Source organism: Paenibacillus ihumii (assembly GCF_001403875.1).
GTDB classification, from domain to species: domain Bacteria; phylum Bacillota; class Bacilli; order Paenibacillales; family Paenibacillaceae; genus Fontibacillus; species Fontibacillus ihumii.
Map to the genome: position 1 here is coordinate 1,329,487 of NZ_LN884299.1, position 57,671 is coordinate 1,387,157.

Consider the following 57,671-nt stretch of genomic DNA (forward strand, 5'->3'; position numbering starts at 1 on the left):
CTTCGAGCGGCGGAGCTTACAATTTGGAGAACTCCGAGCTTGTGGAGGTGTCCAAAGGACACTGGGTATCCATGCCAAAGAAATAGCGAGCAGAGACAAGCTCTCTCAGCGGCGCATTGCGCTGCTGGGAGAGCTTTTTTCTCCATTTAACAGAATCGCTTTGACGGGGAAGGAGTACATTCGGTACAATCGAATGGAGGTTTCCGATAAGAACAGGAGGATATGAACCTGATGAACGTTGTTCAAGAGCCTTTACAATCCGGTCAGCCGCTCGCAGAGTCTTATGTATCGGACTATCAGAGAGTGGAGCGCTTCTATGGCGGAAATCCGGCGGACGAGCGGAGCTGGATGGCCAGACTGCAGTGGCTGGATCAGACGGAGCGCTTGCGGGCTGAGCGGAAGGAAGTTGTCGACCGGCTTCGCCAATATAATGAACGGTTTAATCCGGACGCCGCTGTAGCGGAAGCGTTGAACAAGCTGGAACAGCCGGGAACCGCAGTGATCGCTGGCGGACAGCAAAGCGGACTGTTTACAGGGCCCTTGCTTGTCATATATAAAGCAATAACCATCATCAAGGCCGCGGAGCAGGCTTCATCCATGCTGGGCAGAGATGTTGTGCCGGTGTTCTGGATCGCCGGCGAGGATCATGACTGGGATGAGGTGAACCATACATATGTCCTCTCCCCCGATCTAGAAATCAGCCGCATTCGCATTCCGCGCGAAGAGGGCCCCAGAGGTCCGGTCAGCCAGACCCCGGTCAGCGAGGAAGAGTGGAGCAGTGCCGCCAGGGAGCTGGAGCAACTGCTGCCGGATAGTGAATTCAAGGGGGATTTGCTGCAGCATTTGCGGGATGCCTTGAACGCATCCGCTTCGTTGACCGAAGCCTTCGCAAGATTGCTGGGGGCCTGGTTCGGCAAGTACGGGCTAGTCCTGCTAGATTCTGCGGATCCAGCACTGCGCCGGCTGGAGATGCCGATGTTTGAAGCGATGATCCGAAGCAATGATGAGCTGGAATCGGCTTATCAGGCTGCATCCAGAGAAATTGCTGCAAAGGGCTATCTTCCGCAGGCGGAGGTGGCCGAGGGTGGAGCAAATCTGTTCTACATTTCGCAGGGAGAACGCTTGCTGCTGTTTAAGAGGGACGGTCGTTACGTCGATCGCAAAGGCTCGGTTGCCTTCACCCCTGATCAGCTTATCGCCGAGCTGCACAGTCATCCCGAGCGGTTCAGCAACAACGTGCTGACCCGCCCGGTGATGCAGGATTACCTGCTTCCCGTACTCGGCAGTGTGCTGGGCAACGGGGAAATCGCATACTGGGGCCTTACGGGGCAGGCGTTCGAGCAGCTTGGGCTGCGAATGCCCATCCTGCTGCCGCGGATGTCGTTTACGATCGTGGACGGGACGCTGCAGAAGCATATGGACAAATATGGGCTGGCATGGGAAGATGTAATGGATCCTGCCGCATTCGGAAGGATTAAGGCCGAATGGCTGAGACGCCAGGATAAGCTGCGCCTGGATGAACAGTTCGAGGAGATGAAGCAGGCCTTCGCCGGCATGTATGATCCGCTGTTGGAGCAGCTAGCCAGCGTTGAGAAGGGGCTGCTTAAGCTTGGCGATACGAACAAAGCTAAAATCATCGCGCAGATTGACTTCATGCAGGCGCGTGTCAAGGATGCGCTGGCAAGAAGCAATGAAGCTGGACTGCGCCAGTTTGACCGGATTGAATTGTCCCTATTTCCGCAGCATAAGCCGCAGGAACGGGTCTTCAATATTTTTGCCTATATCAATCGCTACGGATTCGATTGGATCGACCGTTTGATGGAGGTTCCGTACGAGTTGATGGGGCAGCATAGAATGATCTATGCATAGTGGCAGTTCAGCAATCAAAATCATATTTTTGAATATTGGGAGGTTACTGCATTGACGACGAAAGCGATTCAGAATAGTGTCATTACTGACTTGAAGCTGGCCCCGGAGGGTCACTTGAAAATCGACTGGGTTGAAGCTCATATGCCGGTGCTCAGCCGGATCCGCAAGCAATTTGAGCAGGAGCAGCCCTTCAAAGGCTTGAAGGTGGCTATATCTCTGCACCTGGAGGCCAAAACCGCTTATCTGGCCAAGGTGGTGCAAGCGGGCGGAGCTGAGGTTACCATTACGGGAAGCAACCCGCTCTCCACACAGGATGATGTGTGCGCCGCGCTTGTCGAGGATGGCGTGACGGTATTCGCGAAGTACAATCCCGATCCTAAGGAATATAAAGAGCTGATGATCCGCGCCCTGGAGAACAAGCCGGATCTAATTATCGACGATGGAGGCGATTTGGTCAGCATTCTGCATTCTGAGCGTCCCGACCTGCTGGATAACGTACGCGGCGGAGCGGAAGAGACGACCACGGGCATTCTGCGCCTTAAAGCGATGGATAAGGAAGGCCAGCTGAAGTTCCCGATGGTAGCGGTAAACGATGCTTACTGCAAGTACTTGTTCGACAATCGTTACGGGACGGGCCAATCGGTATGGGATGGCATCAACCGGACGACGAACCTCGTCGTTGCCGGCAAAACGGTCGTTGTCGTCGGCTACGGCTGGTGCGGCAAAGGGGTAGCGATGCGGGCCAAGGGCCTCGGAGCCAACGTAATCGTGACCGAGATTGACGCCATCAAAGCGGTCGAGGCTTACATGGACGGGTTCCATGTCATGCCGATGATCGAGGCGGCCAAGGTAGGTGATTTCTTCGTTACCGTGACAGGCAACCGCGACGTGATTCGCGGAGAGCACTATGATGTCATGAAGGACGGGGCAATCCTGGCCAATGCGGGACATTTCGACGTCGAGGTGAATAAGCCGGAGCTGGAGGAGCGCTCCACTTCCGTGCGCACGGTTAGACGCAACATTGAGGAATATCAACTGAAGGACGGGCGCAAAATGTATATCTTGGCAGAAGGCCGGCTGGTAAACCTGGCAGCAGGTGATGGACACCCTGCCGAAATTATGGATATGACCTTCGCGCTCCAAGCCTTGTCCTTGAAATACGTGAACGAGCGTTATAAAGAAATCGGCGCTGCGGTCGTTAACGTGCCGTATGAATTGGATGAACAGGTAGCCCGCTACAAGCTGGAGAGCCTCGGAATCGGAATTGATCAGCTGACCGAAGAGCAGCGCGCTTATTTGGATAGCTGGCAGGAGCATTAAGAAATAAGCCAGATTCACATATTTGGATGATTTATGGAAAAAGCAGCCCGGGAATCCAATTTCCCGGCTGCTTTTTTTGCGTGCTCAGAAACAGAGATTGCTGTATCGGGTCTTTTATCCTTCTTTCAGCAAAGTGCATCTTAAAATCAAAATAATAGGACTTTAGTCCCTTTGTCAATGCACTTAATACCTAACTATTTTATGTAAAAGCTGGCATAATTCAAGGGTTCGTAAAAATAGTTGTCTGCTATAAAAAATAATTTGCTTTATAGGAGGATTTTGCGCTAGAATGCAGAATAACTAGTCATGAGTGGTGGAAAGTGGTGCAAAGTGGGGGAAAGAGGTAAGGAGTGACGTTCAATGTTTATGGGGGAGTTCCAACATAGCATTGATGACAAGGGCCGGATTATTATACCGGCTAAATTTCGTGATCTCCTCGGAGCCTCTTTTGTTGTTACCCGCGGTTTGGACCAGTGCCTCTTTGTATATCCGATGCAGGAATGGGCCGTGCTGGAGCAGAAGCTCAAAGCCCTCCCGCTGATGAAGTCCGACGCGCGCGCGTTTACCCGGTTTTTTTTCTCGGGTGCGACAGAATGCGAGTGGGACAAACAGGGAAGGGTAAATTTACCGGGAAATTTACGGCAGTACGCCAAGCTGGAGAAGGATTGCGTTGTGCTCGGTGTGTCGAACCGTGTTGAAATTTGGAGCCGCGACACCTGGGAGCAATATTTCCAGCAATCGGAGGACACCTTCAATGACATTGCAGAGAAGCTTGTTGATTTTGACTTTGATTTGTAGACGGTCTGGAGGGCTGCAGCTTGTTTCATCACATCACAGTGCTTAAGGAAGAGGCGACAGAAGGGCTGCGCATCAAGCCGAATGGTATTTATGTAGATTGTACCTTGGGAGGCGGCGGGCACAGCTCGGTAATTCTGTCCAAGCTCGGAGCCGAAGGCAGGCTGATCGCCTTTGATCAGGATGACTGGGCGCATGAGCATGCCAGAGCCAATTTGTCTTCCTACGCGGAGCGCTTGACCTTGGTACGAAGCAATTTTCGATATTTGCAGGATAAGCTGTCCGAATTGGATGGGGTGCCTAAGAAGGATGGAGTGCCGCAGGTGGATGGAATCCTGTTCGATTTAGGCGTGTCCTCTCCCCAGTTTGACGAGGGTGAGCGGGGCTTCAGCTACAATGCGGATGCGCCGCTGGATATGCGTATGGATCAGACAGCGGACCTGACCGCCAGAGAGATCGTCAATGAATGGCCGGAGCGTGAGCTCGCGCGCATCTTGTTTCAATACGGCGAAGAGAAATTTTCGAGGCGGATCGCGAAGGTGATTGCCGAGAAGCGGGCCGAGCATCCGATCGAAACAACAGGCCAGCTGGTCGAACTGATTAAAGAGGGGATCCCGGCGGCCGCGAGAAGGACCGGCGGACACCCGGCCAAACGGAGCTTTCAGGCGCTGCGGATCGCTGTCAATGACGAATTGGGCGCCTTCGAGGATGGCCTGCATGCGGCCATTCGCTGCCTGGCACCGGGCGGAAGAGTTTCGGTGATCACTTTTCACTCGTTGGAGGACCGAATTTGCAAGCAGATTTTTGCGAAATATGTCGAGAGATGTACATGCCCGCCGGATTTTCCAATGTGCGTTTGCGGAGGGAAGGGAGAACTCAAGCTGGTTAACCGGAAGCCGATGGTTCCTTCAGAGCAGGAATTGGTCGATAATCCCCGGGCGCGTTCTGCGAAGCTGCGCGTAGCGGAGAAATTGTAATCTTTAGCGGAGGAAAATTGATATGGCCTATACACGGGGTAATTTGGCAGTAAAGGAAAAAGCTCAAGAACGAGGCTACCAGTCGCAGCGTTATCGCGAAACGACGAAGGTTGTCACCCGCAGATCTGCACTCCCCGTCCGGGAGAAGCTGCTGTATATGTTCACGGTCGTGTTCTGTGTAGCCGTGATGGGCGGACTGCTGTGGCAAAATGCCAATCTTTATAGTATCAAGCGGGAAATGTACAATTTGAATTCCGACATGCAGACGCTGAACGCCGAGATGAACGAGCTGATGATTCAGAAGGAGAAGCTTGAAGAGCAAATTCCTCAGGAAGCCGCTAAGCTGGGTTACACGGAATCCAACGAGGAAGGGTTCCATGTGCAAATTTCGACGGAGTCTGGAAGCAAAGCTGGGGATTCGGGAGATGCCGCTAGGGTTGCCCGGAAATAAAGACTTAAAGAGGTTCTAGCCATGATCAAAAGAATCAAACTGCGGACGCTGCTTATAGGGGGAATTATTACCCTCTTTTTTGCTGTCTTGATGGGTAAAGTGTTTTGGATTCAGGTGGTAGAGGCGGATTTCTGGCAAGCCCATGCCGAAAAGGTATGGTCCAAGAAAAAGGTCATTCCGGCCAGCCGCGGCAAAATAACGGATCGAAACGGGGACATCCTCGCGGTAGATGCTCCCGCCTATACCGTGGCGATCAATCCCAAGCTGATTCAGGAGATCGGCATCCAGGAAGATATCATTAAGGGGCTTCATAGCATTCTCGGGAAGAAAGAGGATGAGCTGCGCGAATTGGTAAACGCCAAAAATGAGAACGGCGAGTATTACCGGCAAAGAGAAGTGCGCCGAGAGGGCTGGAAGGTCGATCAGGACGTGAAAGAGCAGGTCGAGAAGCTGAGAGATGACCTGATGAAGAAGCATGAACGGGAAGATGTTGGCATTATTCTCATCAAGGAGCAGAAGCGCTATTATCCGAAGAATAGTCTGGCGTCGCATATTCTCGGGTATGTCAACCGCGAGGGCGAGGCTGTACAGGGGACAGGCATCGAGGCTTATTACGACGAGATGCTCAAAGGCCAGGACGGCTCCTTGGAATATAAGAGCGACGGCCGCGGAATCGAGATCCCAAAGGCAAGCGAAATCTATACGCCGGTGAAAAATGGTAAGGATTTACGGCTGACGATTGACTATACGATCCAGTATTATATCGAAGAGGCGATGAAGGAGGCTTTCGCTGAGCTCAAGCCTATCAGTATGACGGTCATTGCCGCAGATCCTAATACGATGGAGATATTAGGCATGGCCAACATGCCGACCTACAATCCGAATGAATATTGGAAGGGCGTCGATCAGAAGAACTTCTATAACCATGCGATTAAATCCGTTTATGAACCGGGCTCGACGTTCAAGATCGTAACGCTGGCGGGTGCGGTTGAGGAAGGAATGTTCGACCCGGACGATAGCTTCATGTCCGGAAGTATTCGCGTGCCGGGACAGACGATTCATGACGTGAAGCGTTCCGGCTGGGGGGCTATATCGTATCTTGAAGGTGTCAAGCGCTCCAGTAACGTTGCTTTTGTCAAGCTTGGCTACGAGAAGCTGGGGCCGGAGCTGCTTAAGCAGTATGTCGACGATTTCGGCTTTGGCCAGAAGACGGGCATTGAGCTGCCCGGCGAGGCAAAGGGTATGGTTAATCCGGTGTACAAAGCCGACTATGCTGCCATGTCATACGGGCACGGCACGCTGCTCGTAACCCCGATTCAGCAGTTGACTGCAGTAGCGGCGGTCGCTAATGGCGGCAAATTGATGGAACCGCATATCGTCAAATCCGTTACCGATCCTCATACTGGGGAGACGGTGAATACACAGCCGAAGGTCGTTCGTCAGGTCATATCGACGGAGAAGGCGAAGGAAGTGAGCGGCTACTTGGAACAGGTCGTCTCGGATCTCAAGATCGGGACCGGCCGCCACGCCTATATCGAAGGCTACCGTATCGCCGGCAAGACGGGAACCGCGGTCAAGCCGGCCAAGGGCGGCGGATATGATTATAAGAAGCAGGTCGTGTCTTTTGCCGGCTACGCTCCTGTAGATGATCCGAAGATTGCTATTCTCGTTCTCATTGACGAACCGAGCAATTCCGAGCTTGGCGGAGGCACTGCCGCAGGCCCGGTAGTCAAGAAGATTCTCAATCAAGTGCTGCAGTACATGGGAGTACCGAAGCAGCCTGCTCAGGCGTCCAGCACGGCCGTTTCCTCTACGAGCAGTTTGAAGGCTCCGGATCTGGGCGGGCTGCCTGTCCAAGATGCCAAGAATTTGCTTGCGGGCAAGGGCATCTCCTATGCTACTCTCGGGAACGGAAGCGAGGTTGTGTCTCAATTCCCGAAGGCAGGCAGCTATATAAAGTCCGGTCAGCATATGTACATTTTGACGGAAGAAGGCCGGAATTTGAACATCCCTAATGTAAGAGGACAATCACTGCGCGATGCTATGGAGCTTCTGTCGGTGCTTCAGGTGTCGGTAAAAACGGCAGGAGAGGGATATGTCGTGGATCAGCAGGTGACGGAGGTTCGAGGCCAAAGGCAGGTGTCGCTGGTGCTTGAGCCTATCCGTGAGGAAGAAGCGCAGGAAGAGGCAGAAGAGGAGCAGGCAGCTTCCGATGGGGACGGCGCCGCTGACGAGACACCTTCGAACTCTGATTCAAACTTAGACTCAGAAGCTTCGAACTCGGACTCGAACCCAGATTCATCTGAATCCGGCAGTTCGTCCCCATAGCTTGTTCTAACCCCTGTTTGTCCTGAATAGTCATGATAGCAGTATGATCATGTCTTAGAGGACGAACAGGGAGGGCAATCTATGAAAGTATCCAAAGTTACCGTCAGGCGAAGACTGCTGCTGTTGCTGATGCTGCTGGTTCTGTTATTTGCGGCCCTGGTCATAAGGCTAGCTTACGTTCAATTGGGGCAAGGCGCAGAGCTGTCGGCCAAAGCGGAGGACTCCTGGCGCCGCAATATCCCTTTTTCAGCTAAACGCGGGGAAATCAGCGATCGTAACGGGGTTACACTCGCTTATAATATAACGACGCCGACCGTGATGGCGATTCCGGTGCAGATTAAGTCCCCGGAGGCTACGGCTCGCAGCTTGGCGCCTCTGCTCGGGATGAGCGAAGAACAGATTCTGAAGACGATCACGAAGCGACAATCGATAGTGAGGCTGCAGCCCGGCGGACGCAAAATTACGATGGAAAAAGGACAGCAAATTCGTGATTTGGCTCTCCCGGGTATTGTTGTTGCTGAGGATAACAAAAGGTATTATCCTTATGGAGGGCTTGCCTCGCATATTCTCGGTTTCACCGGAAGCTATAATCAGGGCCTTACCGGTATCGAGCAAAAATACGACAGCAAGCTTAGCGGAATGAGTGGCAGTATCTCGTATTTATCCGATGCGGGCGGCCGGCTGATGCCGGGCTCGTCGGAGAAATACGTGGAGCCGAAGGATGGGCTTAATTTACAGCTGACGATTGACAAGACGATCCAGAGCATTATGGAGCGGGAGCTCGATCAGGCGATGGCCAGATTGCAGGCGAATTCAGCGATCTCCATCGCCATGAATCCCAATAACGGTGAAATATTAGCCATGGCGGCGCGCCCCGGTTATGACCCGGGAAATTATCAGGAGTATGCCGCCGAGGTGTATAATCGAAATCTGCCGATCTGGATGACCTATGAGCCGGGCTCGACGTTCAAGATCATCACGCTTGCAGCGGCTCTCGAGGAGAAGAAGGTAAATCTTAACGAAGGTTTTTTCGATCCAGGCTATATTAAAGTAGCCGGCGCTTCGCTGCGCTGCTGGAAGAGAGGCGGCCACGGCAGTCAAACCTTCCTTCAGGTCGTGGAGAATTCCTGTAACCCCGGCTTTGTTACGCTAGGACAAAGGCTTGGCAAGGAGACCCTGTTCAAATATATCAAGGACTTTGGATTTGGCAGCAAGACGGGGATCGATCTGAGCGGGGAAGAGAACGGCATCCTGTTCAAGCTCTCCCAGGTCGGTCCGGTGGAGCTGGCCACGACCTCCTTCGGCCAAGGGGTATCGGTCACCCCGATTCAGCAGATCACTGCTGTATCAGCAGCCATAAACGGCGGGAAGCTGTATAAGCCTCATGTAACGAAGTCATGGACCAATCCGGATACCGGACAGGTTGTCGATGAGGTCAAGCCTACCGTCGTTCGGCAGGTCATTTCCGAGGAGACCTCGAAGCAGGTGAGAAGCGCGCTGGAGAGCGTCGTGGCCAACGGAACGGGGGGCAATGCTTTTATCGACGGCTACCGGGTCGGCGGAAAGACGGGAACAGCGCAGAAGGTCGTGAATGGGCGTTATTCGACAAGCGAGCACATCGTCTCGTTTATCGGCTTTGCCCCTGCCGATGATCCGCAAATCGTCGTTTACACTGCCGTTGACAACCCGCAGGGAATTCAATTCGGAGGTGTCGTGGCGGCGCCGATCGTCCGGAATATTTTAACCGATGCTCTGGAATACATGGAAGTTCCTCCGCGGAAGGATCAGGTGGCTAAAAAGTATAAATATGGGGAAACGAAGATCGTAACTGTACCGGATTTAATCGGCCATAGCGTACAAGAAATTTATGAGGATTTGAACATGAACTTTTCCCTCGCTAAATCGGGGGTAGGCGATATCGTCATTAATCAGGCGCCGAAGCCGGGCACGAGGGTAGAGAGCGGCTCAACGATCCGGATTTATATGGGGAAGGAATCGGAGGCCGGGATCGAGCATGACCATAGCGGAAACGAGCATGAACACAGTGAATAATATTCCTGATAAGCGATAGTCTTGGTGATAATATTATGGATGGTTCATTTTTAATTAGGATATCGACGTAACCATTTGACGGAGGGGTCTTAAATGCTGCTATCAGAACTGGCTACATATTTAATTGCATCTAGAATACACGGCGACGGCGGAACGGCTTGCCAGGGCATCGCCATCGATTCAAGGCAGGTGCAGGCTGGAGACCTGTTCGTCTGCCTGCCGGGACATACGGTGGATGGGCATGATTTCGCTCCGCAGGCCGCAGAGCGGGGTGCTGCTGCGCTTGTTGTAGAACGGCATTTGGAGCATATCGGCCTGCCGCAGCTTGAAGTGGGCGACAGCAGGCTGGCGATGGCGATTTTGGGCAATGTATTCTATCGCATGCCAAGCAAGCGGCTGAAGGTCATCGGAGTGACGGGGACGAATGGAAAGACGACGACGACATATCTCATCGATCGCATCTTGGCGGATCAGGGCATCAATACGGGCTTGATCGGGACTATCGAGCGCAAATACGCAGGGCAAGCCTTTCCGATGCCGAGAACGACGCCGGAGTCGCTGGATCTGCAGCGGTATTTGGATGAAATGACGCAGAGCGGCGTGGATTATTGCGTCATGGAGGTATCTTCGCATGCGCTTGAGCAGGGAAGGGTCAAAGGGACGAGATTCCGTACGGCGGTCTTCACGAATCTGACGCAGGATCATTTGGACTATCACCATACAATGGAGGAGTATCGCGCCGCCAAGGGGCTGTTCTTCTCCCGGCTGGGGAATACCTATGAAGAGGATCCCGGGCTCCGGAGCTATGCGGTGCTGAACGCAGACGACCCGGCTTCGGCTTATTTCGCGAAGCAAACGGCAGCGGAGGTCATCACCTACGGCGTCGAGAACCCGGCGGATATCCGGGCAACGGACATTTCTATCACGGCCAGGGGAACTTCCTTTCATGTTGATACGTTTCAGGGCAGCACCGACGTAGCGCTTCGAATGGTAGGCAAATTCAACGTTTACAATGCCCTGGCGGCCATTGCCGCAGCCCTGCTGGAGGGTGTTCCGCTGAATCGTATCAAAGAAAGCCTGGAAGCTCTCAAGGGAGTTGACGGACGGGTTGAGGCCGTGGATGAAGGCCAGCCGTTCGCCGTTATCGTCGATTATGCCCATACGCCGGACGGTCTCGAGAACGTGCTGCGCACAGTTTCGGAGTTTGCAGTAGGACGGGTAATTTGCGTATTCGGCTGCGGCGGGGACCGGGACCGGATGAAGCGGCCGATCATGGGAAGAATAGCTGCCCGTTACGCGCAGCATGTCATCGTCACGTCCGACAATCCCCGCACGGAGGATCCAGTGGCTATCCTGAGCGATATTGCGACCGGGCTGGAGGAGGACAAAGTGCCAAAAGAGCGCTACGAGCTTATTGCCGATCGCCGGGAAGCCATCCAAAAGGCTATTGAAATGGCAAGCAGTGAAGATGTAGTATTGATTGCGGGGAAAGGTCATGAGACCTATCAACTGATCGGAACAGCGGTGTACGATTTCGATGATCGGATCGTTGCCAAAGAAGCGATAAGGGGCTTGAGCAAGTGATAAAGAGAAATTTGAGCGAAATAGCGGCGATGTGCGGCGGGGAACTCCGCAGGCCGGAAGACGCTGATTTGAAAATACAAGGTGTAACGACGGATTCCCGCAGCATCTCGAAGGGCTGCTTGTTTATTCCGCTTGCAGGCGAGCGGTTTGACGGACATGATTTTGCCGCGGATTGCCTGGCGGCGGGAGCCGATGCCGTGTTATGGGACAAAGCCAAGGGCAATCCCCCGGGGCCGGCCGTTATCGTGAAGGACACGCTGGTGGCCCTGCAGCAGCTCGCGCACAGCTATCTGAAAGAGAGCGGAGCTAGAGTTGTAGGCATTACCGGAAGCAATGGCAAAACGACGACCAAGGATATCGTATTTTCCCTGCTGTCGACCACCTTCAACGTGCATAAGACGCAAGGAAATTTCAATAATCATATCGGCCTGCCGCTGACGATTCTCGCCATGCCAGAGGATGCGGAAATTGCCGTGCTGGAGATGGGGATGAGCGGGCGGCATGAAATCGAGCTGCTCTCGAAGCTCGCCGAGCCGGAGGTGGCGGTTATCACCAACATCGGCGAGGCCCATTTGATGCAGTTGGGCTCCAGGCTGGAAATCGCCCGGGCCAAGCTGGAAATACTGGCAGGGCTGAAATCCGGGGGCACGCTGATCTATGACGGCGATGAGCCGCTGATTCCAGAGGTGCTCCGGGAGCCAGACACGCTGAAGCCGGAGAGCTTTCATACGGCGACCTTCGGCCTGCAGCCGCATAATGACGATTATCCGGTCGGCTTAATGTTCCTTGAGGATGGCACCGTGTTTACGTCCAGCGCCGGAGGGGGCGAGCCGCTTCATCTGCCGCTGCTGGGACAGCACAACGTCGTTAACGGCCTTGCGGCCATCGCCGTAGCCCGCTATTTCGGCGTGACGGAGGCGGCCATCAAGGAAGGGCTGTCCCGGATCCAGCTGACGGGCATGCGGATTGAGGTTGTGAAGGGCCGCAGCGGAATTACGATTTTGAATGATGCTTACAATGCAAGCCCTACGGCCATGAAGGCGGCTATCGGCGTACTCGAGAACATGAAGGGTTACCGCTGCAAAGTTGCCGTATTGGGCGACATGCTGGAGCTAGGGGAGACTGAGGGCGATTTGCACCGGGAGGTGGGCGCCTTCTTGAAGGGCGGCAAGATAGACCGGCTGTTCACCTATGGGACGCTGGGCGAGAAGATTGCAGAAGGCGCCGCAGAGCATCTGGACCCACAGAGTATTCATGCATATACTGATAAAGCTGAGCTCATAGCGGGGCTGCTGGACGTACTGCATCCCGGGGATGTCGTTCTCGTCAAGGCGTCCCGGGGAATGCGGCTCGAGGAAGTCGTCGAAGCTGTGAAAAACAGCGACTTACATCAATAATACCGGCTATAAGGGGGTGATCCCATGGATTTTGGACTTATATTGCTAACAATCGGAGTGTCCTTCATACTTGCTGTCATTCTGGCTCCGCTGCTTATCCCGCTTTTGCGGCGGTTGAAATTCGGCCAGCAGATTCGCGGCGAAGGACCGCAGAGCCATCAGAAGAAGGCGGGGACGCCGACGATGGGCGGTATCGTCATTATTTTAGCTTTTGCACTGGCGTTCCTGAAATTCTCGGTCGTTAATACGGATTTTTACGTGCTGCTCGTAGCTACACTTGGATTCGGTCTGGTCGGCTTTCTGGATGATTACATTAAAATTGTATTCAAACGCTCCTTGGGACTAACGCCTAGACAGAAGCTGTTCGGACAGCTCCTGTTCGCCGGCATCGTCTGCGTCCTGTTGATTTCCGAGGGGCACAGCACCGCGCTGGGCATTCCGGGCACGAAAGTCTCCTTCGATTGGGGAGGCTGGTTCTATTATCCTTTCATTATTCTAATGATGCTGGCGATCAGCAACGCGGTGAATTTCACCGATGGACTTGACGGCCTGCTGTCGGGCGTGAGCGCTATTGCCTTCGGTGCGTATGCCGTGATTGCGATGCAGGCGACATCCATCCCGGCGGCGGTCTGCGCAGCGGCGATGATTGGCGCTGTACTGGGCTTTCTCGTCTTCAATGCCCACCCGGCAAAAGTATTTATGGGAGATACCGGATCGCTCGGGATCGGGGGCGCTATCGCTGCTATTGCAATCATCACGAAGAGCGAGCTTCTGTTTCTCGTCATCGGCGGGGTCTTCGTTATTGAGATGCTGTCCGTCGTGCTGCAGGTCATTTCCTTCAAAACTCGCGGCAAACGAATTTTCAAAATGAGTCCGATTCACCACCATTTCGAACTGTCGGGCTGGTCGGAGTGGCGTGTCGTCGTTACTTTCTGGGCCGTCGGCTTGCTGCTCGCAGGGATTGGACTTTATTTAAACAAGGGGTTGTAAAATCATGAAGCATCCAGAACAATACCGGGGGCGGCAGGTCGTCGTCCTGGGCCTGGCCAAAAGCGGCGTTCAAGTGGCCAAAACCCTCCATCGCCATGGGGCGATCGTAACCGTAAACGACAAGAAGGACAGAGATCTATGTCCCGAAGCTTCTGAATTAGAGGCTTTGGGAATTTCTGTTCTATGCGGGGGACATCCGGACGAGCTGATACATCAAGGGATTGAACTGGTCGTAAAGAACCCAGGCATTCCCTACAGTGCACCGCCCGTCGTCCAAGCGTCCCGGCTTGGCATTGACGTCGTAACCGAGGTTGAGGTCGCCTTCCACTTGTGCGCGGCGCCGATGATCGGCATTACGGGCTCCAACGGGAAGACCACGACGACGACCTGGATCGGCAGCTTGCTGCAATCGGCCGGACTGAACCCGATCGTTGCAGGCAATATCGGAACGCCGCTCTGCGAGGCTGCCGAGAAAGCCCGCGCGGACAACTGGATGGTCGCGGAGCTGAGCAGCTTCCAGCTCAAGGGAACGCAGCAGTTTCGGCCTACAATCGGCGTGCTGCTCAATGTCGCTGAGACGCATCTGGATTACCACGGCTCGATGGAGGATTACATTTCCTCCAAGGCCAAGCTGTTTGCCAATCAGACGGAATCGGACACAGCGGTTATCAACTGGGACGATCCGGTATGCCGGGGGCTTGTCCCTTATATATCGGCTAGACTTGTCCCGTTCTCTATGTCGGAGCGCCTGATGTCGGAAGGAGTCTACATTGAGCCTCCGTATCTGCCTAATGAGACGGACGGGGGACCAAGAACGGCGGTCTACCGAGACTCAGACGGGTCTGTCATCGATATTATTCGCGTGGACGAGATCGGCCTGCCTGGACGCTTCAATGTGGAGAATGCACTTGCTGCTATAGCTGCCTGCCTTGCTGCAGGAGCCAGCCCGGATCAGCTAATCGAACAGTTGCGAGCGTTCCGCGGCGTGGAGCACCGTCTGGAGCATGTTGCTGTTAAAGAGGGCGTGGCCTACTATAATAATTCGAAGGCTACCAATTCCAAGGCGACAACAATGGCGATCGAGGCGCTGGATGCGCCGATCGTGCTCATTGCCGGCGGGCTGGATCGCGGCTCTGATTATATGGAGCTGGTTCCTGTATTTCGGAACAAGGTCAAAGCCGTCGTGGCGCTGGGAGAGACGAAGGAGAAAATAGCCCGCATTGCTGAGCTTGCCGGATTATCGGACGCCCTGCTTGTCGATACTGAAGACAATGCCGCCGAGACGCTGCGTACCGCTACTCGCAAGGCTGCCGCTCTAGCGGAGCCGGGGGATATCGTTCTGCTATCGCCAGCCTGTGCAAGCTGGGATATGTTTGCTTCTTACGAGGAACGGGGACGCATTTTTAAAGAGGCGGTGCATACCCTTTAAGTAGGGGGGTGGAAAAGCCCCTACTTTCGGTTAAGAGGTGGCTTCCACGATGGGCAAAAATCGCATGGCACCGGATTTCTGGTTAATGTCCAGCATTTTGGGACTGTTGTCTATAGGGCTTGTAATGGTATATAGCGCGGGCTCCGTTCTCGCTTTTCATGATTACGGCGATTCGTTCTATTTCGTCAAGCGGCAGCTTCTGTTCGCCGTGCTTGGTCTGGTGGCCATGTTCTTCATGATGAACCTGGATTACCGCCATCTCCGCAAGTATGCGAAGATCGGCCTGCTGGTCTGCTTCGCCCTGCTCGTCATCGTGCTTGTTCCCGGAATCGGCGTGGTGCGCGGCGGAGCGAGAAGCTGGCTCGGCATTAGTTCTTTCGGCATTCAGCCCTCCGAGTTCATGAAGCTCGGCATGATTCTGTTTCTCTCTTATTGGCTTAGCAAGGAAGATTACAAGATTACGATATTTACAAGGGGGCTGCTGCCTCCGCTGGCCGTCATGGGGCTTGCATTCGGTCTTATCATGCTGCAGCCGGATTTAGGCACCGGTACGGTCATGATGGGCGCATCTCTGCTGATCGTATTTACCGCTGGGGCGAGAATCAAGCATTTGGCCGGACTGGCCGCGATCGGCGTGATCGGTTTCGTCGGACTCATACTAGCTGCGCCGTACCGTCTGCAGCGGATTACCGCTTTTCTTGACCCGTGGTCCGACCCGCTTGGCGCCGGGTATCAAATCATTCAATCGCTCTATGCAATCGGTCCTGGCGGACTAGCTGGCCTGGGGCTCGGGATGAGCCGCCAGAAATACAGTTATGTTCCCGAGCCGCAGACGGATTTCATTTTTTCTATTCTGGCCGAGGAGCTCGGCTTTATCGGCGGATTGCTGGTTCTTCTTCTGTTTCTTGTATTGGTATGGAGGGGCATGAGAGTGGCGATGACAGTAGAAGACAGCTTCGGAAGCTTGCTTGCCGTCGGCATTGTCGGTATGGTAGCTGTACAGGTTGTCATCAATATCGGCGTCGTCATCGGTCTCATGCCTGTCACGGGCATCACCCTGCCGCTGATCAGCTACGGAGGCTCGTCGCTTACGCTAATGCTGACAGCGTTAGGTATTTTATTGAACTTATCCCGTTATGCGAGGTGAATATGTATGCGCGTCGTGCTTAGCGGCGGCGGGACGGGAGGGCATATTTATCCCGCTCTGGCAATCGCGAATCAATGCGGTGCGGAATACCCTGATTCCGAGTTTTTATATATTGGCGGCGAAAGGGGGCTGGAGAGCTCCCTGGTGCCCAAAGAGAATATACCTTTTAAAGCTATTAATATCACCGGCTTTCGCCGGAAGCTGTCGTTTGACAATGTCAAGACGATTATGCGTTTTCTGAAGGGCGTGCGTACTTCCAAGCGAATGCTGCGTGAATTCAAGCCGGATGTGGTCATCGGCACGGGAGGCTACGTCTGCGGACCGGTCGTCTATGCGGCGGCTAAGCTAGGCATTCCGAGCATTATTCATGAGCAGAATGCCGTTCCCGGGCTGACGAACCGCTTCTTGAGCAAATACGTATCGACGGTGGCCGTCAGCTTCGAGGGGTCAGGCGCTGCCTTTCCAGCGGCGAAGAAGATTCTGTATACCGGAAATCCTCGGGCCACGACTGTTTTTGAGGCGGATAAAAACAAGGGATATGCTTCATTAGGACTCCCTCCGAACAGCCTGATTGTTCTCGTTGTGGGAGGAAGCCGCGGGGCGAAGGCGATTAACGACGCGATGGTGGACATGTCGCCTTCTGTCAGCAGGCTGGAGCATATTTCTTTTATTTATGTTACCGGTGAAAGCTACTATGAAACTACGAAGTCGAATATCCTTGCGAGAGTCGGTGAAATGCCTGGAAATTTACGGGTACTGCCTTATGTGCACAACATGCCTGAGGTGCTGGCCAGCACCTCGCTGATTGTGAACCGGGCGGGCGCATCCTTCCTGGCGGAGATTACCGCGCTGGGGATTCCGTCTATCCTGATCCCGTCGCCGAACGTAACGAACAATCATCAGGAGAAGAATGCCAGATCGTTGGAGAAGGCCGGAGCGGCCGAGGTGATTTCCGAGCCGGAGCTTAGCGGCGGCTCATTGTTCGCAGCGATCGAACGCATCATGACGGACGGGTCCCTTCACCGATCGATGTCGGCGGCTGCGAGGAAGCTCGGCAAGCCGGAATCGGCACATTTGATCGTGGAGGAAATGCGGCGCCTCGTTCGCAGTCAAGGAACACGCTAGAGCTCTGCCGGAGGCTGGGCCTTTGTCACACTCTTACTTATGGGGGCATAAGATACCATATAAATCGTGACAATCCATGCGGCGAACGGCAGGAATAACGCTACCCTGCGCCGTTTCCGCGAACCCTGCAGCCGGTGGACGATATTACGGATGGAACCGATCATCGGACGGCCTGATACCGGACGGGATTCGGCATGTTAGTCAAGGAGGGATTTTCAGATGCAGCAGTGGATATCGAAATTGTCGGAGCAGGAAGTAGGCACGGTCTTGCCCAACGAGCCGATGTCGAAGTACACGACATGGAAAATAGGAGGGCCGGCCGATGCGCTGATCGTCCCGGAAAATAAGCAGCAGCTGGCCAATTTGATCCGCCGGCTTTACGAAGAACAGATTCCTTGGTTAATGGTAGGAAAGGGCTCCAACATGCTCGTATCCGATAGGGGCATTAGGGGTGCGGTTATCAAGCTGGGCAGGGGAATGGAGCAGATCCAATTTCGGGGAACCGAGGTCGAAGCGGGGGGAGGCGCCTCGTTCGTTAGACTGAGCATTATGGCGGGGAAAGAAGGCATGACCGGACTGGAATTTGCTGGGGGTATTCCAGGAACCGTTGGTGGAGCCGTATATATGAACGCCGGCGCTCACGGGTCTGATGTGTCACGCATATTTAAATCCGCTGAAATTGTTCTGGAGACGGGTGAGTTGGTAACTTACAATGCTCGGGATATGGAATTTGCATACCGCCATTCCATCCTGCACGGGAGCCGAGGCGTGGTGGCCAATGCCATCTTCACCCTGGAGGAGGGGGATCGCCTGGAGATCGCGGCTGCCATGGCTACTTATAAGGATCGCCGGCGGAAGACCCAGCCGCTTCAGCAGCCCTGCGCGGGCAGCGTGTTCCGCAATCCTGCAGGGGATCACGCGGCCAGGCTGATCGAAGCGGCGGGACTCAAGGGGCGGACTATAGGCGGCGCGCAAATATCCGAGCTGCATGCCAATTTCATTGTCAATACGGGGCAAGCGACAGCAGAGGACGTTCTCGCGCTCATGGAGCTGATCAAAGACACCATTGCCACCAAATATGATATCGCTCTGGTGCCTGAGGTTTACTTCGTGGGTGAACGGTAAACTCGGAGGTGATACATTGGACAAATTGGTGATTGAAGGCGGGAGACCCCTATCAGGAACCATCCAAATCCATGGTGCTAAAAATGCCGCACTGCCTATTTTGGCGGCCAGCCTGCTGTCTGAAGGGGCGGTGCAACTTCGAAATGTTCCTCGTTTGCTCGATATTGATGTTATGCTTGGCATTTTGAGCCGACTAGGCTGCAAAACGGTTCATAAGGGCGACACCGTCATGGTCGACGCCAGCGGCGCAGATTCCAGCCATGTGCCGGAGGATTTGATGAAGCAGATGCGCTCTTCCATTTTTCTGATGGGCCCGCTGCTTGCGAGATTCAAGGAGGTATGCATATACCAGCCCGGCGGCTGCGCGATCGGTGAACGGAAAATCGATTTGCATTTGCGGGGATTACAGGCTCTTGGAGCCGTTATCGAGGAGCATGATCAACAAATATGGTGCAGGGCGAGCAGGCTTGTGGGCAGCGACATCCATCTGGATTTCCCGAGTGTGGGCGCTACGGAAAATATTATGATGGCTGCCGCGCTGGCTGAAGGCACGACCGTCATTACGAATGCGGCACGGGAGCCCGAAATTCAGGATCTGCAAAATTTCCTTAACGCGATGGGTGCAAGTATTATGGGAGCGGGTACTGATACGATTACAATAAAGGGTGTAACTCGTCTCTATCCCTGCGATTACGAGATCATTCCCGACCGGATTGTGGCTGGAACGGCGCTGATTGCCGCGGCTGCAACGAGAGGGACGATTACACTGACGCACTGCAATCCATCCCACCTGGTCTCGCTGCTGCATGTGCTGCGCCGGGCCGGTGTTCAAATCAGTACCTGCAATGATATAATAACGGTAAGCGGGGTAGGCCGCCTTAAAGCGGTAGAACGGATCGTAACCTCGCCGTACCCTTCCTTTCCCACCGACCTGCAGTCCCAGGTCATGGTATTGTTATCTTTGGCGGATGGCGTAAGCCTGATGAAAGAGACGGTTTTTGAAGGCCGATTCAAGCATGTCGATGAATTGGTAAGGATGGGTGCAGATATTTCCGTGGACATGAATGCAGCGATTATCCGCGGCGTGCCGAGATTGTATGGCGCTACTGTGGAAGCGACGGATTTGAGAGCCGGTGCCGCACTCGTGATAGCCGGATTGGCCGCGCAAGGCAAGACGGTCGTTGAGCAGGTGTACCATATTGACCGTGGATATGATCGAATAGAAGTGATGTTTCAGCGGCTGGGAGGCATCGTAAGCCGGGATGCTCCTGTCCTGAAGCAGCTGGATCTAGCCTGATGATGCCTTGAACTATCCCCTCCGCAGGAGGGGATAAAGGCTTTGTACATTACAATATATCGGAGAAATGTTATGTCTAAAGCCAATATGCCAGTGTTGAAGCAACCAAAACCGAAGAAGAGAAGCAGCAAGAAAGTCGCCGGGATATTGATTCTGTTGTTCTTGGCTTTGCTCGCGGTGCTTTTTTTTCGTTCCTCGCTGAGTAAAATATCCAGCATTACCTTTGAAGGCAGCTCTTACACGTCTGATGAGGTGTTGCTGGAAGTCAGCGGCTTGAAGCTAGGCGCTCCGTTCTTCGGGACAAGTTCCGAAACGATTGCCAAGCGGATGACGAAGATTCCATCCGTCGAGTCGGCGGAGGTGGACAAGTCCTTCCCCGGAGGGATAACGATCCGGATTAAGGAGCACCCGCTCGCAGCTTACGAGCTAAGTGTGGACGAGGGGTTGAAGGGCCTGCTTGCAAACGGGACTAAAATCCCACTGGGGATCGGCTCCATGCCGATGGAGAGGCCGATCCTGACGGGATGGAAAGATGATGATCCCTATTTGGCCAAGCTCTGTGAGGTACTGGCTCAAATTCCGGATGACCAGGTCTCTGATATTTCGGAGATTGTCCCGTCGCCCACCGTGTCCTACCCCGACCGGGTCAAGCTGTACACGGGCTCTAAATTCGAGGTGGTAACGGCCATTTCTTTGCTCCCGGCAAAGCTGGAATATTTGAACTCTATTCTGGAGTCCCAGGATCCCGGCACGCTGACCTTGCTGGAGGCCGACTCATATATCCCTTACGAGCCGGAGGGAGAGCAAAATGACACTACTCATAAGTAAAAATTAATGGTAAAATACATTTTATGGGCTAGTTTTTACAGTGGCCTTTTTTCTAAATCCACAACTTGGACAAAAAGGACTACAAACCTATTCTATCGTTACCTTTATCCTACTTTATGCAAAAGATGGAATTCAAAAATATTGTAGAAAAAAGAGGGAAAGGTCAAACGGTGTTGAATATGTAAAGAGTGCATTTAATTAGGGTTAAACCAATTTTGAATGGGAAGCAGGAGGTGCCAGGGCTTGAGCAACAATGACATCATTGTTAGTTTGGACATCGGTACATCCAAAGTTCGTGCTATTATTGGGGAAATTAGTAATGGAACCTTTAATATTATTGGAGTTGGATCTGCCGACTCGGAAGGAATTCGCAAAGGCGCGATTGTAGATATTGACCAAACCGTTCAATCGATCCGCAGTGCTGTTGATCATGCGGAACGAATGGTAGGTATTCAAATATCGGAAGTATACGTCGGCATTTCGGGTAATCACATCGGACTCCAGACGAGCCATGGGGTAGTAGCCGTACAGAATGAAGACCGCGAAATCGGGGAAGAGGACATCGATCGCGTGCTGAAAGCCGCGGAAGTGATTGCTCTGCCTCCGGAGCGGGAAATTATTGATGTGGTCGCGAAGCAATACGTGGTGGACGGGCTGGAAGGAATCCAAGACCCGCGGGGGATGATCGGGGTTCGCTTGGAAGTCGAGGCTACGATCGTTACAGGCGCTAAGACAGCAATACATAATTTGCTTCGGTGCGTTGAGAAGGCGGGATTGAAGGTAAGCGATCTCGTATTGCTGTCCCTTGGAGCAGGTCAGCTTGCGCTATCCAAGGATGAGAAGACGATGGGCTCCGTGCTGGTAGACATCGGCGCGGGCTCCACCACAATCGCAGTGTTCGAAAGCGGCACAATCACAGCGACATCCACGCTTCCGATAGGGGGAGAATTTATAACGAATGACATTGCTTACGGCCTCCGTACGCTGACGGATCAGGCGGAGAAAGTGAAGCTGAAATACGGCTGCGCCTCAATCGAGGATTCAGCGGCGGACGTGACGTTCAAGGTTACGAGAATCGGCAGCAATGTGGACAAGGAATTCAGCCAGGAGGATCTGGCGGCGATCGCTGAGCCTCGCGTCCAGGAAATATTTCAAATGATCCGGCAGGAAGTCAAAAGACTCGGTTACAATGAGCTGCCCGGAGGTTATATACTTACGGGAGGAACCGTGTCAATGCCGGGGCTTCTCAAAGTTGCACAAGAGGAATTGGCCGCTTCCGTGCGGGTCGCTGTGCCGGATTATATCGGTGTCCGTGATCCCGGCTATACGGGAGGCGTTGGCATATTGTATAAGGTTATCAAGAATATCCGCGTCCGGAATACCGGTAACGGTGGCAAGAAAGCAACTAATCGGAATAAACCGGTAGCTGCCCAAGAGAGCGCGAGCAAACCGGGGATTATGGAACGTCTGAAGAGCTTATTCAGTGAATTCATTTAACTTCAAGATGGACGGGCCATCCATGGACAATGAGGGGGAGATGGAAGAGTATGTTGGAATTTGATTTCGAAATGGAGAGTTTGGCTCAAATAAAAGTCATTGGTGTTGGCGGTGGCGGTAGCAACGCTGTGAACAGAATGATCGAGAACGGGGTGCAGGGCGTCGAGTTCATTACGGTGAATACGGATGCCCAGGCCCTTCATTTAGCTAAGTCCGAGCACAAGCTGCAAATCGGGGATAAGCTGACTCGCGGACTTGGAGCAGGGGCGAACCCTGAGGTAGGCAAGAAAGCGGCAGAAGAGTCGCGCGAACTGATTGCCAATACGCTTAAGGGCGCGGATATGGTGTTCGTAACTGCCGGAATGGGCGGCGGAACGGGAACGGGGGCAGCCCCGGTCATTGCCGAAATCGCTAAAGAGTGCGGAGCTCTGACTGTAGGCGTGGTTACTCGCCCGTTTACCTTTGAGGGACGCAAGCGCTCATCCCATGCGGAGCATGGCATTGAAGCTTTGAAGGAGAAGGTAGACACCCTTATCGTGATTCCTAACGATCGCCTCCTTGAAATTGTGGACAAGAAGACGCCGATGCTCGAAGCGTTCCGCGAGGCGGATAATGTGCTGCGTCAAGCGGTTCAAGGCATTTCCGACCTGATCGCTGTCCCGGGCCTCATCAACCTCGACTTTGCAGACGTGAAGACGATAATGACGGAGCGCGGTTCCGCCCTGATGGGAATCGGCGAAGCTACAGGCGAGAACCGTGCGGCCGAGGCAGCGCGCAAAGCCATCATGAGTCCCCTGCTTGAGACTTCGATCGAAGGCGCTCGCGGTGTAATTATGAACATTACAGGCGGATCGAACCTGTCCTTGTATGAAGTCAATGAGGCGGCTGAGATCGTTATTTCTGCTTCTGATCCGGAAGTGAACATGATATTTGGTGCTATTATCGATGAGAATTTGAAGGAAGAGATCAAGGTAACGGTCATCGCGACCGGATTTGAGCATAAGTCCTCGGCAGCGCCGGTACGCAAACCAGCTCCGGACGCCGCTGGAACGCCAGAGAACCGCGCGGCCTCTTCCCTGAGACCTTTCGGAAATCAACCGAGCAGCGGTGATCAATTGGATATCCCGACCTTTCTTCGCAACCGTTCCCGTCACAATAACGATTAATTTTGACCAAATCTCCCCAAAATCTAAACCTCTGTTCCACAGTATTGTGGAATGGAGGTTTTTTGCATTGCTCGACAAAACTAGTACTTATCCTCGCCCAATTTTAGACAGACTTTACGACCGCTTCTCATTATACTGATAGCAACTCCTTTGGCTTAACTTAAGTACGCTCTTCTAGCATACCGGGAAGAAGATTAGGGAGCGCTAGGCAGGTGAAGCAAAATGGTCGTCTATCTCGATCTAATATTCCTGATGAATCTGTTGATCGATGCGTGCTTGCTGCTGTTGACAGCGTGGATCAGGAAGCAGCGGGTCAGGGCATGGCGAATCATGGCTTCGTCGGCTGTGGGTGCTGCTTATGTAGTGATGATGTTTCTCCCGGAACTATCTTTTTTGTTTACTTTCCTCATAAAGTTCCTATTCTCGGTCGTCATGCTATGGATTGCCTTCGGTTACGCTAGTCTGCAAAACTATTTGCGGAATATGGGAGCCTTTTACATGGTGAATTTTGCAGCTGCCGGCGGGATATTGGGCATTCATTATTTGCTGCAAAATTCCGGAGAGGTGTGGAGCGGAATATGGTATTCAGCATCCGGGGGGCTTGGCTTTACGCTTGAAGTGGGCTCATTATTCACGCTCGTTGTTTTCTTTATAGTGGTTCTATGGTTCAAAATGGTGGTTTCCTCCCGGCGTTCTCTAGAGCGTGTAGCAAGCTGTCTGGCCGAGGTGGAGGTGCGCATTGATGACACGACGGTATATTGCACCGGCCTGGTCGATACCGGCAATCAGCTGAAGGATCCGTTGACGAGATGGCCCGTTATGGTCATGGAAGCCTCGCTATGGGATCAGGTGCTGCCGGAGGATTGGCTGGCCAAGCTAGCTGCAGAGCAAGCGGACAACCTCATTATGGAATGGAGCGACGAAGAATCGTTTCCCTGGAGGGATCGCCTGCGGCTTGTGCCTTACCGGGGAATTAACAAGGGCTCGCAATTCATGATCGCCCTGAAGCCGGATGAAGTGTCGATTATTCAGGGCGGAAGGGCAACGACGGCGGCCCGGGTGCTTATCGGATTGGACGGGGGCTGCTTATCTGCGGATGCGGCTTATCGGGCGATTATCCATCCGGTGCTGCTTGAAGACAGCGCTGCAGAGGCGGAAGGGGATTATCTTGCAGGTACATCAGGATCGTGATATTAGGAGGAAAAGAAATGCGTGTTAGATGGAAGTTGATGTTGCAATTGCAGTATTACCGGCTGTTGTTCCTGTTCGGGCTTAAGAGCGAGGAAATCTACTATATCGGCGGCAGTGAGGCGCTCCCCCCTCCGTTGACGAGAGAGGAAGAAGAGTATTTGCTGCAGCGCTTGTCCACGGGAGATTCCGCGATCCGGGCTATGCTCATCGAACGAAATCTGCGCCTAGTCGTATATATCGCCCGCAAATTCGAGAATACGGGCATCAATATCGAGGATCTCGTGTCGATCGGAGCTATCGGGCTGATCAAGGCCGTCAATACGTTCGATCCGGAGAAGAAAATCAAGCTGGCAACGTATGCTTCCCGCTGCATCGAGAATGAAATACTTATGTATTTACGGCGCAACAGCAAAATTCGTACGGAAGTGTCCTTTGACGAGCCGCTCAACATTGACTGGGATGGCAATGAGCTGCTGCTCTCCGACGTGCTTGGAACGGAGAATGACACCATTTACCGCAATATAGAGGAGCAGGTGGATCGCAAGCTGCTCCACAAAGCGCTCGATAAGCTGACCGAGCGGGAGAGGATGATTATGGAGCTGCGCTTCGGCCTGGTGGATGGTGACGAGAAGACGCAAAAAGACGTAGCCGACCTGTTGGGAATATCGCAATCTTATATTTCCCGGCTGGAGAAAAGGATCATTAAACGACTCCGCAAGGAATTCAATAAGATGGTCTAGGGGGCGAAATAAAGGAATAAAAATGCAGTCCCGGGAGATAATGATCATTAAGTTTCTCCTTGGGAGGTAAAGACACGATGACCCGAAACAAAGTCGAGATTTGCGGTGTTGATACTGCAAAATTGCCCGTTCTAACCAATGTGGAAATGCGCGAGTTGTTCCGCTCCCTGCAGCAGGACAATGTAAGATCAGCCAGAGAAAAGTTAGTGAATGGCAACCTTAGGCTAGTGCTGAGTGTCATCCAGCGATTCAATAATCGGGGGGAGTTTGTAGACGACTTATTTCAGGTCGGCTGCATCGGACTCATGAAAGCCATCGATAATTTCGATTTATCGCAAAATGTAAAATTCTCGACCTATGCCGTGCCGATGATCATCGGCGAGATCAGGCGTTATTTAAGGGATAATAATCCGATCAGGGTATCCCGGAGCCTGCGGGACATTGCCTATAAAGCGCTGCAAATGCGCGACAGCCTGACCAACCAGAATTCCCGGGAGCCGACGATCTTCGAAATTTCCGAAGCGCTGGGCTTGCCGAAGGAGGACGTGGTCTTCGCCCTGGACGCGATCCAGGATCCGGTATCCTTGTTCGAGCCGATTTATCATGATGGCGGAGATCCGATCTACGTCATGGATCAAATCAGCGATGACAAGAACAAGGATGTATCCTGGATTGAGGAAATCGCCTTGCGGGAGGCGATGCAGCGCCTGAACCGGCGCGAGAAGATGATTCTGTCGATGCGGTTCTTCGAAGGGAAGACGCAGATGGAGGTCGCTGACGAGATCGGCATATCCCAGGCGCAGGTGTCCAGGCTCGAGAAATCCGCCATTTTACAAATGCAGAAGCACGTCAAGTCTTAGATCATAGGTTCCTTCGGGAGCCTTTTTTTAATATATCGATGTTTTTTGTTTCCGAAGCAGGTTCACTTAAATGTTTTGCGGACGATCATCATATACATAAATACATGGTGCTGCACGTGACGCAAGGGGTGCCGCAAATTATGTGCGACAGGCGGGAGGCTGGCATGAAAATATCTGATTTTCAAACGAAGGATGTCATCAACGTCGTAGACGGCAAGCGGCTAGGACATATTAGCGACTTGGAGCTCGATTTGCGGCAGGGGATCATCGAAGCCATCGTAGTTCCGGTCAACAGCAAGTTCATGGGGTTGTTCGGGGGAGGCAGCGATTTGATCATTCCCTGGAAAAATATCGTGAAAATCGGCTCGGATGTCGTGCTGGTTAAAATGGATAGCTTGGCCCAGGACGAAGTACAGCAGTTCGAAACGACCGTCTACATCGATCGGGACGGGAGAGCGGAACGACGCGGGTAGGGGAGTTTTCGGCGTAAACGGCGTTTCCTATAAATGGCTCTGCGATTTCTCTGATGAGGGTTCCCTGCCTGTTCTTCGAAAAGCCATTCCTCTTATGGTACACTTGAATCTATAAGTCATTCAGGATATGAAAACATAAAGAGGTGGATGATGGAGCCGTTTAAATGGAAAGCTACAGAAACAACCGGGGAGCCAGAAGCCTTTATGCTGGAGGGCTGGAGCAGCGCGCTGCCCGGACTTAGCGCAGGCTTCACCGGGCGAAACGGCGGGGTGGGCAGTTCTCCTTACGAGTCGCTAAACCTCGCCTATCATGTTGGCGACGACCCGGTGCAGGTGCTGGAGAACCGCCGGATTCTGGCGGAATTCCTCGGCTTTGCTCCGGAAATGTGGACCTGCGGCGAGCAGGTTCATGGAACGCGCGTGGCCGTTGTGAAGCAGGCGGACAGGGGCAAGGGGCAGCTTGACCGTGAGAGCGCCTTTCAGAATACGGATGGTCTGGTCACGAATGTTCGGGGAGTTTTGCTGACATCGTTCTATGCTGATTGCGTCCCGCTGTACTTCCTGGATCCGTCACAAGGGGCCATAGGCCTGGCTCACGCAGGCTGGAAAGGGACGGTGGGCCAAATTGCTGCGGCGGTCATCAAGACGATGGAGAGGGAGTTTGGAAGCCGCAGAGAGGAAATTCTGGCTGCGATCGGCCCGTCGATCGGGGATTGCTGCTATGAGGTGGATGAAGCGGTGATGTCCAGGGTCAGAGCGGCGTTGGATGAAGGGAAGGATGTGTCTGCATGTGCGTCCCCATCCGCCAATCCGGACAGATGGATGCTGAACTTGAAAGAATTGAATCGAATCATTATGATAAAAGCAGGAATATTGCCGACTCATATCGAATGTACAAGGTGGTGTACAAGCTGCCATCCCGATAAGTTCTTTTCTTATCGCAAGCAGAACGGAATAACCGGAAGGATGGCGAGCTGGATTGGCATGAAAGAGAGGTGATCCTTTCTTTGTCGCTCAAAGAACGGATACAGCAGGTGGAACGCCGCATTCAAGCGGCTTGCGAGCGAAGCGGCCGCCGGCGGGAGGACGTCAGCGTCGTCGCGGTAACGAAGTACGTAAGCCTGGAGACGACAGGCTTGCTGCTGGATGAAGGCATCGTTCATATCGGCGAGAATCGCCCGCAGAATGCCGTCCCGAAATGGGAGGCGCTGGAAGGGCGGGGAGTTTGGCACTTCATCGGCCATCTGCAAAGCAATAAAGTTAAGGACGTCATTGGCAAATTTCAATATATTCATTCCTTGGATCGCCTGTCCCTGGCCAAGGAGCTGGAGAAGAGGGCGGCGGCGCAAGGGATTACCGTATCTGCATTCCTGCAGGTGAACGTATCCGGAGAAGCGTCCAAGCATGGCGTTCGCCCGGAAGAGGCGGCGGACCTGCTGCGGGAAATCGCTTCGTATTCCCATGTGAGAATCATTGGACTTATGACCATGGCGCCGATCGAAGACGATCCGGAGCAGACGCGTCCGGTGTTCCGCGGGCTGCGCGAGCTGAGAGACCGGCTAAATGCCCAGCAAATCACGAAGGAACCGTTAACCGAGCTGTCGATGGGCATGTCGGGAGATTTTGAAGTAGCTATTGAGGAAGGGGCAACTTGGGTGCGCTTGGGTACACTTTTAGTAGGGAAAGGGGAGGAGACGTAATGGGAGTTATGAATCGGTTCATGAATTTTCTGGGTCTTCAGGAAGAAGAAGAAATCGTGGAACGCGAGAAGCTGCAGGAGCAAGGGGAAGCCGAGCTTGAACCTCCTAGCTTCGAGGCTCGGAGAAATCAAAAGATGAACAATGTCGTCAGTATCCACTCCCAGAAGAACGTAAAGGTCATCCTGTATGAGCCGCGTTCTTATGATGAGGCGCAGGAAATCGCCGATCATCTGCGTTCGCACCGGTCGGTTGTCGTGAATCTGCAGAGAGTTCGCAACGATCAGGCGATGCGCATCATAGATTTTCTCAGCGGAACAATCTATGCGCTCAGCGGCAGCATTTCCAAAATCGGCGGCAACATATTCCTCTGTACGCCGGATACAGTAGAAATACAAGGCTCGATTACCGAGATATTGACGGAAGATCACGATTATACCAACAGAATGAGGTGAAGGCAGCTTGGGAATTGATATTTATAGCTTAATTTGGGTGCTTCATGATATATATTTTTACATGATTCTGATCTATATTTTGATGTCGTGGGTGCCGAATGCCCGTGAAAGCTTTATCGGAGAATTATTGGGCAAGGCGGTCGAGCCCTTTTTGTCCCCGTTCAGACGTTTTATACCGCCGATTATGGGCATGATCGATATTTCGCCGATCGTCGCTATTTTCGTGCTGCGGATGGCTGTCTTCGGCCTGATCGGCGTGCTGAGCTACGTGCTGGGGTAACGGAAGCTTATGCGGGTTAACATCTATGAGCACTTTCTCCCGGAAGAGCGCCCGTTCGTTGACCGGGCCTGGGAGTGGGTTGTAAATGCAGGGGATTATCATGAGGTGAAATTAAGCGACTTCCTTGATCCGCGGCAATGCCAGATTATGGAGAGCCTTGCTAATCGCCATGCGGATGTCCGCATCCGTTTGGATGGCGGCTTCCCGGAAGCTGAGCGGAGGCGAGCCCTGATCGCGCCGGATTACCGGGAAATCGAGGCGGAGCCGATGAACATGAAGGTGCTCAGCATCACATCAGATGATCAGAAGCTGGCCTCCCTTCAGCATGGAGACTATTTAGGCGCTATCCTCGGACTCGGGCTTAAGAGGGACAAAATCGGCGATATCCATGTCCGCGAAGACGGATGCCATGTCATCGTGGCCGAAGAAATCTCCGCGTTCCTGGATACGAATCTTCGCCAGGTGCACCGGGTGAGCGTGGCGACCGAGGTGCTGGAGCTCGAGGCGCTTAGAACGGCAGATGCTGTCCTTGAGCCGCTGGATATTACGGTGGCTTCTTTACGTTTGGACGGGATTGCGAGCGACGTGTTCCGCCTAAGCCGGAGCAAGATCGTTGTGCCGATCAAAGCGGGACGCTGCCGTGTGAACTGGAAGACGGAGGAGGATCCGTCCAAGCCGCTGAAATCCGGCGATATTGTAGCGCTCCAAGGATTCGGCAGATTCAAGGTGTTGGAGACGGACGGCATGACGAAAAAGGGCAGACACCGTGTCCGAATCGGTAAATTTGTGTGAAGGCTATGCAGGAGTTCGGGGATTCCTGTCGAATTTAACATCAACACTTGACTGTACACGCTTCCCTTGAGTACGTGTTCAAGAGCAGACCTTTAATGCAGGTTCAAGAGAGGCCTTCGCAACCGTGAAGGCCGGTGTTTTGAACAGCTTTTTAGGGGAGGCTTCGAATTTTCTAGGAGGTGCGCAATATGCCATTAACGCCGCTGGATATACATAATAAAGAGTTTTCCAGACGTATTCGCGGTTACGATGAAGATGAAGTCAATGAATTTCTCGATCAGGTCATTAAAGATTACGAGATCGTGATCCGGGAGAATAAAGAGCTCCAAAGCCAGCTGCTGGCCGTGCAGGAGCGGCTGGATCATTTTGCAAATATTGAAGAGACGCTCAGCAAGACGATCATCGTGGCGCAGGAAGCGGCGGATGAGGTAAAGAACAACGCGAAGAAGGAAGCTCAGCTCATCGTGAAGGAAGCCGAGAAGAATGCAGATCGGATCGTCAATGAATCGCTGGCGAAATCACGAAAAATAGCGATGGAGGTCGAGGAGCTGAAGAAGCAGGCTTCGATCTATCGCGCCCGTTTCCGGACGCTTGTCGAAGCGCAGCTCGATCTGCTCAGCCAGGACGGCTGGGATACCCTGGAGGACCGTGACCGGCTGGAGGATCGCGAGCGCAACCGCGACCGCGAAATTAAAGAGATTTACTAAACGGCAGCCCTGGTTGACAGAGCGGGGTAAAGTAAGTTATAACTATAACATATTAAATCGTGCATATGGATTTGATGATGGGAACCAGTACGCTGTGTTTTTGTTCTCAGAGAGTTGATGATTTGCTGCGAGTCAACGTTCAAGACACAGACGGAATATCGTCCCGGAGAAGATAAGCCGAGATTTCCGATAAGGAAAGCGTAAGCTCTATCCGGCCGCCGGCCGTTATACCGGCCCCATATGAAGCGTATGGGATCAAAGTGCCATGCCGCCTGACCGGAGCATTTCGGATTGGAAGCGGCTTGGAACAAGGGTGGTAACGCGAGCGTAGAGTCTCGTCCCTTTTTGGGGCGGGGCTTTTTTTGTTGCCCATAGGAGCCTTAGAAGGTTAGGGCTGCAACTCTAACAATATGGATGGAAAGGAAGTCGCTTCGAAAATGAGAAAAGTAGATGTCAAAGAACCAGCGCGAGCCCGCGATCAACGCATCCTCGCTAAATGGAAGCAGGAGAATACGTTCAAGCGCAGCATGGAGAACCGCGAGGGACGGCCTAATTATGTATTCTATGAAGGTCCGCCTACCGCGAACGGAGCCCCGCATATCGGCCACGTTCTAGGCCGTGTCATCAAGGACTTCATCGGCCGTTATCAGACGATGAACGGCTACCGCGTGGTCCGCAAAGCCGGCTGGGATACACACGGATTGCCGGTTGAGCTTGGCGTCGAGAAGCAGCTCGGCATTTCCGGCAAGCAGGAAATTGAGAAATACGGTGTCGAGAAGTTCGTGAAGAAGTGTAAGGATAGCGTGTTCGAATACGAGAAGCAATGGCGTGAATTGACGGAAGGGATCGCATACTGGACCGATCTCGATAACCCGTATATCACTTTGCAAAATTCATATATCGAAAGCGTGTGGAATATTCTGTCCACCATTCACCAGAAAGGACTGCTGTACCGCGGTCATCGTGTTAGCCCGTACTGCCCGTGCTGCCAAACGACGCTCAGCTCCCATGAGGTTGCCCAAGGCTATGAAGACGTCAAGGATTTGAGCGCTACGGCGAAATTCAAGCTGAAGGACAGCGGCGAATATGTGCTTGCCTGGACGACGACCCCTTGGACGCTGCCTTCGCACGTGGCTCTAGCCGTGAATCCGGAGCTGGAATATGTTCGTGCCCAGCAAGAGGATGGTGTATATATCGTTGCCAAAAATTTGGCGGATGATGTGTTAAAAGGCGAGTTCACGGTATTGTCCACTTTGAAGGGATCCGAGCTCGTGGGCCAGTCCTATACTCCTCCTTTCAGCTACGTATCGCCGGAGAACGGTCTCGTTATTCTCGGCGCCGATTTCGTTACGGACGCAAGCGGTACAGGGATTGTCCATATGGCTCCTGCCCACGGGGAGGATGACTACAAAGTATGCCGCGAGAACAAGGTTGAGTTCGTCAGCGTCGTCAACACGCAGGGACGATATACGGAAGAAGTGACGGATTTTGCAGGCCGCTTCGTGAAGGATTGCGATCTGGATATTGTAAAATGGCTGTCCGAACGGGGCCTGCTGTATTCCAAAGAGAAATACGAGCACAGCTATCCGTTCTGCTGGCGCTGTAAATCGCCGCTGCTCTATTACGCGATGGAGAGCTGGTTCATTCAGACGACCGCGGTGAAGGATCAATTGATCGCCAATAATAACGGCGTACAATGGTACCCGGGGCATATTCGCGAAGGCCGCTTCGGCAAGTTCCTGGAGGATCTGGTCGATTGGAACATCAGCCGCAACCGTTATTGGGGCACCCCGCTGAACGTCTGGGTGTGCAGCTCCTGTAAGGGTGAATATGCGCCTTCCAGCCATAAGGATTTGCGCGAGCATGCCGTAGGCCATGTATCCGAGGATCTTGAGCTGCATAAGCCTTACGTCGATGAAGTGAAGCTGCACTGCCCGCATTGCGAGGGCGGCATAATGGAGCGAACGTCTGAGGTCATCGACGTCTGGTTCGACAGCGGCTCGATGCCGTTCGCTCAATACCATTATCCGTTCGGCGACCAGAAGGTGTTCGAGGAGCAGTACCCGGCTGATATGATCTGCGAGGGGATCGACCAGACTCGCGGCTGGTTCTACAGCCTGCTGGCCGTGTCTACGCTGTACAATGGCAAGGCTCCTTATAAGGCCGTCATCTCGACTGGCCATATCCTGGATGAAAATGGACAGAAAATGTCCAAGTCTAAAGGAAATGTCATCGATCCTTGGGATATTATCAATGAATTCGGAGCAGACGCATTCCGCTGGGCCTTGCTGTCTGACAGCGCGCCGTGGAACAGCAAACGCTTCTCCAAAGGTATCGTCGCCGAGGCGAAATCTAAAGTGGTGGATACGCTGGTTAATACCCACTCCTTCCTGACGCTGTATGCGGCAATCGATGGATTTAAGCCGGAGGAGCATGAATTCCGCCCGTCGAAGAGCAAGCTGGACCGCTGGATCCTTTCCCGGTTGAACAGTCTGATCCAGGCAGTGGGCAAAGGACTCGCCGTAAACGACTTCTTGAACCCGGCCAAGGCGATCGAAGGCTTCATCGACGAGCTAAGCAATTGGTATATCCGGCGTTCACGCGACCGCTTCTGGGGCAGCGGGCTTGGGGAAGATAAGGTATCCGCGTATCAGACTCTGATTCATGTATTGCTGACGCTGTCCAAACTGATGGCGCCGTACACGCCGCTGTTGTCCGAGGATATTTACACGAATCTGGGTGGCGGCGAGAGCGTACATTTAGCCGATTATCCGAAGGCCGACGAAGCGTTAATCGATGTGAAGCTGGAGAACGATATGGAGTCCGCACGTCAAATCGTCGAGCTGGCCCGCAATGTGCGGAACGAGACGGGAATCAAGACCCGCCAGCCGCTGACGAGCCTGATCGTCTCCATGAACCGTGATTTTGCGGTATCTGAGTACGAAGAAATCATCAAGGATGAAATCAACGTCAAGCAGATTGAACTGGAGACGAGCGACAGCGGGTTCGTCGATTTCACGCTGAAGCTGAATCTGAAGGTAGCTGGTAAAAAGTATGGTAAAAACGTAGGCTTCCTGCAGGGCTTCCTGAAAGGATTGGCGCCTGAGGAGACCCGCCGTGCGGTAGAGGGCGGAGCGATCAACGTGACCTCGCCGGAAGGGGAGGAGCTGCAGATCACGGCCGAAGAGCTCCTGATCGACAAGCAGGCGAAGCCCGGCTTTGCATCGGCGTCCGGTTACGGCATTACGGTAGCGCTCAACACCGATATTACGCCGGAGCTCGAGCAGGAGGGCTGGGTACGCGAGGTTGTCCGCGCCGTTCAGGATACCCGCAAGAAGCTGGATCTGCCGATCGAGCTAAGAGTGCATCTGACGCTTGATGTGGACGATGAGCTGCAAGCGGCGATCGTGGCGTTTGAGCAGGTGCTGCGCGACAATGTACTGGTCACGGACGTGGCGTTCGGCAAGCTGGGAGACGAAGCCGAAATCACTGACCTCGGCGCGAAGAAGGTCGGAATCCTGATTAAGGGCTAATCGTTGAATGGCGGCCCGGACTGACGGTCATAATATTTAGAACCCAAGCACAAACGAGCCTTGGCGATTCCCTTTGTTCAAGGGAGCCCGGCTCGTTTGTGTTCATAAATAACTTCTAAAGTGCGGCCATCAGTAAAGGGTGGGATAACGGGATGACTCTACAGAGACCGAAAGCAGGCCGAGACCAAGCGGCAGAGGCAGCGGGCATAACGGAAATGGACCATATTCATCGCAACCATGGCGGAGCGGCAGAGGAAGAGAAGATAAACGCCATGTACAATTTAACTTTAAAGTGGGCGCAGCAGCTTGAACAATCGCGAATCATCGAATACGCCGAACTGCTGCGCCGGCCCTGGAGCCTTATTTGGCGCAATGTACTGGCCGGAACGGCAAGAGGAATCGGGATTGCGATCGGGTTTACTTTTTTTGCGGCTACGATTATCTATATCCTGCAAATCCTTGGTGCGCTGAATTTGCCGATCATCGGGGATTATATTGCCGATATCGTCAGAATCGTTCAGCGCCAACTGGAGCTTAATACGTATTAGCGAGCCCGTTCGATCGGCTGAGACTCCGAATAGGCAAGACCGGGCGGTCTTACGCTCAATAGATGTTCGGTCCGTCGCCAAGCGAGTCCTCGCTTTCCAGATGTTCCGTGGCGCTCATATGCTTACGGTATTGGCCATTGCGGTAAAAAACGACGTTACGGCCGTAAATATCCGTAGCAACAAAGCTTTCGTACGGTTCGACGAATCCGTCTAGTTCGTTGCTGGCTTCAATTTCCATATCATTGTAATCATCTACTTCGTCCTCCTCCGCCATGGCGGGAGAATTCGAAGTACCGTAGCTTTCGACAATCTGCCAGGCGTCTTCGCCGTCAAACTCGGTCTCGTCGGCACGCTCGTCCAGGCTCGTTCGGCCGAACGGCGGATACAGCACCAGCTCTTCTACAGGCCGGTCTCTCGATACTCTGGACTGCGGACTGTGATCTTTGCAGTAAGCCGTCTCGGGTATGGCTCTTAGCCGCTCGATGTCAATCGGCTGGTCGCAGGTTAAGCAATAGCCGTAGCTTCCAGCAGCTATCCGATCCAGCGCGTCCTTCACGCGGGTCAACCGCAATTCATCATGATTGGTGAGAGCCACATCTTTACCGCGCTCGAACACCTCTGTCCCGATATCGCCAGGGTGATTGTCAACCGTACTAAGCTCGCTTGTATTGTCGCTGACGCTCCCGTTTAGGCCGTAGTGATCGTTGGCCGACAGCTTGGTTTCGATGGACTGCTGCTCGGAGCGCAGCTGGGCTTCAAGCTCCGCGAGGAGCTGCTTGCTAAGATGACTCATTTGAGGTCAGGTCTCCTTTCGGCCCGAAGGTAGTCGCGCGGGCATTGGTCATGGCTTTATTTTGTGTCAAAGCACGACGATTTACCTACGGAAAATACTATCTTACATGGACGACTTAATTCCTGCTGTGCTACAATATACTGGGCCTACATGTGGTTAATCCTACCGCCAGCGGATGCGGGGGAAATGAAAAACGAGGTGACTTGCCGCATGATTTATTTTTTGATCGCGTTAGTTATTTTCCTGATTGATCAGGGAACGAAGTATTTGATTGCCACGCGAATGACCTTAGGAGAGCAAATTCCCATCATCGGAGACTTCTTCCTCATTACTTCGCATCGCAACCGTGGCGCGGCTTTCGGGATTCTGGAGAATCAGCGTTGGTTTTTTATCATATTTACGATCATCGTCGTGATTGGCGTCATTTGGTATTTACAAAAAGCGAAGCGTTCCTCCAACAAATTGCTGCCGGTTGCGCTTTCCCTCGTTCTGGGCGGAACGCTTGGCAACTTCCTTGACCGGCTGCTGACCGGGGAAGTTGTTGACTTCCTGCAATTCAATTTTGGCAGCTACACGTTTCCTATATTTAATGTGGCCGATTCCTCCATTGTCATCGGCTTCGGGATGATTGTGCTGGATTCGTTCCTGGAAATGAAGCGGGAGAAAAAGGCCTCGGCCACCGTGAGTGCGGATTCAGAGGATAAGGCATGAATGAAATGACATCTTACGAAAATGCAGAGGATCATGAAATGGAATGGCTTATTGATGAAGTGTCGGCCAAGACCCGGATCGATAAATTCGTGAAGGAGCAGCTGGGCGACGAAATCTCGCGAACTCAAATCCAAATCTGGATAGAGGGCGGCAGCGTGCTTGTGAATGGCGCGAAGGTGAAGACAAATTACAAGCTCGCTCCTGGAGACCGCATTACGCTTACGATTCCCGAGGCGGAGTCCGTGGAAATCGTGCCGGAGGATATTCCGCTGGATATTTACTACGAGGACAGCGATGTCATCGTCGTTAATAAACCGCGCGGCATGGTCGTACATCCGGCTCCAGGGCATTCCTCCGGGACGCTGGTCAATGCGCTGATGGCGCACTGCAAGGATTTATCGGGCATTAACGGTGAGCTTCGCCCGGGAATCGTACACCGGATTGATAAGGATACGTCAGGGCTGATCATGGCAGCGAAGAATGATAAGTCCCATGCCTCATTGGCGGCGCAGCTTAAGGAGCATTCCGTCACGAGGAAGTATTTGGCGCTCGTTCAAGGGAATTTGAGCCATGATCAGGGAACAGTTGATGCGCCAATCGGCCGGGATCCTCATGACCGTAAAATGTATACCGTTATCGACCGGAACAGCAAGCATGCGGTAACGCATTTTCACGTGGTGGAGCGGTTTGGGGACTATACACTGCTCGAACTGAAGCTGGAGACCGGCAGAACGCATCAAATCCGCGTGCATATGAAGTTTATCGGCCATCCGCTGGTTGGCGATCCGATGTATGGGCGCAGCAAGGGCCTGAAAATCAACGGCCAAGCGCTCCATGCCACAGTGCTCGGCTTCGTCCATCCTTCTACCGCCGAGTACAAGGAGTTCACAGCTCCGATCCCTGCGGATATGGAGGATCTGCTTCATTCGCTGCGGAGCCGTTAAAATTTCAGTTTACGCTGAATATATGGAATTTATCTGGAACACCTTCTGAAAATATCGAGCTTGGGAGCCGGTAGTTCAGAAGGTGTTTTGGCATTCTAAATTGGGTACGAGGCAAAAAGTGCAAACGATAGCCCGATTTATCCATTCCCTGGCTGCCCTGGCTTAGCTCATCATAAAATCTAGACCGATAAAGGAGATGGATAATTATGATGACAAAAGCAATGAATTTGAAATCCGGTAAAGAGGCATTTATTCAGCTGCAGTTCGCCGACAGAATCGGCGGCGCAGATTATGGCAAGGACACAGCCATTTATAAATTTGAGAAAATCAAGCGGGCGAAAGCAGCAGCCAGGGCAGCGCTTCCTGAGATGGAGCTGATCGATCTGGGGGTCGGCGAGCCGGATGACATGGCGAACATCGCCGTCGTAGCCAGGCTGGCCGCAGAGGCGGCAAAGCCGGAAAACAGGGGGTATGCAGACAATGGCATATTCGAATTCAAGGCGTCTGCCGCGCGTTATTTAGCTGATGTGTTCGGCGTTCACGGCATTGACCCGGCTGAGGAAATCGTTCACTCGATCGGCTCAAAGCCGGCGTTGGCTATGCTCCCCTATTGCTTTATTAATCCGGGAGATCTGGCGATCATGACGGTTCCGGGCTATCCGGTGCTTGGGACTCATACGAAATACTTGGGCGGGGAAGTATACAATGTACATCTCACGGAGGAGCATGATTTCCTTCCGGATCTAGAATCGATTCCTCAGGAGGTTGCACAAAGAGCCAAGCTGCTCTATTTGAATTATCCGAACAATCCCACGGGCGCTTGTACTACTTCGGAGTTTTTTATGCAAGTGGTTGACTGGGCCAAGAAGCATCATGTCATCGTCGTTCATGACGCACCCTATGCGGCCCTCACCTACGACGGGACGAAGCCGCTCAGTTTCCTGTCCGTGCCGGGGGCTAAGGAGGTTGGCGTCGAGCTGCATTCCCTGTCCAAATCGTTTAACATGACGGGCTGGCGAATCGGCTTCGTCGCCGGCAATGCGCAGATCGTAAAGGCGTTCAGCGATGTAAAGGACAACTGCGATTCCGGACAATTCATCGCAATTCAGAAGGCAGCCGCGTATGCGCTGTCGCGGCCGGAAATTACTGAGGCGATCGCTGCCAAATATTCAAGGCGGCACGAGCTGCTCGTGAATGCGCTGAACGAGTTTGGCTTTCAGGCGAGCAAGCCGCGGGGCTCTTTTTTTCTATACGTGAAAGCACCCAAAGGGATAGCCGGCGGAGAAGAATTTAAGTCAGCAGAGGATTTCTCCCAGTATTTGATCCGCCACAAGCTGATTTCGACTGTGCCCTGGGATGATGCCGGCGCATACGTGCGCTTCTCGGTAACGTTCGCCGCCGCCGGGGCGGAGGAGGAGCGAAGCGTCGTTGAGGAAATCAAGCGCCGGCTTGGGAATATTTCTTTTATATTTTAAAGGGCTATGCCAAGAGTGTTGTATAAATATTAATTATTATGTATAATTATTTAAGATACTCCTGGCGATGGCTCTGCATGGTTCTGTACTGGTTCAACTATGCATTACAATATTCTGCAATCGCCAATCCTCTCGTTCCAGAATTTTCATCCGCTGAATTATAGGCTGCCTTCTTGACAACTTAAGGTGCTTTCTGTCATAATTCTCTTAAATCAATAGCACCTTTAAATCAGTCCCGTGAGGCTGGCAAGGTAACGTGAATGGGTTGGTGGGAGATCTGCGCTTTTTTGCGGGCGTCTCCGGCAGCTACCCGCATGGTGGTCATGGTCATTTGCTATGGCTAACAACTCCTTGCCTGAATCAGGCAAGGAGTTTTTTTTGTGCGCTATCACGGAACCAGGTGAATTTATCGTCCTAAGGAGGCTGGAGTATATGAGCATCGAGACACGTGTCATTATGGATGAGACTGCGATTCGGCGGGCATTAACAAGAATTGCGCACGAAATTCTGGAAAGAAATAAAGGGATTGAAGGCTGCGTGCTTGCTGGAATTAAAACGCGGGGGGTGTTCCTGGCCAAACGGCTCGCCGAGCGGCTTGAAGAAATCGAAGGCGCAAGCATCCCCTGGGGGGAGTTGGACGTGACCTTCTACCGGGATGACCGGAACGCCTCGGCGGAAGGGACGAATGAACAGTCCTTCCAGCTGCCGGTGCATGGCAAGAAAGTCATCTTGTTCGATGATGTGCTATATACGGGACGCACGATCCGCGCGGCGATGGACGCGATTATGGACTGCGGGCGCCCGGAGAGCATTCAGCTGGCCGTGCTTGCAGACCGCGGGCACCGGGAGCTTCCGATCCGGCCGGATTACATCGGCAAGAACGTTCCCACCTCTAAATCCGAGGAAATTGAAGTTCTTCTTCAGGAAATCGACGGCAGCGACATGGTACGGATAATGCACCAACGGGAGGAGAACTGATATGGCCATGACAGCTTCCGCATTGAAAGAACGCAGCTTGCTGGGATTAAAGCATTTGAGCAGTGCAGAAATCAACTGGATTCTCGACCGTGCTGCCTACTGGGAAAGCCAGAGCGAAAAAGTGATTCCGATTTTGAAGGGCCGCTTTATCTCCAACATGTTTTTTGAGAACAGCACGCGCACGCGCTTTTCCTTCGAAATGGCAGAGAAGCGCCTGGGGGCGGAGGTTCTGAACTTCAGTGCAGCGTCCTCGAGCGTTGAGAAGGGCGAATCCATTTATGATACGGTTCGTACGCTGGAGTCGATGGGCATTGATGCCGGGGTCATCCGGCTTAAACCGGTCGGCGTCCTGGAGGAACTGGCCGAGAGGGTATCGATTCCGCTTGTCAATGCCGGTGACGGCAATAATGAGCATCCGACTCAAGCGCTGCTGGACCTTTATACGATGAGAAAGCATTTTGGCGAGCTGCAGGGACTGAAGGTATCCATTATCGGCGATATCAAGCACAGCCGGGTAGCCCGCTCGAATCTGTGGGCGCTGCAGAAATTAGGAGCGCAGGTGAAATTCTGCGCACCGGACAGCATGAAAGCGCCTGAGCTGGAGCGCCATGCTCCATATGTATCGATTGACGAGGCGATGTGCAGCGACGTGGTGATGATGCTGCGGGTACAGCTCGAGCGTCATGCGGCAGGAGAGGGAGTTATGAGCTCGGCTGAGGAATACAGGCTGAATTACGGAATGACGGAGGAACGGGCGCGCAAACTGGCCCCGCATGTCATTATCATGCATCCCGCACCGGTCAACCGGAATGTGGAGATCGACGACAGCGTTGTGGAGCATCACCAATCCCGCATCTTCAAGCAAATGGAGAATGGGGTGCCGATTCGGATGGCGGTCATGGAGCGAGCAATGAAGCACTAGCGATTAATATATAAACGAATGCTTGATACAGCAATCAGCAATTCAATGAGCGGAGGTAAGTTATGCTACTCAAAATTACAAATGCCAATGTATTGGACGGTAACGGCAAGCTTCAGTTGAAAGACATATATATCCGGGACGGAGTGATCGAGCTGCTTGCGGCTGCGGGAAGCGAAGGTCCCGAGGGGGCGGACCAAGCGATCGATGCCGGAGGCAAGCTGGTAACGCCGGGCTTTATCGATATGCACGTTCACTTGCGCGAGCCGGGCTACGAGCATAAAGAGACGATCGAGACGGGCTCCAGATCGGCGGCTAAGGGCGGTTTTACGACGATCGCCTGCATGCCGAACACGCGGCCGGTCATCGATACCCCGGAGACGATCGAGCTGGTGAAGAGCAAAGCCCAAGCAGCGGGACTCGTCAAGGTTCTGCCTTACGCGGCGATTACGAAGAACGAGCTCGGCCGTGAGCTGACGAATTTCGCGGCGCTGAAGGATGCGGGGGCCATCGGCTTTACGGATGACGGCGTCGGCGTACAAAGCGCGCAAATGATGAAGGATGCCATGGCGCTTGCCCAGTCTCTGGGCATGCCGATTATCGCCCATTGTGAGGACAACTCCCTTGTGGAAGGGGCTCCGGTCAATGAAGGGGAATTCGCCAAGCGTCATGGGCTGAAAGGCATCCCGAACGAGTCAGAAGCGATTCATGTCGGCCGGGACATTCTTCTCGCGGAAGCGACGGGCGTACACTATCATGTGTGCCATGTCAGCACGGAGCAGTCGATTCGCTTGATCCGACAAGCGAAGGAAATCGGGATCCGCGTGACGGCCGAGGTATGCCCGCACCATTTGCTGCTGGCTGAGACGGATATTCCGGGCCTGGATGCCAATTGGAAAATGAATCCGCCGCTTCGCTCCCGCCGCGATGTCGAAGCTTGTATTCAAGCTTTGGAGGACGGCACGATCGACATGATTGTGACGGATCATGCGCCGCATAGCGAAGAAGAGAAGGCCAAAGGCATGCAGCTTGCACCGTTCGGCATCGTCGGCTTCGAGACGGCCTTCCCGCTGCTGTATACCAAATTTGTGTTGACCGGGCAATGGGACCTGTCCCTGCTTGTACAGCGTATGACGGCAGACCCTGCGCGGGTATTCGGGCTGCCCTCCGGCAAATTGGAGCCGGGAGCGCCTGCGGATTTGACCATCGTGGACCTCAACAAGGAGCAGGAGGTCAATCCGGATACCTTCGCCTCGAAGGGACGGAACACTCCTTTCGGCGGCTGGAAGCTCAAAGGCTGGCCGGTTATGACGATCGTGGACGGCAAAGTAGTCTATCAAGGGCAATAATTTATAATTTAAATATTATGGCAAGTTGATTGAGGAAACCTTTTTTACAGATATACAAGTCGAGCATAAAGGAGTGCGGGGAAATGCAGGCAAGATTGTTATTGGAGGACGGCACGCTGTTTACCGGAAAATCATTCGGAGCAGAGGGCGAATTTACGGGTGAGGTCGTATTTAATACAGGTGTTACAGGCTATCAGGAGGTTGTATCCGACCCTTCCTACTACGGGCAAATCGTGACGATGACTTATCCGCTTATCGGCAATTACGGCATTTCCAGGGACGATTTTGAATCGCTCGTTCCATCCATCCACGGACTCGTGGTACGCCGCTACGAGCCGATTCCTAGTAATTGGCGGGCGCAATACAGCCTGGGAGAGCTGCTTAAAGAGCATGGCATTCCTGGAATTTCAGATATCGATACGCGGATGCTGACAAGAAAAATCCGTCAGAACGGAACGATGAAGGGAATCATCACAACCTCCGCCAAATCGGTGGAAGAGCTGAAGGCTATGATGGATACAGTCTGCGTCCAGGAGCTGCACAATCAGGTGGCCAGCACTTCGACAACGCATTTGTACCATAATCCGGGAATGAAGGAGCGGATCGTGCTCGTCGATTTCGGAGCGAAGAACGGAATTCTGCGTCAGCTGAATCAGCGCGGCTGCGATGTGGTCATCGTACCGCATGATACGACGGCCGAGGAGATCCGCCGGCTTAATCCGGACGGCATCCAGTTGTCGAACGGCCCTGGCGATCCGAAGGACGTGCCTCATGCCGTGAAGATGATCGCTGAGCTGCTTGGCGAATTTCCGATCTTCGGTATCTGTCTCGGTCATCAGCTGCTGTCTCTGGCCTGCGGGGCGGATACGGAGAAGCTGAAATTCGGCCACCGCGGCGGCAACCATCCGGTCAAGGAGCTGGCGACCGGAAGATGCTATATCACATCCCAAAATCACGGCTACGCGGTAAAGGAATCCTCCATTGCCGGCACGGAGCTGGAAATCACGCACATCAATAACAACGACAAGACGATCGAAGGCGTCAGACATAAGAAATACCCGGCCTTCTCGGTGCAATATCATCCAGAGGCGTCCCCTGGACCTCAGGACAATAATTATCTGTTTGATCAGTTCCTGGAAATGATCAGAGAACATAAGCAGAACAATCCGCAAAAATCTCGCCAGGCTGAAATGATGGCCGCTGCGAAGGGAGAGCTTTAATATGCCGATCAATAAAGACCTCAAGAAGATTCTCGTCATTGGCTCCGGTCCAATCGTGATCGGGCAGGCAGCTGAATTCGACTATGCCGGAACCCAGGCGTGCCAAGCCTTGAAGGAAGAGGGCGTCGAAGTTGTATTAATTAACAGCAACCCTGCCACAATCATGACCGATACGAACATGGCGGATAAAGTATACATTGAACCGATTACGCTGGACTTCGTTACCCAGATCATCCGCCAGGAGCGTCCGGACGGATTGCTGCCGACGCTTGGCGGACAGACGGGGCTGAATATGGCGGTCGAGCTGGCCCGTGCGGGCGTACTTGAGCGCGAGAACGTGAAGCTGCTCGGTACACAGCTTACGTCGATCGAGAAGGCGGAGGACCGGGATTTGTTCCGCGAACTGATGCGGGAGCTGGATCAGCCGGTGCCGGAGAGCACGATCATAACTACCGTGGAAGAAGCGCTGCGGTTTGCCGACGAGATCGGTTACCCGGTCATCGTCCGTCCGGCTTATACGCTGGGCGGCACGGGCGGCGGAATCTGCGCAACCGAGGCGGAGCTTAAGGAGACCGTTGCTTCCGGGATCCGTTACAGTCCGATCGGGCAATGCCTGATCGAGAAATCGATCGCCGGCATGAAGGAAATCGAATACGAGGTCATGCGCGACGCGAACGATAACTGCATCGTCGTATGTAATATGGAGAACTTTGATCCTGTCGGTGTCCATACCGGAGACAGCATCGTCCTGGCACCGAGCCAGACTCTGTCGGACCGCGAGTACCAAATGCTCCGCTCCGCTTCGCTCAAGATCATTCGCGCTTTGAACATTGAGGGCGGATGCAACGTCCAGTTCGCACTCGATCCGCAAAGCTTCCAATATTATGTGATCGAAGTTAACCCGCGGGTCAGCCGCTCTTCTGCCCTGGCCTCCAAGGCAACGGGCTACCCGATTGCAAAAATGGCCGCCAAAATCGCGCTTGGCTACACTTTGGATGAAATCGTCAATCCGGTAACGGGACAGACCTACGCTTGCTTTGAGCCGACGCTGGATTATATCGTCAGCAAAATCCCACGCTGGCCGTTCGATAAATTCGTTCATGCGAACCGTAAACTGGGAACGCAAATGAAAGCGACGGGCGAGGTTATGGCGATCGGACGGACGTTCGAGGAGTCGATCCACAAAGCCGTCCGCTCCTTGGAAATCGGCACGCACCGCCTCTATTTGAAGGGCACGGAGAGCCTGAGCCAGGAGACGCTGGAGCAGCGGCTCGTTCAGGCGGATGATGAAAGGCTGTTCCTGATCGCCGAAGCGTTCCGCCGCGGCTACAAGCTGCAGCAAATTCAGGATTTGACGAAAATCGATTGGTGGTTCCTCGATAAAATCGAGCGCCTTGTTCAATTCGAGGCTAAGATTGCATCTGAGCCGGCGTTGACGTACGAGACGCTCTATGAAGCCAAGCGCCTTGGTTTTACGGACCGGGCCATTGCCGAACTGCGGGCGGCAGGCCAGCCGGGGGGAACGCATCTGACGGAGGAGAGCGTAACTCACTTCCGCAAGGAGCATAACCTGCGTCCGGTATACAAAATGGTAGATACCTGCGCAGCGGAGTTTGAAGCCTCCACGCCTTACTATTACTCTACCTATGAGACCGAGAACGAAGTCGTGCAGTCGGAGAAGGAGAAGATTGTCGTGCTTGGCTCCGGGCCGATCCGGATCGGCCAGGGCATTGAATTCGACTACTCCACGGTGCATGCCGTCTGGGCGATCCAGAAGGCGGGCTATGAAGCGGTTATCATTAATAATAACCCGGAGACGGTATCGACGGATTTCAATACATCGGACCGGCTCTATTTCGAACCGCTCTTCTTCGAGGATGTCATGAATGTGATCGAAGAAGAGAAGCCGGTAGGTGTCATCGTTCAGTTCGGCGGACAGACTGCGATTAACCTGGCGGCACCGCTGCAGGCAGCAGGCGTGCGCATCATCGGAACATCGCTGGAGAGCATCGACGAGGCTGAGGACCGGAAGAAGTTCGAGGCGCTGTTGTCCCGATTGCAAATTGCCCAGCCGAAGGGCAGCACGGTAACCTCTGTGGATGAAGCCGTCGGGACGGCGCAATCGCTCGGTTATCCGGTGCTCGTCCGCCCATCCTACGTGCTTGGCGGGCGTGCTATGGAAATCGTGTACTCTGACCAAGAGCTGCTGAAATACATGGAGGAGGCCGTCAACATCAATCCGCAGCATCCGGTGCTTATCGACCGCTACATGCTTGGCAAAGAGGTTGAGGTGGATGCGATCTGCGATGGCGAGACGGTGCTCATTCCGGGAATTATGGAGCATATCGAGAGAGCCGGCGTGCATTCCGGCGACTCCATTGCGGTATATCCGCCGCAGCATGTATCCGATGAATTGAAGAACAAAATTGCGGATATTACAATCAAAATTGCCAGAGAGCTGAAGACGGTTGGCCTAGTGAATATCCAGTTCGTCATCTACAACAACGAGGTATACGTGATTGAAGTAAATCCTCGCTCCTCACGGACAGTTCCGTTCCTGAGCAAAGTGACGAACATTCCGATGGCCAACGTTGCTACACAATGCATTCTCGGCACGAAGCTGAAGGATCTGGGATATACGGACGGCTTATGGCCTGAAGCCGATTATGTATCCGTTAAGGTTCCGGTCTTCTCCTTCGCGAAATTGCGCCGCGTAGAGCCGACCCTCGGCCCTGAAATGAAATCGACGGGCGAGGTTATGGGACGCGATCCGCAGTATGCCAAAGCGCTGTACAAAGGACTTGTCGGGGCAGGCATGAGAATTCCGGCCACTGGCGCGATCATCGCGACGGTTGCGGACAAGGATAAGGAAGAGGCTGTGGAAATTCTTCGCGGATTCTCAAGACTGGGCTACAAGATTATGGCTACAGGCGGTACGGCGGCTGCGCTGCAAGCGGCAAATATCCATGTGACCACGGTTAATAAGCTAAGCGAAGGGTCTCCGAACATTCTGGATATGATCCGCAACGGGGAAGCCCACTTCGTGATCAATACACTGACCAAAGGAAAAGAGCCGGAGCGTGACGGATTCCGCATCCGCCGTGAAGCGGTCGAAAACGGCGTCGTGTGCATGACCTCGCTCGATACGGTACGTGCTTTGCTTGACATGCTTGAGTCGATCAACTTCTCGTCCCAAGCGATGCCGGTTCTGTAAGAAGAATAACATTTACAATGAGGAATTTTGGCGGCTCCGGAAGCTTTAGGCTTCGGAGCCGCAAGTATGACGGGGGGACATGTTAAACGATGAGTACATTTGAACAAGCTGCCGGGCGCCTCATGGTCGCGCTCGATTACCCGACTGCGGATGATGCGCGGAAGCTCATCACTCAATTGGAAGGCATCCCTTGCTACGTGAAGATCGGGATGCAGCTGTATTATGCAGTAGGCCCCGACTTTGTAAGGGAGCTGAAAAAACGCGGGTACCGGGTGTTCCTGGATTTGAAAATGCATGATATTCCGAATACCGTAAAGGGTGGAGCGAACAGCGTAACCCGGCTGGGTGTAGACATGTTCAATGTACATGCTGCAGGAGGGCTCAAAATGATGGCTGCCGCACTGGAAGGAGCCAGGGATGCCTTAGCCGGAGACCCGTCGCTTGCGATGCCGGCCATTATTGCGGTAACCCAGCTGACGAGCACCAGCCAGGATACCCTCAATCGGGAAATCGGCATTCCGGGAACGATGGAGGACGCTGTCGTCGCGTATGCCGCATTGGCCAAGGAAGCCGGACTGCATGGGGTTGTCGCCTCCCCATTGGAAGTACAGGCGATCAAGCAGCATTGCGGAAATGGCTTCAAGACGGTGACGCCGGGCATTCGTCCGTCCGGCAGCGCAGCGGGAGACCAGTCCCGAACGCTTACTCCAGGGGATGCGATGCGCCAAGGCACAGATTTCATCGTCGTTGGCCGCCCGATTACAGGGGCCAAGGATCCACGCCGCGCTGCTGAGCTTATTATTGAGGAGATGAAGGAAGCATGGTAAACACAAATCAAATTGCTTTAGATATAGCAGGAAAATTGCTGGACATCGAGGCTGTCGCTTTGCGTCCGCATCAGCCTTTTACATGGACCTCGGGAATCAAGTCGCCGATTTATTGCGATAATCGGCTGACGATGTCCTATCCTGAAATACGGGACCTCATCGCTGAGTCGTTCGCCGATATCATCCGCAGCTCTTATCCGCAAGCCGAGGTAATCGCGGGAACGGCCACGGCAGGTATCCCTCATGCGGCCTTTGTCTCTCAGAAGCTCGGGTTGCCGATGATCTATGTCCGCGACAAGGCGAAGGGACATGGCAAGGAGAACCTGATCGAAGGCTTGGTCAAGCCGGGGCAGAAGGTCCTCGTCATCGAGGACCTGATCTCGACAGGGGGCAGCTCAATTAAGGCGGCCCAAGCTGTTCGCGAGGCTGGAGCCGAGCCACTGGCTGTGCTGGCCATCTTTAATTACCAGCTGGACAAAAGCACGCAGGCGTTTGCTGAAGCTGGTATCCCGCTGCAAACCTTGTCCAACTATACGGCATTGATTGATGTGGCCGTACAGCGCGGCGACATTCAGCCGGAAGACCTGGAGCTATTAAAGTCATGGCGGCAAAACCCGGCGTCGTTAAAGTGAAGCCCAAAGAACGAAACATTTGTCTCCGTAAATGTTTCGTTCTTTAATTATTTTAGTATTGATTATAGTTATAATTTTACATTATTTATTTATAGTCGGATTTAAAGTTCTCAGTGGTCTTTTGGGCAGTTTCACTATTCGGAACCTAGGGGGAAACTGGGATATAGCCGGGACATTGAGGAATCTCAAAGAATGCTTCTGACATATAGCAGGATATGCAGATAGACTTTTATTGCGAAGTGTTTTTTGTAAAATCATACCTATCTAACTAATATTACTTTTCACTTTTTGAACGATTATATTTAACAATAAAGATAATAATTAGAGCCACATAACCAATTTCTAATAACCTTAAATAAAACGGTAGTGCCAAGAACGGAAATAAATCTGTTAATGGTTTGTTTGGCTGCAACTCATGAACAATTACTGTTAAGAAGTTTAGTAGCAGACTAAAAAAACTACCAGTAATAAAAGTACATACAGCAATGATTAAATAAAAACGATCTTTCATGAATAATCTCTCCTAAATTAAAAACTGTAGAAAGTAATGAAATGTATTTAAGTGATCATTTCACTATCATTCTACAGTTAATTCTATTGTCTAATCTGTAGTAATTCTACGAATTATTATTTTCTTATACTCCAAGCAACATATTGTGGAATTTCAGCAGACCAGTCACCACTACCTTGATGAGTAAGTACACCATTTATTAATAAATATATGTCGTATTTTCCTTGAATGTGTTTCCAGTGATCAATCTGGTCAACATAATAAGTAGTATTTGCAGGGACGTTTGCCTCTGCAGTATATGATTCTTTTAAGGATGCTTGAAATCCTAATTGTGTCGCAAGTATTTTTGCGAGTGTACTGCTTCCAGACATACTCAATGATACTTCAACTGTCTTCCTAACACTTTGAGTGACGTTGGTACGATTCTCCAAAAAAGTAGCTACTTTCTTTTTATCATATTCATATGAAGAGACGACGTACGGAATGAAAATTGGCGTTAGTGCCAATGCTGGTTTTATTCCGCTGTTTTCGCTGCGTTCCAGTTCTCGAATCTGTAATGTAAGAATTTCCTTTTGTTCTTTAGTCAGGTTTGATGGTAATTGAATGCTCTTACCATGATATAAAATACTATCACTAGTATTTAGTTGATCAATTGGTGCTGCGAACGCTAATATTGCCCCTGAGAAAGTTAAAATTATACTTAAAATTGCTAAAATAAAAGTTCTTTTCATGTTATCATACTCTTCTTCTTTTAATTGAAGCACAAAATCTGTTTATATTGTAAGCTGGCCAGCTCTACAATTATTTTAAAATGACCAAAATATGAAATATAATGATTACACACCATTATATCACCATATAAGTACATAATATGTATATATGTTTATTTATCTTAAATAGATAAAGATGGTAAACGGGCATGGGTCAGCGATTAGCAAGACTAGTTGATGATCTTATCATCTCCTTGTACTACTGCTCCCGTTAGAACTCCGTAAAGACTGCAACTCCAATGGCGGTTAGTGCAATGATGTTTAGCGTCATTTATTAGTGGTAACATATACTCAGTTATCTACCAAAGTTAAGGAATTTCGTTCATGTATAATGATGAACCAAAGCTGAATATTGTTGATTCGATAACGTAACGTTTTGGATACATATAGTGATCATGACGGCGGGAGGTTCGGCTTCCAAAGTGATAGGATACAAGTAAGCTTCAAAGGTACTATCCAAGAACTCAATTCTAGCATCTACTGTTTGAGATTTTGACTTTTTTAGCTTGAAGAGGAACCCTGGTGATTATAAAAAACGAACTAACAAGACATGATGTTTTGAATTAATGTAAGGGCGATTCATCGTTTTCATTGGCATGAAGAAATCTATAGTTCATCCCTGTTTTAAGATCTGTGGTATTTGATCCGCATAGATTTAGGTTGCGAAATTTATAGATTTGGGATAGAAGCAAAGAAAATAGGGCGTTCATTCGTCGGTGCACACGACGATGCCCCCTATTTCATTATAAGTAAATCCCTCATACTTCTCTGCGTTTTCCAAGCCGCAACATTTCCGAAATCGACGTTGATGCCATGCGATCTGTATTTCTGGACGAAGGACTTCAAGCTTTGGATCGCTTTTGAGGAGAGCGAGATGGAAGTAAGAAGCTTATGCGTCGTTTTTCAAATCGGTTTCCGACTATGGTCCAGACTTGTTTGCCGTTATTTTTGGCCCAAGTCATCAGATCTCGTCATTGGCTCCGGTTCGATCGTGATCAGTCAAGCGGCCGAATTCGACTATGCAGACATTGTCCAACTACGCTGCGTTGATCGAGGTTGCGGTTGAGAAGGGCATCGTTAAGCAGGAGGATTTAGCTCTGCTGCAATCCTGGCGCAAGGATCCGTCGTCCTTTGGAGCATAACAAGGATAAGAGCCATTCCCGATCCATAGGGAATGGCTTCTTTATTTCCTGGCATAAGATCGGCGGAGAAGTCTTACATATCATTTATGAAATGAGTACGAGGCGTAGCGTTCTGCGTTGCTGAGGCTCGTCCATATGTCCGGCGTCTCGCCGCCGATATGCCAGTAGGCAAAGCCGGCGATGCCGCGGGCTTCGGCCATCTGGTATTTAAGCGATAGCGAGCGGGAATCCTCCAGCCATAGCCGATGGGCCGATCCATTAAAATAAGCGGCGCTGTACTGGCCCAGGGTATCGTTCCATACGGGCCGGATTTTATATTGCCGCATGAGCTCAGACTGCTTCGGCAGAGAGATATCGCTGGACGCGAGAGAAGGGGGCGGACTGCTGTTTTCTTTGATTGTCCAGTCACGATTGTACAAGGGCAGGGCCAGAATAATTTGCTGCTCCGCGACATCCCTCCGAAGCGTATCGAGACCGTTCTGCACCCAAGGCAGAGAAGCAACTGGACCGGCGTAGGGAGCGCCTGACCAATGCTCGTCATAGCCCATCAGCACGATGTAATCCGCATATTTGCCCAAGGCTTCATAATCGAAGGCCGCCGTCCAGTCACTGCCCAGCTCCGGCGATACGTTAACAGACAGGATGGCTCCAATCTCATGCATTTGCTCGCCCAGCAGCTTGATGAACCGGGTAAAGTACGGGCGATCCTCCGGATGTATATTTTCAAAATCCAAGTTGATTCCTTGAAGACCGTACCCCTGCACAAAGGTGATAAGACTCTGGATAAAGCTTGCTGTTTCGGCGGAAGAGGACAGAAGCTCATGCGTCGCCTCCATATCGAAGCCGTTCCCCAGCATAGCCCATATCGCTTTGTCATGCTGCTTGGCCCATGTGATAAGAGAAGGATCCGCATAGTCCCGCAGTTTTCCGCCTTTCTCGAGGAAAAGCCAGCGGGGGGACAGAACGTTCACATTGGATTGCAGAATGCTGTGCTCATACTGCTCCCTCGTCTGCCCGTATTGCCAGCCGATTTGGATTTTGGGCTTGGCTTCCTTATCGATTTCATTCATCCACGTCTTATGGGCGTGTACACGGTACAGCAGAGAAGCAGCTTCTTGGCGGGACAACGGCTGGTTCGGCTGAAACTGCCCCTCATATCCACCCATGAATTGCAGCTTCGTCACTGCGTTTACGTAGGGAAGAGCCCATGCAGCGATCTCTGAACGGTCCCGGTAGGCGGGCAATATTGAATTCGAGGAAGGCCGCTGCTTGAACGCGCGGACGATCCAGGCTGCAGCCTCCTGGCGGCTGAGCGGCCGGTTGGGACTGAATGCGCCTGATCCGGTTCCCGAGGCCAGCCCGATTTCCGCGGCCGCTTGTATGTAGCCGTAATACCATGAAGATGGGGCAACATCAATATAGGAAGGCACTTTGGCTTGCACGGGGGTCAACTGGAGCATGCGGACCAGCGTAGTCAGAAATTCAGCCCGGGTCATCGGCTGCTTCGGGGCAAAAAAGCCGGGGCGGGTACCCTTCATTATATTATCGTTATGCAGCGCGAGGATTTCTGCCTTGGCATAGCTGCCGTCAATGTCCTGAAACGGAGATTCCGGCTTGCTGGCTAAGGCGGGCTGTTGAAGGCCGCAACTAATGGAGCCAAACAACGTCATAGATATAAGTATTAGTAGTTTTGCGCGTCGCTTCATGATCTATCTCTATCTCCCTATTATGTTAACGTTCGAGTCCTCGCCATCTTATCAAACTTATGCCCGCAGTTCAGTGAGTAATTAATGGAAATAAAATTTCAATATTTTAAGAAAAAGCGTCTATCGCTGTAACTTTCTGAGGAGTCAGACCTTGTTTGGCGGCCATTTTTTCGGCGATATCCGTGGGCTGCTGCCTTCTCGTGTTAAACTTTCGGATATCGTAAAAAATGTTGTAACTTTTTGCCATGGGATTTCGTTTATAATGCTAGACGTGATGGAATTCATAGGGAGTAAAAATAGGAAGCATAGGAGAACGATACACAATGATGCGATGGTTTCGCAAAACTGTAAAATCAGAACAATCCGATGATCAAGATGTGAAGGTTATGTCGAATGAAACTCCTGAAGCTCCCGAAGCTCAACAAGAAGAGCTGGATCAAGCGGCTGGCGAGAGAGAGCAGGGCCGTGATGAAGCAGCCGCCACGACGCTGGCAGCTGAGGAAGAGGGAAGCAGAGGGAAATCGCGGGATTTCTCGGAGACGATTCTGTCCGTAAGGGAGGTTCACCGGACGTTTCCGGTAGGCGGGACTGAGCTTCATGTGCTTAAGGGCATTAACATGGAGGTTCGGTCCGGTCAGCTTGTAATGCTCAAAGGCCGGTCGGGCTCCGGCAAAACGACGCTGCTCAACATGCTAGGCGGACTGGATCAGCCTACAAAAGGGGAAATTCTGTTCCGCGGTCAGCCGCTTCATCAGCTTAGCGATGACAAGCGAACGGTACTTAGACGCGATCAGATCGGGTTCATCTTTCAGGCCTATGCGCTGCTGCCCCTCTTGTCGGCATGGGAGAACGTTGAGCTGTCGCTGCGCATGGCCGGGGTGCCTCCGCAGCAATGGAAGCCGCGCGTAACGGAGTGCCTGGAGCTGGTTGGACTCGGCAAAAGAATGTTTCACCGCCCGTTCGAGATGTCCGGGGGGGAACAGCAGCGCGTAGCAATCGCCAAAGCGATTGCGCATCGGCCCAAGCTGCTGCTCGCCGATGAGCCTACGGCCAATCTGGATTCCCAGATGGGCGCGCAGGTGATGACTGTATTCAAAAATATCATACATACGGAACATGTGACGATTTGTATGACTACTCACGATCCTACAATCTTGGAGGTAGCAGACCATGTTTATGAAATGGTGGATGGAAAATTTATTGAATAAAAAGGCATGGCTCCGGACGCTGAGCCTGGTGTCCTTATGTATTGTCCTCATAAGCGCAGCCGGCTGCGGATTGCTGCCGAACGAAGAGGAGGAGGAGGACCTTCCGGTCATTACTCCGCCGACGATTTCGAAGAAGCCGGAGCACGTAGTGCGGAAGGAAACGATCGAGCTGGATGTAAAGGGCACGGGCAAAATACTGAGCCAGCGGGAGGAACCGCTTTATTTTTCCGATGACAAGGGAGCCACCCATATTAAGAATGTTCGAGTGAAGGCTGGGGATAAGGTTGCCGCCGGCGACATTCTCATCGAGCTTGACGTCGAGGATCTGCAGAAGCAGCTTCGCAAGAAGCGCCTTGATTTCCGCAAGCAGGAAATTGCAATGAAGGAGGCGCTGCGCACCAAGGATGAGAAAGAGGAATATGAATTCGAGGAATCCGCGATCGTCTTCGAGGAAGCGCGTCAGGAGCTGGTCGATCTCGAGCAGCAAATCGCAGACGGAACTTTGCGGGCGCCATTTGCGGGGACCATCGTGTCTTTAAAGGCAGAGAAGGGCGCAACTATTAAAGCTTATGAATCATTAGGCGTTATTTCTGATACTTCGGCCCTCGTAGTTGGCGCCACGTTCAGCAAAGAGGATTTGGAGAAGCTTGCTGTCGGGATGAAGGCGACGGTGGATATCAATACGTTCGGCCAGTTCAACGGCAAGGTGAAGGTTATGCCTTCCGCACCGGACAGCGGCAGCAGCAATAATAACAACAACGGCGGTCAGAATGGCACCCCTCCAGAGAAGGACTCTATCGATAAATATCTGATCGTTGAATTGGATAAATGGCCCGAGGATTTGGGACGGGGAACCATGCTGACTGTGAGAATCGTTACTCAGCGTATTGAGGATGCGGTGTTGATTCCGAAGTCGGCACTGCGTGAGGTCGGATCGCGTACCTATGTACAGGTTGTCGAACCGGATGGATCGAAGCGTGAAGCTGACGTAGAAGTAGGAGTTCAGACCCCGACCGATGTGCAGATTCTTAAAGGACTAGAACCGGGGCAGAAAGTAGTGGGTCGCTAATGGGTGTTCCTTTATTACGCTTGCTGTTCCGCAAAATGTGGAACACGAAATGGCTGACGCTCAGTACGCTGTTAGGACTTGTCGTCGCTGTCTCTTTTACAGTAAGTATTCCGATGTATTCGGATGGGGCGCTTAAGCGGGTTGTTTCGAATTCATTGAAGGAAGAGAGCAAAGGCCTGCCCGCCGGTTCGTTATTGATGAGCTATCAGGCCGCTGGCGGGGCGAAGACGGATTTTGCCGGACTGGAGAGCGTTCACTCTTATATCGTAAATGAAATTCCTGAGGAAATCGGTTTCCCGCAGCAGACCTACGTGAATACGCGAGCGATCCGTACGTCCGAGGTGTATCCTCAGGATCCGAGCAAGGTCGACGCGAGCCGCAAGAGAGCGATGTCGATCGTTACGATGAGCGGCCTGGCGGATCATATTAACATCACGAACGGGAAGGCGTTCAGTGATCAGGTCGATGATGGACAAATCGAGGCTTTGATGCTGGAGGAAGCTATGTTCCGCCAGGACCTGCATGTCGGTGCGGTCATGGAATATCCTGTGATTGGCAAATCCGACCTGACCCTAAAGGTAAAGATCGTAGGAACCTTCCAGCCATTGCAGGAGAATGATCCTTTCTGGTATCAGGGCTTTGAAGGTATGATGAATCAATTTTACGTCAGTGAGAAGGCCTTCAATGAAGGGCTGCTCACAAAGTTGGCTGTACCGCTTCACAATTCCGGCTGGTACTATGCATTCGATCTTCGGGAGATCAAGACGAGCCAGCTGACTCCGCTCCAGAGTACGCTGGATCGCCTGAACGTGGAGCTGTACCAGAAGCTGAAGGATACGAAAGTCGATATCTCCTTCGGCGGACTGCTCAATGATTTCCGGAAGCAGAGTCTTCAGATGCAAACGCTGCTATTCACTTTGGCCGCGCCGATGATTGCCATGGTGTTCTATTATATCGTAATGAATGCGCACCAAGCGCTGGATAAGCAGCAAAGCGATATTGCTGTGCTCCGCAGCCGCGGAGCCTCTACCAAGCAAATCGTGTTCATTTATCTGCTGGAAGGGGTGCTGCTTGGTCTGGCGGCTATGATTATAGGACCGCTGCTTGGATGGTTCATGTCCAAAAGTATCGGGGCTGCGGATGGCTTCCTGGCCTTCGTGAACCGGAAGTCGATCCCGGTGGGCTTTAATATGGATGCGCTCGCCCTTGGCGGTGCAGCCGTCGTTATCGCCATCTTGGCTACGTTGATTCCGGCGATATCGTATGCAAGATCATCTATTGTCAATGCCAAGCAGAAGCAGGCCCGTTCGGACCGGAAGCCGGGCTGGCAGCGGTATTTCCTGGATATTGCCCTGCTGGGGATCGCCGGGTATGGCTATTACCTGTTCATGGACCGCCAGATGATCACTTTCCAGACGGGAATGACTACGGATGAGCTGCAGGTACAGCCGTTTCTGTTCTTCGTGCCGGCCATTGCCATCTTCTCGATGGGCTTGTTCTTTCTGCGGGTATTCCCATGGCTGCTCAAGCTGATCGGCTGGATCGGGAAGAGATGGCTGCCGGTTCCTTATTATTTGACCCTGACGCAGCTGTCCCGCTCGTCCAAGTCCTATTACCCGCTAATGATCCTGCTCGTACTGACGCTCGGACTCGGGGTGTATAACGCCTCGGCCGCCCGGACGATCGACGTGAACTCGACGGAACGTACGCTGTACAAGTACGGAACGGACGTCATTATGCAGGCCGTATGGACGGGGACGCCTGAGAAGACGACGAAGCCTCCAACTCAAGGGCAGGGCGGTGGTCAAGGCGGCGGGCAGCCGGGAGGAAATCCCGGTGCTGGCGGACCTGGCGGAGGAGGCGGTCAAGGCGGAAACACGCCGCCCGCCAAGCTCGTATATAATGAAGAGCCGCCGTTTCAAGCCTTCCGCGAGCTGGATGGCGTGAAGCATGCCGCGCGCGTGCTGCAAACGAAGGGGAACATCATCGTATCCGGCCGCTCGGCTGGTCAAGGCACATTAATGGGAATTGACAACGCCGATTTTGCCGAGGTCGCCTGGTTCCGGAATGATCTGTTCCCGACTCATCCTTTTCAGTATTTGAATTTGCTCGGTATGAATGAAGCGGCTGCGATCATTCCGTCCAATTTTGCCGAGAAGCATAAATTGAAGCAGGGCGATACTTTCTCTGTATCACTAACGGATGGCTCTATAGAATTGGCCGTATACGGCATCGTTCCGTATTGGCCGAGCCAGTATCCTGACGAGAGGCCCTTCATTATAGCCAATCTGGATTATATCAATGATCAGCTTCCGCTGATCCCGTACCAGGTATGGCTTAAGATGGAGGAAGGAGCGAAGGTGGCTCCGCTGATCGAGAAATTAAAGGAAAAGCAGATCGAGCTTTATTCTGTAGAGGATGTGCGCAGCGTATTGGCTGTGCAGAGCAAGCATCCTACCCGCGGCGGGGTATTCGGCATTCTGAGCCTCGGATTCCTCGTATCGGTTATCGTATCCTTGATCGGTTATGTGCTGTACTGGTTCTTTAACCTGTCGGGCCGCGTCGTGCAATTCGGTATTCTGCGGGCGATGGGGCTGTCCCGGAAGCAGCTGACATTCATGCTGCTGGCCGAGCAGATTCTCACTGCAGGCTTATCCATTGTGCTTGGCATCGCGATTGGCAAGATAGTCGGCAAGCTGTACCTGCCGTTCCTGCAGACTGCAGATAATGTGACGACCCAGGTACCGCCTTTCAGAATCATTTTTGATTCCAAGGATACGTTCCAGCTGTATGTTGTTGTATTTGTGATGCTGGCGCTGGGAGCCGGACTGCTGTTCTGGCAGATTCGAAGATTGCGGGTGCATCAGGCGGTCAAGATGGGAGAGGAGCGGTAAGATGTCGATGATTCACTGCGAAGGACTCGTAAAAATCTTTAAAACCGAGGACATTGAAGTCGTTGCTCTGCAGGGATTGAATCTGACCGTGGAGCAAGGGGAAATGATGGCGATCATCGGAAACAGCGGCAGCGGCAAATCTACGCTGCTGAACATTCTCGGCGGGCTGGATCGGCCCTCGGCCGGCCAGGTGAGTGTAGGAGGCTGGGATCTGCTCAAGATCCAGGATGAACAGCTGGTTGAATACAAGCGCAACACGGTCGGTTTTGTCTGGCAGAATAACGCGCGCAACCTACTGCCGTATTTGACGGCTCTGGAGAACGTGGAAATGCCGATGCTGCTATCCGGCAAGCTGGACCGTGCTTACGCCAAACAGCTTCTGGAGTGGGTCGGCCTGAAGGACCGGATGCATAACAAGCTGCATCAGCTGTCGGGGGGAGAGCAGCAACGCGTGGCTATTGCGATCTCGCTGTCCAACCGTCCGAAGATGCTGCTGGCGGATGAGCCGACGGGGTCAGTCGATACGGCGACCTCGGATCAAATTATGCGCATATTCCGGGAAGTGAACCGGGAGCTTGGCATCACGATCGTCATCGTTACCCATGATTTGGAATTGGCCGGCAAGGTGGACCGGGTCGTAGCGATCCGTGACGGCT

The 57,671-nt window shown here is 52.7% G+C and carries 50 protein-coding genes and 1 other annotated feature (2 of these 51 only partly in view); of the genes, 46 read left to right on the forward strand and 4 right to left on the reverse strand.

Annotation, left to right across the window (positions count from 1 at the left end; genetic code table 11):
* The 31 genes from BN2762_RS13405 to BN2762_RS13555 all read left to right on the forward strand — a co-directional run.
* On the forward strand, nt 1–86 hold the end of the coding sequence (locus BN2762_RS13405) for an ABC transporter ATP-binding protein (RefSeq protein ID WP_187386597.1). It extends 859 nt beyond the left edge of the window; the window shows 86 of its 945 coding nt (coding positions 860–945); its start codon lies beyond the left edge, outside the window; its stop codon occupies nt 84–86.
* A 145-nt stretch (nt 87–231) separates the two neighbouring features.
* Nucleotides 232–1,869, forward strand: coding sequence for a bacillithiol biosynthesis cysteine-adding enzyme BshC (bshC, locus tag BN2762_RS13410; RefSeq protein WP_055107462.1), 1,638 nt, complete (start codon nt 232–234; stop codon nt 1,867–1,869).
* 51 nt (nt 1,870–1,920) lie between these two features.
* Nucleotides 1,921–3,189 carry an adenosylhomocysteinase gene (locus tag BN2762_RS13415; protein ID WP_055107463.1) on the forward strand — a complete coding sequence of 423 codons (1,269 nt, stop codon included), beginning with the start codon at nt 1,921–1,923 and terminating at the stop codon, nt 3,187–3,189.
* Nucleotides 3,190–3,549: 360 nt separating this feature from the next.
* Nucleotides 3,550–3,987, forward strand: coding sequence for a division/cell wall cluster transcriptional repressor MraZ (mraZ, locus tag BN2762_RS13420; protein WP_055107464.1), 438 nt, complete (start codon nt 3,550–3,552; stop codon nt 3,985–3,987).
* Between the two features lie 20 nt (nt 3,988–4,007).
* Nucleotides 4,008–4,961: a 16S rRNA (cytosine(1402)-N(4))-methyltransferase RsmH gene (gene rsmH, locus BN2762_RS13425; RefSeq protein ID WP_055107465.1), complete on the forward strand. Its 954-nt coding sequence runs from the start codon at nt 4,008–4,010 to the stop codon at nt 4,959–4,961.
* Nucleotides 4,962–4,983: 22 nt separating this feature from the next.
* On the forward strand, nt 4,984–5,412 hold the full coding sequence (locus BN2762_RS13430) for a hypothetical protein (protein WP_055107466.1): 429 nt from the start codon (nt 4,984–4,986) through the stop codon (nt 5,410–5,412).
* Nucleotides 5,413–5,433: 21 nt separating this feature from the next.
* Nucleotides 5,434–7,740: a penicillin-binding transpeptidase domain-containing protein gene (locus BN2762_RS13435; RefSeq protein WP_055107467.1), complete on the forward strand. Its 2,307-nt coding sequence runs from the start codon at nt 5,434–5,436 to the stop codon at nt 7,738–7,740.
* Nucleotides 7,741–7,821: 81 nt separating this feature from the next.
* A complete protein-coding gene (locus BN2762_RS13440; RefSeq protein ID WP_055107468.1) occupies nt 7,822–9,792 on the forward strand; it encodes a stage V sporulation protein D in 1,971 nt (656 codons plus the stop codon).
* Nucleotides 9,793–9,885: 93 nt separating this feature from the next.
* Nucleotides 9,886–11,376: a UDP-N-acetylmuramoyl-L-alanyl-D-glutamate--2,6-diaminopimelate ligase gene (locus BN2762_RS13445; protein WP_055107469.1), complete on the forward strand. Its 1,491-nt coding sequence runs from the start codon at nt 9,886–9,888 to the stop codon at nt 11,374–11,376.
* Nucleotides 11,376–12,773, forward strand: a complete 1,398-nt coding sequence (locus BN2762_RS13450) for a UDP-N-acetylmuramoyl-tripeptide--D-alanyl-D-alanine ligase (RefSeq protein ID WP_055110020.1) — start codon at nt 11,376–11,378, stop codon at nt 12,771–12,773. Before BN2762_RS13445 ends, BN2762_RS13450 begins: the two co-directional genes overlap by 1 nt.
* A 24-nt stretch (nt 12,774–12,797) precedes the next feature.
* The gene (gene mraY / locus BN2762_RS13455; RefSeq protein ID WP_055107470.1) at nt 12,798–13,763 is read left to right on the forward strand and encodes a phospho-N-acetylmuramoyl-pentapeptide-transferase; all 966 of its coding nucleotides are present in this window, start codon (nt 12,798–12,800) and stop codon (nt 13,761–13,763) included.
* Between the two features lie 4 nt (nt 13,764–13,767).
* Nucleotides 13,768–15,192, forward strand: coding sequence for a UDP-N-acetylmuramoyl-L-alanine--D-glutamate ligase (gene murD / locus BN2762_RS13460; protein ID WP_055107471.1), 1,425 nt, complete (start codon nt 13,768–13,770; stop codon nt 15,190–15,192).
* A gap of 49 nt (nt 15,193–15,241) precedes the next feature.
* Nucleotides 15,242–16,339, forward strand: coding sequence for a stage V sporulation protein E (spoVE, locus tag BN2762_RS13465; protein ID WP_055107472.1), 1,098 nt, complete (start codon nt 15,242–15,244; stop codon nt 16,337–16,339).
* Between the two features lie 6 nt (nt 16,340–16,345).
* Nucleotides 16,346–17,464 (forward strand): undecaprenyldiphospho-muramoylpentapeptide beta-N-acetylglucosaminyltransferase, encoded by a 1,119-nt coding sequence (murG, locus tag BN2762_RS13470; protein WP_055107473.1) that lies wholly within the window; start codon nt 16,346–16,348, stop codon nt 17,462–17,464.
* 219 nt (nt 17,465–17,683) lie between these two features.
* Entirely contained in the window at nt 17,684–18,589 is a 906-nt protein-coding gene (gene murB / locus BN2762_RS13475; RefSeq protein WP_055107474.1) for a UDP-N-acetylmuramate dehydrogenase, read from the forward strand.
* 16 nt (nt 18,590–18,605) lie between these two features.
* A complete protein-coding gene (gene murA, locus BN2762_RS13480; RefSeq protein ID WP_055107475.1) occupies nt 18,606–19,886 on the forward strand; it encodes a UDP-N-acetylglucosamine 1-carboxyvinyltransferase in 1,281 nt (426 codons plus the stop codon).
* A 72-nt stretch (nt 19,887–19,958) separates the two neighbouring features.
* Nucleotides 19,959–20,714, forward strand: coding sequence for a cell division protein FtsQ/DivIB (locus BN2762_RS13485; RefSeq protein WP_055110022.1), 756 nt, complete (start codon nt 19,959–19,961; stop codon nt 20,712–20,714).
* A 243-nt stretch (nt 20,715–20,957) separates the two neighbouring features.
* Complete coding sequence (ftsA, locus tag BN2762_RS13490; protein ID WP_055107476.1) at nt 20,958–22,211, forward strand: cell division protein FtsA; 1,254 nt, start codon at nt 20,958–20,960, stop codon at nt 22,209–22,211.
* A 50-nt stretch (nt 22,212–22,261) separates the two neighbouring features.
* Nucleotides 22,262–23,377 carry a cell division protein FtsZ gene (gene ftsZ / locus BN2762_RS13495; protein WP_055107477.1) on the forward strand — a complete coding sequence of 372 codons (1,116 nt, stop codon included), beginning with the start codon at nt 22,262–22,264 and terminating at the stop codon, nt 23,375–23,377.
* A gap of 222 nt (nt 23,378–23,599) precedes the next feature.
* The gene (spoIIGA, locus tag BN2762_RS13500) at nt 23,600–24,568 is read left to right on the forward strand and encodes a sigma-E processing peptidase SpoIIGA (protein WP_055107478.1); all 969 of its coding nucleotides are present in this window, start codon (nt 23,600–23,602) and stop codon (nt 24,566–24,568) included.
* 17 nt (nt 24,569–24,585) lie between these two features.
* A complete protein-coding gene (gene sigE, locus BN2762_RS13505) occupies nt 24,586–25,308 on the forward strand; it encodes an RNA polymerase sporulation sigma factor SigE (RefSeq protein WP_055107479.1) in 723 nt (240 codons plus the stop codon).
* 77 nt (nt 25,309–25,385) lie between these two features.
* On the forward strand, nt 25,386–26,168 hold the full coding sequence (gene sigG / locus BN2762_RS13510) for an RNA polymerase sporulation sigma factor SigG (protein WP_055107480.1): 783 nt from the start codon (nt 25,386–25,388) through the stop codon (nt 26,166–26,168).
* 164 nt (nt 26,169–26,332) lie between these two features.
* The gene (locus BN2762_RS13515; RefSeq protein ID WP_148499938.1) at nt 26,333–26,641 is read left to right on the forward strand and encodes a YlmC/YmxH family sporulation protein; all 309 of its coding nucleotides are present in this window, start codon (nt 26,333–26,335) and stop codon (nt 26,639–26,641) included.
* 150 nt (nt 26,642–26,791) lie between these two features.
* Nucleotides 26,792–27,640 (forward strand): peptidoglycan editing factor PgeF, encoded by an 849-nt coding sequence (gene pgeF / locus BN2762_RS13520; RefSeq protein ID WP_055107482.1) that lies wholly within the window; start codon nt 26,792–26,794, stop codon nt 27,638–27,640.
* Between the two features lie 8 nt (nt 27,641–27,648).
* On the forward strand, nt 27,649–28,341 hold the full coding sequence (locus BN2762_RS13525; protein WP_055107483.1) for a YggS family pyridoxal phosphate-dependent enzyme: 693 nt from the start codon (nt 27,649–27,651) through the stop codon (nt 28,339–28,341).
* Nucleotides 28,341–28,793 carry a cell division protein SepF gene (locus BN2762_RS13530; protein WP_055107484.1) on the forward strand — a complete coding sequence of 151 codons (453 nt, stop codon included), beginning with the start codon at nt 28,341–28,343 and terminating at the stop codon, nt 28,791–28,793. The genes BN2762_RS13525 and BN2762_RS13530 overlap by 1 nt, the downstream gene beginning before the upstream one ends.
* 7 nt (nt 28,794–28,800) lie before the next feature.
* On the forward strand, nt 28,801–29,073 hold the full coding sequence (locus BN2762_RS13535) for a YggT family protein (protein ID WP_074048629.1): 273 nt from the start codon (nt 28,801–28,803) through the stop codon (nt 29,071–29,073).
* Between the two features lie 9 nt (nt 29,074–29,082).
* The gene (locus tag BN2762_RS13540; RefSeq protein WP_055107485.1) at nt 29,083–29,865 is read left to right on the forward strand and encodes a YlmH family RNA-binding protein; all 783 of its coding nucleotides are present in this window, start codon (nt 29,083–29,085) and stop codon (nt 29,863–29,865) included.
* 188 nt (nt 29,866–30,053) lie between these two features.
* On the forward strand, nt 30,054–30,572 hold the full coding sequence (locus tag BN2762_RS13545) for a DivIVA domain-containing protein (RefSeq protein WP_055107486.1): 519 nt from the start codon (nt 30,054–30,056) through the stop codon (nt 30,570–30,572).
* Nucleotides 30,573–30,637: 65 nt separating this feature from the next.
* Nucleotides 30,638–30,918 (forward strand) — a binding site (T-box leader).
* Nucleotides 30,919–31,009: 91 nt separating this feature from the next.
* Nucleotides 31,010–34,105: an isoleucine--tRNA ligase gene (gene ileS / locus BN2762_RS13550; RefSeq protein WP_055110026.1), complete on the forward strand. Its 3,096-nt coding sequence runs from the start codon at nt 31,010–31,012 to the stop codon at nt 34,103–34,105.
* A gap of 215 nt (nt 34,106–34,320) precedes the next feature.
* Nucleotides 34,321–34,653, forward strand: a complete 333-nt coding sequence (locus BN2762_RS13555) for a DUF5665 domain-containing protein (protein WP_055110028.1) — start codon at nt 34,321–34,323, stop codon at nt 34,651–34,653.
* Nucleotides 34,654–34,708: 55 nt separating this feature from the next.
* On the opposite strand, the gene BN2762_RS13560 is transcribed toward BN2762_RS13555, so the two are convergent.
* On the reverse strand, nt 34,709–35,446 hold the full coding sequence (locus BN2762_RS13560; RefSeq protein WP_055107487.1) for a TraR/DksA C4-type zinc finger protein: 738 nt from the start codon (nt 35,444–35,446) through the stop codon (nt 34,709–34,711).
* 210 nt (nt 35,447–35,656) lie between these two features.
* On the opposite strand from BN2762_RS13560, the gene lspA reads away from it, so the two are divergent.
* From lspA to pyrE, 10 genes are all read left to right on the forward strand, one after another.
* Entirely contained in the window at nt 35,657–36,157 is a 501-nt protein-coding gene (lspA, locus tag BN2762_RS13565) for a signal peptidase II (RefSeq protein ID WP_055107488.1), read from the forward strand.
* Nucleotides 36,158–36,162: 5 nt separating this feature from the next.
* Nucleotides 36,163–37,101: an RluA family pseudouridine synthase gene (locus tag BN2762_RS13570; protein ID WP_392391592.1), complete on the forward strand. Its 939-nt coding sequence runs from the start codon at nt 36,163–36,165 to the stop codon at nt 37,099–37,101.
* A 206-nt stretch (nt 37,102–37,307) separates the two neighbouring features.
* Nucleotides 37,308–38,576, forward strand: coding sequence for an LL-diaminopimelate aminotransferase (locus BN2762_RS13575; RefSeq protein ID WP_392391576.1), 1,269 nt, complete (start codon nt 37,308–37,310; stop codon nt 38,574–38,576).
* Nucleotides 38,577–39,008: 432 nt separating this feature from the next.
* Complete coding sequence (pyrR, locus tag BN2762_RS13580) at nt 39,009–39,554, forward strand: bifunctional pyr operon transcriptional regulator/uracil phosphoribosyltransferase PyrR (RefSeq protein ID WP_055107490.1); 546 nt, start codon at nt 39,009–39,011, stop codon at nt 39,552–39,554.
* Between the two features lies 1 nt (nt 39,555).
* Nucleotides 39,556–40,476, forward strand: a complete 921-nt coding sequence (locus BN2762_RS13585; RefSeq protein WP_055107491.1) for an aspartate carbamoyltransferase catalytic subunit — start codon at nt 39,556–39,558, stop codon at nt 40,474–40,476.
* Nucleotides 40,477–40,538: 62 nt separating this feature from the next.
* Complete coding sequence (locus BN2762_RS13590) at nt 40,539–41,822, forward strand: dihydroorotase (protein WP_055107492.1); 1,284 nt, start codon at nt 40,539–40,541, stop codon at nt 41,820–41,822.
* Nucleotides 41,823–41,905: 83 nt separating this feature from the next.
* Complete coding sequence (gene carA / locus BN2762_RS13595; RefSeq protein WP_055107493.1) at nt 41,906–43,042, forward strand: glutamine-hydrolyzing carbamoyl-phosphate synthase small subunit; 1,137 nt, start codon at nt 41,906–41,908, stop codon at nt 43,040–43,042.
* A 1-nt stretch (nt 43,043) separates the two neighbouring features.
* Nucleotides 43,044–46,256 (forward strand): carbamoyl-phosphate synthase large subunit, encoded by a 3,213-nt coding sequence (gene carB, locus BN2762_RS13600; RefSeq protein WP_055107494.1) that lies wholly within the window; start codon nt 43,044–43,046, stop codon nt 46,254–46,256.
* An 89-nt stretch (nt 46,257–46,345) separates the two neighbouring features.
* The gene (pyrF, locus tag BN2762_RS13605) at nt 46,346–47,083 is read left to right on the forward strand and encodes an orotidine-5'-phosphate decarboxylase (protein ID WP_055107495.1); all 738 of its coding nucleotides are present in this window, start codon (nt 46,346–46,348) and stop codon (nt 47,081–47,083) included.
* Nucleotides 47,077–47,715, forward strand: coding sequence for an orotate phosphoribosyltransferase (gene pyrE / locus BN2762_RS13610; protein ID WP_055107496.1), 639 nt, complete (start codon nt 47,077–47,079; stop codon nt 47,713–47,715). Before pyrF ends, pyrE begins: the two co-directional genes overlap by 7 nt.
* 274 nt (nt 47,716–47,989) lie before the next feature.
* Here the strand turns inward: pyrE and BN2762_RS13615 are convergent, their stop codons facing one another.
* Nucleotides 47,990–48,226 (reverse strand): hypothetical protein, encoded by a 237-nt coding sequence (locus BN2762_RS13615; RefSeq protein ID WP_055107497.1) that lies wholly within the window; start codon nt 48,224–48,226, stop codon nt 47,990–47,992.
* Between the two features lie 116 nt (nt 48,227–48,342).
* A complete protein-coding gene (locus BN2762_RS13620; protein ID WP_055107498.1) occupies nt 48,343–48,957 on the reverse strand; it encodes a hypothetical protein in 615 nt (204 codons plus the stop codon).
* Nucleotides 48,958–50,015: 1,058 nt separating this feature from the next.
* On the opposite strand from BN2762_RS13620, the gene BN2762_RS28080 reads away from it, so the two are divergent.
* Nucleotides 50,016–50,138 (forward strand): hypothetical protein, encoded by a 123-nt coding sequence (locus tag BN2762_RS28080; RefSeq protein ID WP_262362815.1) that lies wholly within the window; start codon nt 50,016–50,018, stop codon nt 50,136–50,138.
* An 80-nt stretch (nt 50,139–50,218) separates the two neighbouring features.
* On the opposite strand, the gene BN2762_RS13625 is transcribed toward BN2762_RS28080, so the two are convergent.
* Entirely contained in the window at nt 50,219–51,808 is a 1,590-nt protein-coding gene (locus BN2762_RS13625) for an S-layer homology domain-containing protein (RefSeq protein WP_055107499.1), read from the reverse strand.
* Nucleotides 51,809–52,167: 359 nt separating this feature from the next.
* Here BN2762_RS13625 and BN2762_RS13630 point away from each other — a divergent pair, with 359 nt between their 5' ends.
* The 4 genes in view from BN2762_RS13630 to BN2762_RS13645 are tightly spaced (at most 7 nt apart) and all read left to right on the forward strand, a layout consistent with a single transcriptional unit that may run on beyond the window.
* Nucleotides 52,168–53,052, forward strand: coding sequence for an ABC transporter ATP-binding protein (locus BN2762_RS13630; RefSeq protein WP_074048631.1), 885 nt, complete (start codon nt 52,168–52,170; stop codon nt 53,050–53,052).
* On the forward strand, nt 53,015–54,121 hold the full coding sequence (locus BN2762_RS13635) for an efflux RND transporter periplasmic adaptor subunit (RefSeq protein WP_055107500.1): 1,107 nt from the start codon (nt 53,015–53,017) through the stop codon (nt 54,119–54,121). Before BN2762_RS13630 ends, BN2762_RS13635 begins: the two co-directional genes overlap by 38 nt.
* Nucleotides 54,121–57,015: an ABC transporter permease gene (locus BN2762_RS13640; RefSeq protein ID WP_055107501.1), complete on the forward strand. Its 2,895-nt coding sequence runs from the start codon at nt 54,121–54,123 to the stop codon at nt 57,013–57,015. Before BN2762_RS13635 ends, BN2762_RS13640 begins: the two co-directional genes overlap by 1 nt.
* Nucleotides 57,016–57,022: 7 nt before the next feature.
* Nucleotides 57,023–57,671 carry the 5' portion of an ABC transporter ATP-binding protein gene (locus BN2762_RS13645; protein WP_055110034.1) on the forward strand. 248 nt of this gene lie beyond the right edge of the window, so only the first 649 of its 897 coding nucleotides appear in the window; the start codon lies at nt 57,023–57,025; the stop codon falls past the right edge of the window.

Excerpts from the sequence above, each read along its gene's own strand:
- bshC (WP_055107462.1), top strand. The coding sequence starts at position 232 with ATGAACGTTGTTCAAGAGCCTTTACAATCCGGTCAGCCGCTCGCAGAG.
- mraZ (WP_055107464.1), top strand. The coding sequence starts at position 3,550 with ATGTTTATGGGGGAGTTCCAACATAGCATTGATGACAAGGGCCGGATT.
- BN2762_RS13430 (WP_055107466.1), top strand. The coding sequence starts at position 4,984 with ATGGCCTATACACGGGGTAATTTGGCAGTAAAGGAAAAAGCTCAAGAA.
- BN2762_RS13435 (WP_055107467.1), top strand. The coding sequence starts at position 5,434 with ATGATCAAAAGAATCAAACTGCGGACGCTGCTTATAGGGGGAATTATT.
- BN2762_RS13440 (WP_055107468.1), top strand. The coding sequence starts at position 7,822 with ATGAAAGTATCCAAAGTTACCGTCAGGCGAAGACTGCTGCTGTTGCTG.
- BN2762_RS13445 (WP_055107469.1), top strand. The coding sequence starts at position 9,886 with ATGCTGCTATCAGAACTGGCTACATATTTAATTGCATCTAGAATACAC.
- mraY (WP_055107470.1), top strand. The coding sequence starts at position 12,798 with ATGGATTTTGGACTTATATTGCTAACAATCGGAGTGTCCTTCATACTT.
- murD (WP_055107471.1), top strand. The coding sequence starts at position 13,768 with ATGAAGCATCCAGAACAATACCGGGGGCGGCAGGTCGTCGTCCTGGGC.
- spoVE (WP_055107472.1), top strand. The coding sequence starts at position 15,242 with ATGGGCAAAAATCGCATGGCACCGGATTTCTGGTTAATGTCCAGCATT.
- murG (WP_055107473.1), top strand. The coding sequence starts at position 16,346 with ATGCGCGTCGTGCTTAGCGGCGGCGGGACGGGAGGGCATATTTATCCC.
- murB (WP_055107474.1), top strand. The coding sequence starts at position 17,684 with ATGCAGCAGTGGATATCGAAATTGTCGGAGCAGGAAGTAGGCACGGTC.
- BN2762_RS13485 (WP_055110022.1), top strand. The coding sequence starts at position 19,959 with ATGTCTAAAGCCAATATGCCAGTGTTGAAGCAACCAAAACCGAAGAAG.
- ftsZ (WP_055107477.1), top strand. The coding sequence starts at position 22,262 with ATGTTGGAATTTGATTTCGAAATGGAGAGTTTGGCTCAAATAAAAGTC.
- spoIIGA (WP_055107478.1), top strand. The coding sequence starts at position 23,600 with ATGGTCGTCTATCTCGATCTAATATTCCTGATGAATCTGTTGATCGAT.
- sigE (WP_055107479.1), top strand. The coding sequence starts at position 24,586 with ATGCGTGTTAGATGGAAGTTGATGTTGCAATTGCAGTATTACCGGCTG.
- sigG (WP_055107480.1), top strand. The coding sequence starts at position 25,386 with ATGACCCGAAACAAAGTCGAGATTTGCGGTGTTGATACTGCAAAATTG.
- BN2762_RS13515 (WP_148499938.1), top strand. The coding sequence starts at position 26,333 with ATGAAAATATCTGATTTTCAAACGAAGGATGTCATCAACGTCGTAGAC.
- pgeF (WP_055107482.1), top strand. The coding sequence starts at position 26,792 with ATGGAGCCGTTTAAATGGAAAGCTACAGAAACAACCGGGGAGCCAGAA.
- BN2762_RS13530 (WP_055107484.1), top strand. The coding sequence starts at position 28,341 with ATGGGAGTTATGAATCGGTTCATGAATTTTCTGGGTCTTCAGGAAGAA.
- BN2762_RS13540 (WP_055107485.1), top strand. The coding sequence starts at position 29,083 with ATGCGGGTTAACATCTATGAGCACTTTCTCCCGGAAGAGCGCCCGTTC.
- BN2762_RS13545 (WP_055107486.1), top strand. The coding sequence starts at position 30,054 with ATGCCATTAACGCCGCTGGATATACATAATAAAGAGTTTTCCAGACGT.
- ileS (WP_055110026.1), top strand. The coding sequence starts at position 31,010 with ATGAGAAAAGTAGATGTCAAAGAACCAGCGCGAGCCCGCGATCAACGC.
- BN2762_RS13555 (WP_055110028.1), top strand. The coding sequence starts at position 34,321 with ATGGACCATATTCATCGCAACCATGGCGGAGCGGCAGAGGAAGAGAAG.
- BN2762_RS13560 (WP_055107487.1), bottom strand. The coding sequence starts at position 35,446 with ATGAGTCATCTTAGCAAGCAGCTCCTCGCGGAGCTTGAAGCCCAGCTG.
- lspA (WP_055107488.1), top strand. The coding sequence starts at position 35,657 with ATGATTTATTTTTTGATCGCGTTAGTTATTTTCCTGATTGATCAGGGA.
- BN2762_RS13570 (WP_392391592.1), top strand. The coding sequence starts at position 36,163 with ATGACATCTTACGAAAATGCAGAGGATCATGAAATGGAATGGCTTATT.
- BN2762_RS13575 (WP_392391576.1), top strand. The coding sequence starts at position 37,308 with ATGATGACAAAAGCAATGAATTTGAAATCCGGTAAAGAGGCATTTATT.
- pyrR (WP_055107490.1), top strand. The coding sequence starts at position 39,009 with ATGAGCATCGAGACACGTGTCATTATGGATGAGACTGCGATTCGGCGG.
- BN2762_RS13585 (WP_055107491.1), top strand. The coding sequence starts at position 39,556 with ATGGCCATGACAGCTTCCGCATTGAAAGAACGCAGCTTGCTGGGATTA.
- BN2762_RS13590 (WP_055107492.1), top strand. The coding sequence starts at position 40,539 with ATGCTACTCAAAATTACAAATGCCAATGTATTGGACGGTAACGGCAAG.
- carA (WP_055107493.1), top strand. The coding sequence starts at position 41,906 with ATGCAGGCAAGATTGTTATTGGAGGACGGCACGCTGTTTACCGGAAAA.
- carB (WP_055107494.1), top strand. The coding sequence starts at position 43,044 with ATGCCGATCAATAAAGACCTCAAGAAGATTCTCGTCATTGGCTCCGGT.
- pyrF (WP_055107495.1), top strand. The coding sequence starts at position 46,346 with ATGAGTACATTTGAACAAGCTGCCGGGCGCCTCATGGTCGCGCTCGAT.
- pyrE (WP_055107496.1), top strand. The coding sequence starts at position 47,077 with ATGGTAAACACAAATCAAATTGCTTTAGATATAGCAGGAAAATTGCTG.
- BN2762_RS13615 (WP_055107497.1), bottom strand. The coding sequence starts at position 48,226 with ATGAAAGATCGTTTTTATTTAATCATTGCTGTATGTACTTTTATTACT.
- BN2762_RS13620 (WP_055107498.1), bottom strand. The coding sequence starts at position 48,957 with ATGAAAAGAACTTTTATTTTAGCAATTTTAAGTATAATTTTAACTTTC.
- BN2762_RS28080 (WP_262362815.1), top strand. The coding sequence starts at position 50,016 with ATGCAGACATTGTCCAACTACGCTGCGTTGATCGAGGTTGCGGTTGAG.
- BN2762_RS13625 (WP_055107499.1), bottom strand. The coding sequence starts at position 51,808 with ATGACGTTGTTTGGCTCCATTAGTTGCGGCCTTCAACAGCCCGCCTTA.
- BN2762_RS13630 (WP_074048631.1), top strand. The coding sequence starts at position 52,168 with ATGATGCGATGGTTTCGCAAAACTGTAAAATCAGAACAATCCGATGAT.
- BN2762_RS13635 (WP_055107500.1), top strand. The coding sequence starts at position 53,015 with ATGTTTATGAAATGGTGGATGGAAAATTTATTGAATAAAAAGGCATGG.
- BN2762_RS13640 (WP_055107501.1), top strand. The coding sequence starts at position 54,121 with ATGGGTGTTCCTTTATTACGCTTGCTGTTCCGCAAAATGTGGAACACG.